This is a genomic window from Magnetovibrio sp. PR-2 (genome assembly GCF_036689815.1).
Taxonomy (GTDB): domain Bacteria; phylum Pseudomonadota; class Alphaproteobacteria; order Rhodospirillales; family Magnetovibrionaceae; genus Magnetovibrio.
The window spans coordinates 1-57,671 of sequence record NZ_JBAHUR010000008.1; the positions used below are offsets into that span (position 1 = coordinate 1).

Annotated in this window: 49 protein-coding genes and 1 riboswitch (1 of these 50 running past the window's edge); of the genes, 11 read left to right on the forward strand and 38 right to left on the reverse strand. The window is 53.7% G+C overall.

The window, feature by feature from the left end; all coding sequences use genetic code 11:
- Nucleotides 1-6: 6 nt before the first annotated feature.
- The 19 genes from V5T82_RS18230 to V5T82_RS10955 form a co-directional block, all read right to left on the reverse strand.
- Complete coding sequence (locus V5T82_RS18230; protein ID WP_442917622.1) at nt 7-186, reverse strand: glycine zipper domain-containing protein; 180 nt, start codon at nt 184-186, stop codon at nt 7-9.
- 498 nt (nt 187-684) lie between these two features.
- Complete coding sequence (locus V5T82_RS10875) at nt 685-2,220, reverse strand: hypothetical protein (protein WP_332895662.1); 1,536 nt, start codon at nt 2,218-2,220, stop codon at nt 685-687.
- A gap of 406 nt (nt 2,221-2,626) precedes the next feature.
- Entirely contained in the window at nt 2,627-3,025 is a 399-nt protein-coding gene (locus V5T82_RS10880) for a hypothetical protein (RefSeq protein WP_332895663.1), read from the reverse strand.
- A 3-nt stretch (nt 3,026-3,028) separates the two neighbouring features.
- Nucleotides 3,029-4,735, reverse strand: coding sequence for a hypothetical protein (locus tag V5T82_RS10885; protein WP_332895664.1), 1,707 nt, complete (start codon nt 4,733-4,735; stop codon nt 3,029-3,031).
- A gap of 298 nt (nt 4,736-5,033) precedes the next feature.
- Nucleotides 5,034-5,213: a glycine zipper domain-containing protein gene (locus V5T82_RS18235; RefSeq protein ID WP_442917622.1), complete on the reverse strand. Its 180-nt coding sequence runs from the start codon at nt 5,211-5,213 to the stop codon at nt 5,034-5,036.
- A gap of 197 nt (nt 5,214-5,410) precedes the next feature.
- Nucleotides 5,411-5,719 (reverse strand): hypothetical protein, encoded by a 309-nt coding sequence (locus tag V5T82_RS10890; protein ID WP_332895665.1) that lies wholly within the window; start codon nt 5,717-5,719, stop codon nt 5,411-5,413.
- A gap of 94 nt (nt 5,720-5,813) precedes the next feature.
- Nucleotides 5,814-7,445, reverse strand: coding sequence for a hypothetical protein (locus tag V5T82_RS10895; RefSeq protein ID WP_332895666.1), 1,632 nt, complete (start codon nt 7,443-7,445; stop codon nt 5,814-5,816).
- A 697-nt stretch (nt 7,446-8,142) separates the two neighbouring features.
- Nucleotides 8,143-10,008: a peptidoglycan-binding domain-containing protein gene (locus V5T82_RS10900; RefSeq protein ID WP_332895667.1), complete on the reverse strand. Its 1,866-nt coding sequence runs from the start codon at nt 10,006-10,008 to the stop codon at nt 8,143-8,145.
- Between the two features lie 4 nt (nt 10,009-10,012).
- Nucleotides 10,013-10,393, reverse strand: a complete 381-nt coding sequence (locus V5T82_RS10905) for a 3TM-type holin (RefSeq protein ID WP_332895668.1) — start codon at nt 10,391-10,393, stop codon at nt 10,013-10,015.
- Between the two features lie 11 nt (nt 10,394-10,404).
- Nucleotides 10,405-10,851, reverse strand: a complete 447-nt coding sequence (locus tag V5T82_RS10910) for a cell wall hydrolase (RefSeq protein ID WP_332895669.1) — start codon at nt 10,849-10,851, stop codon at nt 10,405-10,407.
- Nucleotides 10,848-11,162: a hypothetical protein gene (locus tag V5T82_RS10915; RefSeq protein WP_332895670.1), complete on the reverse strand. Its 315-nt coding sequence runs from the start codon at nt 11,160-11,162 to the stop codon at nt 10,848-10,850. The genes V5T82_RS10910 and V5T82_RS10915 overlap by 4 nt, the downstream gene beginning before the upstream one ends.
- A gap of 83 nt (nt 11,163-11,245) precedes the next feature.
- A complete protein-coding gene (gene terL / locus V5T82_RS10920; protein ID WP_332895671.1) occupies nt 11,246-12,742 on the reverse strand; it encodes a phage terminase large subunit in 1,497 nt (498 codons plus the stop codon).
- Nucleotides 12,743-12,792: 50 nt separating this feature from the next.
- Nucleotides 12,793-15,807, reverse strand: a complete 3,015-nt coding sequence (locus tag V5T82_RS10925; protein WP_332895672.1) for a DUF7483 domain-containing protein — start codon at nt 15,805-15,807, stop codon at nt 12,793-12,795.
- Nucleotides 15,807-17,141: a hypothetical protein gene (locus V5T82_RS10930; RefSeq protein ID WP_332895673.1), complete on the reverse strand. Its 1,335-nt coding sequence runs from the start codon at nt 17,139-17,141 to the stop codon at nt 15,807-15,809. Before V5T82_RS10930 ends, V5T82_RS10925 begins: the two co-directional genes overlap by 1 nt.
- A 29-nt stretch (nt 17,142-17,170) precedes the next feature.
- Nucleotides 17,171-17,602: a hypothetical protein gene (locus V5T82_RS10935; RefSeq protein WP_332895674.1), complete on the reverse strand. Its 432-nt coding sequence runs from the start codon at nt 17,600-17,602 to the stop codon at nt 17,171-17,173.
- 30 nt (nt 17,603-17,632) lie between these two features.
- Nucleotides 17,633-19,543 carry a phage tail protein gene (locus V5T82_RS10940; RefSeq protein ID WP_332895675.1) on the reverse strand — a complete coding sequence of 637 codons (1,911 nt, stop codon included), beginning with the start codon at nt 19,541-19,543 and terminating at the stop codon, nt 17,633-17,635.
- Nucleotides 19,543-20,109, reverse strand: a complete 567-nt coding sequence (locus V5T82_RS10945) for a phage connector family protein (protein WP_332895676.1) — start codon at nt 20,107-20,109, stop codon at nt 19,543-19,545. The genes V5T82_RS10940 and V5T82_RS10945 overlap by 1 nt, the downstream gene beginning before the upstream one ends.
- Before the next feature lie 67 nt (nt 20,110-20,176).
- Nucleotides 20,177-20,446: a hypothetical protein gene (locus V5T82_RS10950; protein ID WP_332895677.1), complete on the reverse strand. Its 270-nt coding sequence runs from the start codon at nt 20,444-20,446 to the stop codon at nt 20,177-20,179.
- Nucleotides 20,447-20,458: 12 nt separating this feature from the next.
- Nucleotides 20,459-21,280 (reverse strand): phage capsid protein, encoded by an 822-nt coding sequence (locus V5T82_RS10955; protein ID WP_332895678.1) that lies wholly within the window; start codon nt 21,278-21,280, stop codon nt 20,459-20,461.
- 165 nt (nt 21,281-21,445) lie between these two features.
- On the opposite strand from V5T82_RS10955, the gene V5T82_RS10960 reads away from it, so the two are divergent.
- Nucleotides 21,446-22,165: a tetratricopeptide repeat protein gene (locus V5T82_RS10960; protein WP_332895679.1), complete on the forward strand. Its 720-nt coding sequence runs from the start codon at nt 21,446-21,448 to the stop codon at nt 22,163-22,165.
- Here the strand turns inward: V5T82_RS10960 and V5T82_RS10965 are convergent.
- The 10 genes from V5T82_RS10965 to V5T82_RS11010 form a co-directional block, all read right to left on the reverse strand.
- Entirely contained in the window at nt 22,162-23,535 is a 1,374-nt protein-coding gene (locus V5T82_RS10965; protein ID WP_332895680.1) for a hypothetical protein, read from the reverse strand. The genes V5T82_RS10960 and V5T82_RS10965 overlap by 4 nt on opposite strands.
- Nucleotides 23,536-23,866: 331 nt before the next feature.
- The gene (locus V5T82_RS10970; RefSeq protein ID WP_332895681.1) at nt 23,867-24,679 is read right to left on the reverse strand and encodes a DUF4279 domain-containing protein; all 813 of its coding nucleotides are present in this window, start codon (nt 24,677-24,679) and stop codon (nt 23,867-23,869) included.
- On the reverse strand, nt 24,679-26,742 hold the full coding sequence (locus tag V5T82_RS10975; RefSeq protein ID WP_332895682.1) for a hypothetical protein: 2,064 nt from the start codon (nt 26,740-26,742) through the stop codon (nt 24,679-24,681). The genes V5T82_RS10970 and V5T82_RS10975 overlap by 1 nt, the downstream gene beginning before the upstream one ends.
- Nucleotides 26,735-27,130 carry a toxin-activating lysine-acyltransferase gene (locus V5T82_RS10980; RefSeq protein WP_332895683.1) on the reverse strand — a complete coding sequence of 132 codons (396 nt, stop codon included), beginning with the start codon at nt 27,128-27,130 and terminating at the stop codon, nt 26,735-26,737. Before V5T82_RS10980 ends, V5T82_RS10975 begins: the two co-directional genes overlap by 8 nt.
- A 158-nt stretch (nt 27,131-27,288) precedes the next feature.
- The gene (locus tag V5T82_RS10985; protein ID WP_332895684.1) at nt 27,289-27,963 is read right to left on the reverse strand and encodes a capsid assembly protein; all 675 of its coding nucleotides are present in this window, start codon (nt 27,961-27,963) and stop codon (nt 27,289-27,291) included.
- Between the two features lie 30 nt (nt 27,964-27,993).
- Nucleotides 27,994-28,272: a Bbp19 family protein gene (locus V5T82_RS10990; protein WP_332895685.1), complete on the reverse strand. Its 279-nt coding sequence runs from the start codon at nt 28,270-28,272 to the stop codon at nt 27,994-27,996.
- Nucleotides 28,269-29,951: a portal protein gene (locus V5T82_RS10995; protein ID WP_332895686.1), complete on the reverse strand. Its 1,683-nt coding sequence runs from the start codon at nt 29,949-29,951 to the stop codon at nt 28,269-28,271. The genes V5T82_RS10990 and V5T82_RS10995 overlap by 4 nt, the downstream gene beginning before the upstream one ends.
- Nucleotides 29,952-29,953: 2 nt before the next feature.
- On the reverse strand, nt 29,954-30,163 hold the full coding sequence (locus tag V5T82_RS11000; RefSeq protein ID WP_332895687.1) for a hypothetical protein: 210 nt from the start codon (nt 30,161-30,163) through the stop codon (nt 29,954-29,956).
- Between the two features lie 109 nt (nt 30,164-30,272).
- The gene (locus V5T82_RS11005; protein ID WP_332895688.1) at nt 30,273-30,716 is read right to left on the reverse strand and encodes a hypothetical protein; all 444 of its coding nucleotides are present in this window, start codon (nt 30,714-30,716) and stop codon (nt 30,273-30,275) included.
- Nucleotides 30,688-31,080 carry a hypothetical protein gene (locus V5T82_RS11010; RefSeq protein WP_332895689.1) on the reverse strand — a complete coding sequence of 131 codons (393 nt, stop codon included), beginning with the start codon at nt 31,078-31,080 and terminating at the stop codon, nt 30,688-30,690. The genes V5T82_RS11005 and V5T82_RS11010 overlap by 29 nt, the downstream gene beginning before the upstream one ends.
- Nucleotides 31,081-31,201: 121 nt before the next feature.
- On the opposite strand from V5T82_RS11010, the gene V5T82_RS11015 reads away from it, so the two are divergent.
- Complete coding sequence (locus V5T82_RS11015; protein ID WP_332895808.1) at nt 31,202-31,831, forward strand: S24 family peptidase; 630 nt, start codon at nt 31,202-31,204, stop codon at nt 31,829-31,831.
- A gap of 9 nt (nt 31,832-31,840) precedes the next feature.
- Here V5T82_RS11015 and V5T82_RS11020 read toward each other — a convergent pair whose 3' ends face one another.
- The 3 genes from V5T82_RS11020 to V5T82_RS11030 form a co-directional block, all read right to left on the reverse strand.
- Entirely contained in the window at nt 31,841-33,589 is a 1,749-nt protein-coding gene (locus tag V5T82_RS11020) for a tetratricopeptide repeat protein (protein ID WP_332895690.1), read from the reverse strand.
- 80 nt (nt 33,590-33,669) lie between these two features.
- Nucleotides 33,670-35,280, reverse strand: coding sequence for a lysine--tRNA ligase (locus tag V5T82_RS11025; RefSeq protein WP_332895691.1), 1,611 nt, complete (start codon nt 35,278-35,280; stop codon nt 33,670-33,672).
- Nucleotides 35,281-35,340: 60 nt separating this feature from the next.
- Nucleotides 35,341-38,808 carry an FAD-dependent oxidoreductase gene (locus V5T82_RS11030; protein ID WP_332895692.1) on the reverse strand — a complete coding sequence of 1,156 codons (3,468 nt, stop codon included), beginning with the start codon at nt 38,806-38,808 and terminating at the stop codon, nt 35,341-35,343.
- Between the two features lie 158 nt (nt 38,809-38,966).
- Here V5T82_RS11030 and V5T82_RS11035 point away from each other — a divergent pair, with 158 nt between their 5' ends.
- Nucleotides 38,967-39,407, forward strand: coding sequence for a rhodanese-like domain-containing protein (locus V5T82_RS11035; protein ID WP_332895693.1), 441 nt, complete (start codon nt 38,967-38,969; stop codon nt 39,405-39,407).
- 24 nt (nt 39,408-39,431) lie between these two features.
- On the opposite strand, the gene V5T82_RS11040 is transcribed toward V5T82_RS11035, so the two are convergent.
- Both V5T82_RS11040 and V5T82_RS11045 read right to left on the reverse strand, forming a co-directional pair.
- Nucleotides 39,432-39,950, reverse strand: coding sequence for a CZB domain-containing protein (locus V5T82_RS11040; RefSeq protein ID WP_332895694.1), 519 nt, complete (start codon nt 39,948-39,950; stop codon nt 39,432-39,434).
- Between the two features lie 43 nt (nt 39,951-39,993).
- Complete coding sequence (locus V5T82_RS11045) at nt 39,994-41,508, reverse strand: UbiD family decarboxylase (RefSeq protein ID WP_332895695.1); 1,515 nt, start codon at nt 41,506-41,508, stop codon at nt 39,994-39,996.
- Nucleotides 41,509-41,698: 190 nt separating this feature from the next.
- On the opposite strand from V5T82_RS11045, the gene V5T82_RS11050 reads away from it, so the two are divergent.
- Genes V5T82_RS11050 through V5T82_RS11060 form a run of 3 tightly spaced genes read left to right on the forward strand, consistent with a single transcriptional unit; the run spans nt 41,699 to nt 44,517 of the window.
- Nucleotides 41,699-43,561, forward strand: a complete 1,863-nt coding sequence (locus V5T82_RS11050) for an HD domain-containing phosphohydrolase (protein WP_332895696.1) — start codon at nt 41,699-41,701, stop codon at nt 43,559-43,561.
- A gap of 12 nt (nt 43,562-43,573) precedes the next feature.
- Nucleotides 43,574-44,308 carry a hypothetical protein gene (locus V5T82_RS11055; RefSeq protein ID WP_332895697.1) on the forward strand — a complete coding sequence of 245 codons (735 nt, stop codon included), beginning with the start codon at nt 43,574-43,576 and terminating at the stop codon, nt 44,306-44,308.
- A gap of 29 nt (nt 44,309-44,337) precedes the next feature.
- On the forward strand, nt 44,338-44,517 hold the full coding sequence (locus V5T82_RS11060) for a hypothetical protein (protein WP_332895698.1): 180 nt from the start codon (nt 44,338-44,340) through the stop codon (nt 44,515-44,517).
- Between the two features lie 10 nt (nt 44,518-44,527).
- Here V5T82_RS11060 and ubiA read toward each other — a convergent pair whose 3' ends face one another.
- Nucleotides 44,528-45,451 (reverse strand): 4-hydroxybenzoate octaprenyltransferase, encoded by a 924-nt coding sequence (gene ubiA, locus V5T82_RS11065; RefSeq protein ID WP_332895699.1) that lies wholly within the window; start codon nt 45,449-45,451, stop codon nt 44,528-44,530.
- Between the two features lie 56 nt (nt 45,452-45,507).
- Here ubiA and V5T82_RS11070 point away from each other — a divergent pair, with 56 nt between their 5' ends.
- From V5T82_RS11070 to V5T82_RS11080, 3 genes are all read left to right on the forward strand, one after another.
- Complete coding sequence (locus tag V5T82_RS11070) at nt 45,508-46,248, forward strand: 16S rRNA (uracil(1498)-N(3))-methyltransferase (protein WP_332895700.1); 741 nt, start codon at nt 45,508-45,510, stop codon at nt 46,246-46,248.
- A 3-nt stretch (nt 46,249-46,251) separates the two neighbouring features.
- Nucleotides 46,252-47,607, forward strand: a complete 1,356-nt coding sequence (locus V5T82_RS11075) for a glutamate--cysteine ligase (protein ID WP_332895701.1) — start codon at nt 46,252-46,254, stop codon at nt 47,605-47,607.
- A 110-nt stretch (nt 47,608-47,717) separates the two neighbouring features.
- On the forward strand, nt 47,718-48,935 hold the full coding sequence (locus tag V5T82_RS11080; RefSeq protein WP_332895702.1) for an EAL domain-containing protein: 1,218 nt from the start codon (nt 47,718-47,720) through the stop codon (nt 48,933-48,935).
- A gap of 3 nt (nt 48,936-48,938) precedes the next feature.
- Here the strand turns inward: V5T82_RS11080 and V5T82_RS11085 are convergent, their stop codons facing one another.
- From V5T82_RS11085 to tldD, 3 genes are all read right to left on the reverse strand, one after another.
- A complete protein-coding gene (locus V5T82_RS11085; protein WP_332895703.1) occupies nt 48,939-51,320 on the reverse strand; it encodes a LysM peptidoglycan-binding domain-containing protein in 2,382 nt (793 codons plus the stop codon).
- A 24-nt stretch (nt 51,321-51,344) separates the two neighbouring features.
- The gene (locus V5T82_RS11090; protein WP_332895704.1) at nt 51,345-52,379 is read right to left on the reverse strand and encodes a tetratricopeptide repeat protein; all 1,035 of its coding nucleotides are present in this window, start codon (nt 52,377-52,379) and stop codon (nt 51,345-51,347) included.
- Between the two features lie 175 nt (nt 52,380-52,554).
- A complete protein-coding gene (gene tldD / locus V5T82_RS11095) occupies nt 52,555-53,988 on the reverse strand; it encodes a metalloprotease TldD (RefSeq protein WP_332895705.1) in 1,434 nt (477 codons plus the stop codon).
- A gap of 165 nt (nt 53,989-54,153) precedes the next feature.
- Nucleotides 54,154-54,231: riboswitch (SAM riboswitch) on the forward strand.
- Nucleotides 54,232-54,289: 58 nt separating this feature from the next.
- Between tldD and metZ the strand changes: the two genes are divergently transcribed.
- Both metZ and V5T82_RS11105 read left to right on the forward strand, forming a co-directional pair.
- Nucleotides 54,290-55,492: an O-succinylhomoserine sulfhydrylase gene (gene metZ, locus V5T82_RS11100; RefSeq protein ID WP_332895706.1), complete on the forward strand. Its 1,203-nt coding sequence runs from the start codon at nt 54,290-54,292 to the stop codon at nt 55,490-55,492.
- A gap of 168 nt (nt 55,493-55,660) precedes the next feature.
- Nucleotides 55,661-57,671, forward strand: partial view of a chemotaxis protein CheB gene (locus V5T82_RS11105; protein ID WP_332895707.1) — the 5' portion only. Its footprint extends 1,217 nt past the window's final position; the window shows 2,011 of its 3,228 coding nt (coding positions 1-2,011); the start codon lies at nt 55,661-55,663; its stop codon lies beyond the right edge, outside the window.

Here is a 57,671-nt window from a genome sequence, read left to right on the forward strand (position 1 = left end):
GAGCCTTTAACTTAGAATAACAGGGCCACCAACTTTTTCGCTGATCTTGCGCGAGGCATAATCGCCAACATATTTCCCCGCAAGACTGCCCACCGCCGACCCGGCAACGGGACCGAAGAAACTGCCCGCCATGGCGCCGAGAGCGGACCCGATGAAAAACTCCGTAAGTCCCGTTTCAGGGTTGATGGAGCCGCCGTCGGTGACGCGGCCAGGTCATGTACAAAATCAATTTACTCTGACCCCATTGACTGCTTATCCCATTTTTTCTCATTTCACTTAAGTCACTGAATTAATGGTCGGGTCAATAAACAGCCCAACGAGGAAGAGAACTAAAGCAAGCAGGAAAAACCCAAAAGAATACAGACCAGACATCCAATGACGTAGAATAAGTTGGAACAGTGAATTGCCTAACGACAGCAGGCCAGCGACGGACAAAACCAATACACATACGAACTCAACACCCCAAAGGCATAGAGGACAGTCACTCAATACGGCTCTCTGAACTGTCGCTGACACAATGAGAATCCCACCACAACCAATAAGAACCCTCAATAGGAAAATTTGATACGTAGTTAGTTTACTCATCATCGATATCATTTACCTTCATGAGAAAGGCTTTGCAGAACTGTTTCCAACCATAGGCTGTACTAATGTAAGTTTCAAGCTTCCTCGCGTGGTCACATCTTATTCTAGGAGATTTATATTCCAATCTCGCAATTTGTACTGCAAATATTGTTGAGCACCGGAAACTCCTCCACGCTCAGACCCACCTATCCCCCAGGGAAGCATATCTGTCGCCGCATGTCCTGCACCAGATGTTGCCCACTTAGCCCAACCCCAAAGATCAGAATCGTCTGTGGGTTTCAGTTCTTGGTGAACGTAGTTATACGTCCCTTTGTGCCGAGGATCGGTCACAACTTCCCCTGTGTCGCCATCGAAAACAACTTCGCGACCATCTGGATGAGCATACTTCCTCTCACGTTTTCCAACACCGTTTTGATGCAGGTTATCCATACCTTCAGGATAAAGGATAAATCCACTGTTCTTCGCATTTAATTCCGAATTTGGTAAAGGATGGTTCAGCTTGTCCCGGTCCTCAAAATGCCAACGAGAAGCTTTATGAAATAATCCCTCATCATCCTGGAATGGGCGTTTCCCATGACGCGCGGTCTTGCGTTCTTGTGCATTTAAGGTGCGCCCTTTTTTGGGTGCAGACGATGCGCTAGCATTGTGGGTGTGCAACTTGTTTTGGTACTTGTCCTGAGCCGCGCGGAACGTGTCTTGGGTGTCTTTCGGCTTATTCAAATGCGCCTTTGGTCCCGACCAGACTTCTTGAACGCGGGGCTCGGGTTTTGCTCCACTGAGCTCCATGGTTGGGGCGTGCTTGGTGTTTTGGGAACGGGTGACATGTGGGCGGGGGGTGTTTGAAATCTCCTTTGTTTGGGCTTTGGGGGCTTTGGGGCCGGCCCAGACTTCTTGCACGCGCGACGGTTTGTTTGCTGCCGCTTGGGCAGACTTCACACGTTGACGCGTGGCGTCGGAGAAGGTGGAGATCTGTCGCTTTGGTTTCGGTTGTTTGAGCGGTTTAAAATCGTTGACGCGCAGGTATCTGCCCGACAACGGGTCTTGCATGGGACCCTCCGGGCCTTGCAACACCGGGTTGGTTTTGGATTTGGGAACCTTGGGTGCCAGCGATGCGTTGCTGAGGGAGGACGTTTGACGCGGTGTGCCCAACGCGTTGTTGGGTTGCGTGCGCTTTGGCGTGCTCCGGCCAGCGCCACCAGCGGCTTGGCCGTTAAAGCCCGGCGTGCCAAACGACGTCGTGTCCTTCGTCGCAAATTGATCCGAAAGTGCGCCGCTGATGCCTCCGGTTTGGCCGCTTGTTTTCGGGCCCATGGCGTCGATGGTGTCGGACAGGCCGCTTTGCAAAGACGAGCCCAAAGCATTGCCTAAGGTGGAGCCCAACGGCCCGCCAATGGTGTCACTGACTTTTCCAGCTGCGTAGTTGCCCACCGCCCCGGTAAAGGCGTTTTTCAAGCCGCCGCTGATGTCGGTGTAGGACCCGTTGCCCAAAAACCCACCAACGGTGCCACCGAGGATTTGACCCACGGGACCGCCGACCTTCTTGCTGATTTTCTGTGCGGCGTAGTTGCCGATCATCTGTCCGCCAACATTGCCGACAAAAGAGCCAACCCCTGGGCCCATAAAGCTAGTGGCCATGGCACCTAACGCCGAGCCAATGAAGAATTCCGGCAGACCGGTTTCGGGATTGATGGAGCCGCCGTCTGTGACGCGGACAGGTCATATGCAAAATCAATTGACTCTGACCCCAATGAACTAAAGAAGCCACCAACCGTGCCGCCGAGGATTTGCCCCACGGGACCGCCAACTTTTTCGCTGATCTTGCGCGAGGCGTAATCGCCGACGTATTTCCCCGCAAGACTACCCACCGCCGACCCGGCAACAGGGCCGAAGAAACTGCCCGCCATGGCGCCGAGAGCGGAGCCGATGAAAAATTCCGGCAGACCCGTTTCAGGATTGATGGAGCCGCCGTCGGTGACACGGCTGGGTCACATAAAAAATCAGTTTACTCTGACCCCGGTGCCCGCCAAATATGCAGTTGCGGTCACTGTAATGTTCTAATCTGAGGTTCAGGCAAATCTTCAGCACTCGGTCTATTGCAATCCGTTTGACCGCATAGTTCAATATTATAAAAGCTGTCGATCATCTTCAGGTCTTGCACGGCAGTGAAGCAGATCATGCCCAACACGAACATCAGAGCAGGCTTATGCCAGCTTCTCAATAGGGCGCGGGAAATGCCAAATAGAATAGCGCTCGCAACCAAAGCCAAACAAGTAAACAAAACAGAATACTGGATATCAACGTCGGTTCCCATGCCATCCCGAACGCCATCATACGCCAACATAAAAATAACCTCATGCGCTTTACCAAGCCATGGCAAGGCGGCTGCATACGCAGCCCCCTTGCCAATGACTGTTCGGATATCGTTCCGACGATCAATCATAAGTTACCTCAACCCCCATTCTGCAAACTTTGATGATAGCGCACGACGACGTTGTTTGCCAACATCATCATCTCCAGAATAGTAAAAGTGACCAATCTTTCTATCTGTTTCCGACGTGTAATGTTGATTAGCCAAAACTGGCACTGACATCATCACATCTACATCAGACATCCCAGCCTTAATCGGATCGTTTTGATCTTTTAGGTCGACGACTCTGACGGACTTAATGTTCGGGTGGTTTTGCAGCTTTTCCAGGAAGCCCTTTTCAACCGGGGTTCCCATTAACACGAGGTTATCGACTGTCCCACCTTCATCTGCATAGTCGATTGCGGCTTGTGCTGCCTTAAGTCCACCGTAAGAGTAACCAACCAAGTTAAATTGATCGCCCTGTTCACCAAACCCGCTAAAATCACTGGCGGCTCTGTCGCGACTGTTTCTGAACGGTACAGCTGCGGCATCAGCAAACATATTTCCGTTGGACCATTTGTCTGGGTCAGCTGCGCGAACGTTTTTCAGTCCAGCTTCTTCCATAGCGTGAACCATATCTTCAATGTACCCCCCTTCCATGCCTGCACCGCCAAAGAAAGTTGTGCCTTTGAGGGTTCGGCCATCCAAACCGGTGTGCACAGGTTTGCCGTGTCGAACGGACTTGCGTTGTTTCTGCGTCAACGTCCGGCCAGACTTCGGCTCTGCCTCTGGTGCAGGCGATGCGCTAGCATTGTGGGTGTGCAACTTGTTTTGGTATTTGTCTTGAGCCGCGCGGAACATGTCTTGGGTGTCTTTCGGCTTATTCAGGTGCGCCTTTGGTCCCGACCAGACTTCTTGAACGCGGGGCTCGGCTTTTGGGGTTTTGAGCTCCATGGTCTGGGCGTACTTGGTGTTTTGGGTGCGGTAGACATGTGGGCGGGGGGTGTTTGAAATCTCCTTTGTTTGAGCTTTGGGGGCTTTGGGGCCCGACCAGACTTCTTGCACGCGCGACGGTTTGGTTGCAGCCGCTTGGGCAGACTTCACACGTTGGCGCGTGGCGTCGGAGAAGGTGGAGATCTGTCGCTTTGGTTTCAGTTGTTTAAGCGGCTTAAAATCGTTGACGCGCAGGTATCTGCCCGTCAACGGGTCTTGCATGGGACCCTCCGGGCCTTGCAACACCGGGTTGGTTTTGGATTTGGGAACCTTGGGTGCCAGCGATGCGTTGCTGAGGGAAGACGTTTGTCGCGGTGTGCCCAACGCGTTGTTGGGTTGTGTGCGCTTTGGCGTGCTCCGGCCAGCGCCACCATCGGCTTGGCCGTTAAAGCCCGGTGTGCGAAACGACGTCGTGTCCTTCGTCGCAAATTGATCCGAAAGTGCGCCGCTGATGCCTCCGGTTTGGCCGCTTGTTTGCGGCCCCATGGCGTCAATGGTGTCGGACAGGCCGCTTTGCAAAGACGAGCCCAAAGCATTGCCTAAGGTGGAGCCCAACGGCCCGCCAATGGTGTCACTGACTTTTCCAGCTGCGTAATTCCCCACCGCCCCGGTGAAGGCATTTTTCAAGCCGCCGCTGATGTCGGTGTAGGACCCGTTGCCCAAGAAACCACCAACCGTGCCGCCGAGGATTTGCCCCACGGGACCACCAACTTTTTCGCTGATCTTGCGCGAGGCATAATCGCCCACATATTTCCCCGCAAGACTGCCCACCGCCGACCCGGCAACGGGACCGAAGAAACTTCCGGCCATGGCGCCGAGAGCGGAGCCAATGAAGAATTCCGGCAATCCCGTTTCAGGATTGATGGAGCCGCCGTCAGTGACGCGGACAGGTCATATGCAAAATCAATTTACTCTGACCCCAATGACCACGCGGCACACACATCCCGACAGCGGCGAAAGAAGTGCTAGACTGCATCAAGGCCGCTCGCCCAACGGCTTAAAGCTGAAGCACAACGCAAAAAGAAAACGGCGCTCCGATTTGGAGCGCCGTTTTTGTCAAGGGGTCCCTATCGGATCGCACCCGCCATCCCTCGCTGCTAAGGAGCCTTTAACTTAGAATAACAGGGCCACCAACTTTTTCACTGATCTTGCGCGAGGCATAATCGCCGACATATTTCCCCGCAAGACTACCCACCGCCGACCCGGCAACGGGGCCGAAGAAACTGCCCGCCATGGCGCCGAGAGCGGACCCGATGAAAAACTCCGTAAGTCCCGTTTCAGGGTTGATGGAGCCGCCGTCGGTGACGCGGCCAGGTCATGTACAAAATCAATTTACTCTGACCCCATTGACTGCTCAAATAAGAACTTCTGAAATATAGTGAACCGTCTTAACACTAATCTCTGTCCTCTATTGAAGAAGTCGTTCCGTATAAAATCAAATTACTCTGACTCTAATGATACAATACCGCAAAACCGACGGTACCCCTAGGTAGCAAAAGGAATTGTCGGATCGATAATGAGTCCAGTAACGAACATCATAACAGCAAGGACAAAAATTCCGGCTGAATAAAGGCTCAACACCCAGTGACGATAAACTAGCTGAACCAAAAGATTCCCAAACGTCAGCAAAGCCACTGGGGGCAAAGATATCATCAACAAAAACTCAATGAGCCAAATATTACTTTGCATACCACTCATAATTGTTCGCTCAATTATTGCAGAAGCAATAAATAGTCCACCAAATCCAACAGTGACGGCAAACAAAAAAAATTGAAACTTGCTGAGCTTACTCATCAGTGAATAATCTCCATGGCTTTCACAGCTGGCGACAGATACACCATAGGCTGTGGAAAATGACAATGCAATCACTACAACTTATGGGGATAACTCACCTAAGGTATATTATATCGAACCATGGGTAATTATCATTCAGCCAATGGCGTGCTCCAGAAACACCGTCGCGTGTAGTCCCATGTCGCACCCATGGCAGAACATCATAATATGCGTGACCGACCGTAGACTTAACATATTTACCCCAACCGACGAGGTCTAAGTCATCAACAGGGCGCTGCTCTTGATGAACATAGTTGTAAGTACCCTTGAACCTTGGATCGGTCACGACCTCTCCCGTATCACCATCAAACACAACTTCACGGCCGTCTGGATGGGTATACTTCTTCTCCCTTTTCCCAACTCCATTCTGGTGAAACTTATCTTGACCTTCTGGAGAGAGAGCAAAACCACTATTCACCGCCGACTCTTCTGTTTTTGGTAAACGCTTGTTCAGCTCTTCTCGCCCTTCAAAATGTTCGTAGGTGTCTTTAATATGTTGCGCATGGTCGTCAAAGATTGGGCGATCGCCTTTACGAGCGATACTCCGTTCTTTCGATGACATATAGCCTGTGTTCTTTACTTCCGGCTTTGACAATAGATTGTATTTGTCCCCATGACGCGCACGCTTGCGTTCCGGATCGCTTAAGGTCCGTCCCTTTTTTGGCGCAGGCGATGCGCTGGCATTGTGAGTGTGCAACTTGTTTTGATATTTGTCCTGCGCGGCGCGGAACGTGTCTTGGGTATCTTTCGGCTTATTCAGGTGTGCCCTTGGACCCGACCAGACTTCTTGAACACGGGGCTCGGCTTTTGCTCCACTGAGCTCCATGGTTTGGGCGTGCTTGGTGTTTTGGGTGCGGGTGATGTGTGGGCGGGTGATGTGTGAGGGGGGGGTTGAAATCTCCTTTGTTTGGGCTTTGGGGGCTTTGGGGCCGGACCAGACTTCTTGCACGCGCGACGGTTTGGTTGCAGCCGCTTGGGCAGAGTTCACACGTTGGCGCGTGGCGTCGGAGAAGGTGGAGATCTGTCGCTTTGGCTTCGGTTGTTTGAGCGGCTTAAAATCGTTGACGCGCAGGTATCTGCCCGTCAACGGGTCTTGCATGGGACCCTCCGGGCCTTGCAACACCGGGTTGGTTTTGGATTTGGGAACCTTGGGTGCCAGCGAGGCGTTGCTGAGGGAGGACGTTTGACGCGGTGTGCCCAACGCGTTGTTGGGTTGCGTGCGCTTTGGCGTGCTCCGGCCAGCGCCACCAGCGGCTTGGCCGTTGATGCCCGGTGTGCGAAACGACGTCGTGTCCTTGGTCGCAAATTGATCCGAAAGTGCGCCGCTGATGCCTCCGGTTTGCCCGCTTGTTTTCGGGCCCATGGCGTCGATGGTGTCGGACAGGCCGCTTTGCAACGACGAGCCCAAAGCATTTCCTAAGGTCGAGCCCAACGGCCCGCCAATGGTGTCACTGACTTTTCCAGCTGCGTAGTTGCCCACCGCCCCGGTAAAGGCGTTTTTCAAGCCGCCGCTGATGTCGGTGTAGGACCCGTTGCCCAAGAAGCCACCAACCGTGCCGCCGAGGATTTTCCCCACGGGGCCACCGACCTTCTTGCTGATTTTCTGTGCGGCGTAGTTGCCGATCATCTGTCCGCCAACATTGCCGACAAAAGAGCCCACCCCCGGGACCAAAAAGCTGGTGGCCATGGCCCCCAGCGCCGAGCCGATGAAGAATTCCGGCAGGCCGGTGTCTGGGTTGATGGAGCCGCCGTCGGTGACGCGGACAGGCCATATTAAAAATCAATTTACTCTGACCCCATTTAGCACCCTAAAATCAATTTACTCTGACCCCATTTAGCACCCACATACGAACTCAACACCCCAAAGGCATAGAGGACAGTCACTCAATACGGCTCTCTGAACTGTCGCTGACACAATGAAAATCCCGCCACAACCAATAAGAACCCTTAATAGGAATATTTGATATCTAGTTAGCTTACCCATCATTGACTATTGACCATTTCTTACACAGTTGGAAATCCAATAACTGCTGACATGGTGAGTGTTACAAGAATGAGTAAAATTAGTAGAGAATTCTGCAGTGCCCTTTTCCAGTCTTTAACTAAGATCGACTTCAATATCCCGTATAGATTTAACAAGCCGACTAAAATAGGTGCGAAAACAATCACAACCAAGACGACACTTTGAAGAATGCTCGAAGATGGGCCATATCCAAGAACCCCATATCGATACAACACAACAAACGTTAGAAAACTAACGCATGCAATTGCTGTTACAAGCACATTTCTTTGCAATGTCATTGGTAACCTGTGTTATCCGAGGAGCCTTGAAATAGCCGCAATGGCCATAATCTAGATATATGGCAGTCATTGCGGCCAATCAATCATTTCTTTCTATGATTGCCTTGAAAAATTTTGTATGGGAACCAATCTGTGAACATGTGTCCAGCTCCATAAATAACCAAATCATCAAGATCGTCCACTTGCCAGTCATTGGGGTCAAACGGCGGTGCGGTTACGTAATTATATGAACCAGCGAGATCAGGATTTGTTATTAGCTTTCCAGTATCTCCATCATAAACAACTTCCCGACCGTCAGGGTGAGCATACTTCACCTCTGGCTTTCCAATACCATTTTGATGCTCCTCATTCTGCCAATCAGGATATTTAGCAAAGCCTGATTTCACAGCTTCCACTGCATTTTCGGGCAAGGGTGTGTTTCGCTTTTCACGACCCTCATAGTGCCACCTAGTGGCATCTCTGAACAGTTCATTCTCATTTAGCCTTTCCAACATACTCTTATCTGACTTAACACCATGACGCGCACGCTTGCGTTCCGGATCGCTTAAGGTGCGTCCCTTTTGGGGTGCAGGCGATGCGCTGGCATTGTTGGTGTGCAACTTGTTTTGGTATTTGTCCTGCTCGGCGCGGATCGTGTCTTGGGTGTCTTTCGGCTTATTCAGATGCGCCTTTGGTCCCGACCAGACTTCTTGTACACGGGGCTCGGCTTTTGGGGCTTTGAGCTCCATGGTTTGGGCGTGCTTGGTGTTTTGGGTGCGGTAGACATGTGGGCGGGGGGTGTTTGAAATCTCCTTTGTTTGAGCTTTGGGGCCCGACCAGACTTCTTGCACGCGCGACGGTTTGGTTGCAGCCGCTTGGGCAGACTTCACACGTTGGCGCGTGGCGTCGGAGAAGGTGGAGATCTGTCGCTTTGGTTTCGGTTGTTTGATCGGCTTAAAATCGTTGACGCGCAGGTATCTGCCCGTCAACGGGTCTTGCATGGGACCCTCCGGGCCTTGCAACACCGGGTTGGTTTTGGATTTGGGAACCTTGGGTGCCAGCGATGCGTTGCTGAGGGAGGACGTTTGACGCGGTGTGCCCAACGCGTTGTTGGGTTGCGTGCGCTTTGGCGTGCTCCGGCCAACGCCACCATCGGCTTGGCCGTTGATGCCGGGTGTGCCAAACGACGTCGTGTCCTTGGTCGCAAATTGATCCGAAAGTGCGCCGCTGATGCCTCCGGTTTTCCCGCTTGTTTTCGGGCCCATGGCGTCGATGGTGTCGGACAAGCCGCTTTGCAAAGAAGAGCCCAAAGCATTGCCTAAGGTCGAGCCCAACGGCCCGCCTATGGTGTCACAGACTTTTCCAGCTGCGTAATTCCCCACCGCCCCGGTGAAGGCATTTTTCAAGCCGCCGCTGATGTCGGTGTAGGACCCGTTGCCCAAGAAACCACCAACCGTGCCGCCGAGGATTTGCCCCACGGGGCCACCAACTTTTTCGCTGATCTTGCGCGCGGCATAATCGCCGACATATTTCCCCGCTAGACTACCCACAGCCGACCCGGCAACAGGGCCGAAAAAACTGCCGGCCATGGCGCCGAGAGCAGAGCCGATGAAGAATTCCGGCAGACCCGTTTCAGGATTGATGGAGCCGCCGTCGGTGACGCGGTGAAGAAGCTCGGCCTCTGCAGGGGTGATGTGGGCCAATATGGTGTCGCCGTTGCGGCCCTTGTATTGCAGGTGCTGGGCCATGGCTTTAACGGTTTCACCCTCAGCATTGATAACGCCGTCGACCTTTAGGCCTTGTTTGGATTGAAAGTCTTTGATGGCGTCAAACAAGTCGCGGTCGGGGTATTCGCTGATGCCCCAGTCGGGCGCTTCATAGTGGCCCAGCTGGCGCAAGAGGAGTTTCGCCGCGACGACGTCTTGCGGATTTGCGTGTGCGTTTGGAGATAGTTTTGGGCTATGGGTCATGGAATTACTCCTTCCAAGCTTTGAGGGATTTTTCTGCGGTGCGGCCGACGACGTAGCCGCCGACGCCGAGTTTTAAGAGATCCCACATGTCCGGTGGGATCTCAGCGGCCGGTGTGCCGAAGATCGGCACCAGCATGTAGTTGTTGGCGATGATGGTGCCGAACAGCACCATCAACAGCGGCCGCCAGTTGCGTTGCAGCCAGCTTTCGCCTTGGGCTTCGGCAACGATGATGGACGCTGCGGCCTCCAACTCTTTCATGGAGCCGCTGAGCACTTGTTCGTTTAACCGCGCTTTGATTTGCGCGGCCATGTCTTTGTCCTCGACCGCTTTATCGACGACGCCCAGAAGGCTGGTGACCAACGGGCCAATGAGGGCGGGCAGCATGGGGCTCTCCTTTATTCAATGTCGTTGTAAAACAGGTGATGGCCCACCTCGGCGCATGCGGGGCGGCCTTTGGACCACGGCGGACTGATTGAGGCCGTGTGGTAATGGGTGGCCCCCTGGGTCATGTCTTCGATGGCACCGGAAAGGGCGCGCCTTGCGATGCGCAAGCAGGTGTCGAACACCCGGTGGCCGGGCTCGATGGCTAGGATCTTTTTCCGGTTCGGATCGTTTTCATTCCAACAGCTGAATTGCCACGGCTTTTTGCACACCTCTTCGACCGAGTTGCCCCACCAGTAGCTGCCGCGAGCGGTGGCGCGTTTGACCCGGTTCATGACGACACAGGCCACGGCTTCTTTGCCGCGCACGGTTTCGCCGCGTGCTTCGCCGTAGATGGTGCGTGCCAAGGTGTCGACGGCTTGGTTGCGCTGGTCTTCTTGCGAGTTTTGAGCATGCGTCATTTTGCCCCCCCTGCCCGGTCCGTGCGGGCAATGTCGAGTTTTTCTTCGATGCGGATGAGATGATCGGTGAGGCGTTCTTCAACGTCGCGCAGATAAGAGATCGAGGCGTAATTTTTCGCCACATCCAATTTGTATGCATCGAGCTTTTCGCGCATGTGGGCGAGTCCGACTTCGGCGGAATGGCGCACGTCATCTATTTGATCGTGGGCTGTGCGCCAACTGCGCCAGCCGAGCCAAAACAATCCAGCCAAGACGGGAAGTTCAACGGCTGTAATCCACCAGACGAGATCCAGCCCCTGTTCATTTTGCATAAGCTTGTCCTTTGGTTCAGGAGTTTCAATAAAAAAGCCCTCCCGGGATTGGGAGGGCTTGGGTTTGCAAGTGATGCGTTGGTTTAAATGTCGAATTGCGTTTTCGCCGAAAACGCACCGCCACCACCCGACCAGTTGGGCCGTTTGCTTTTGACCAAAGCTTGTGGGTTTCGGGGCAGGCGCACCGGCTCGGTGAGCAAGCAGCCGGCAACGGCGTCTAAGCCGTCGTCATGCCCCTTGCCCTTTGGCCGCCATTCGCGCATTTCTGTGATGAACGGTGTGGCTTGCACATCTTCGTGCACATGAATGCGACCGGCGGCCAAGGGGGCGTCGAACGCTTCCAAAATGCGTTTGTCTTTGGAGACCGTAGAGTACTGTTCCACAACCGCGCAATTCACATCACGGTTTTCCAATTCGCGCCGAAGCAAACTGGGCAAAAACTTACCGATGCCATTTGTTTCCAAACACAACGACGGCAAGTGCAATCCATCCACGAAGTCCGCCGCTTGGTGGCAAAGCTGTTCAGCTTCAGAGACGTCCTCGACCAACTTGGGATCGTGGCTCATATACTGAACACGGTGCAGCCAATAGCGGCCATCGTCGGATGTAAACACACACGCGATGACGGAACTGTCGCCGCGCTCAGGTGAGCCGAAACTGGGATCCCACCAAGCCGTTGCAGATACGAGTTTGTGTTTGTCTAAACTCAATACAGCTTCACCATTTTGTTCGCTGTATTTCAGATCATAGCGATAAGGCTTGAGCAGGTCCGCATCCAATCGCCCTTCGGAAACGTCAACGGCTTGCAAAAGCATTTGCGAACGAAACTTGTTCGGGCCCGAACGCCTGCGGATCGATTGTATCTTGCGTTTGGAAAACCGTTCTGGCCAGGTGGAGTTTCCAGCCTTGTCGTAGATCGGTATTTCCAACCGTTTAAAACCGTCCAGATACGGCGCGTCTTCACCAGTGTCTTTACGTGGGGTCTTGGCGTAGATGGTGTAAAAGGTGTGCGGTGTGCCTACATAAAGCTGTAGGCCACCCGGCACCAACACGTAATCGATTTCGTCCAAGCGTTCACGCAAGTCTTCGCGCTTTTGCGCCGTATCTGAGGTATTGGGCACCTCCACGTCGTCACAGATCACAATGTCGGCGCGTGACCCGGTCAGGTTGGTGGTTATACCCTTGGCGAGCATGGACGGATCGCGCAGTTCACTATCTCTGTTGATGGTGAACTGATCCGATGCCCATTGATCCCGGCTTTTAGGTTTGAGCCCTGCACACGCAGGATGGCGTTCTATAATGCGTTTGACGTTGCGCGTCATTTTTCGCGCCAACGACAAGTCCGCAGCCAACACCATAATGCGCAAGCTTGGGTTCGTGGCCAAAAGCCAGGCACAAAAAAGGCCGACCAAAGTCGACTTTCCTGAGTTTCGAAACGCCATCAAGAGCAACTCTCGATCCGTCCCTTCCCAGCTGCTTTCCAGCCAGCTGGTGATGTCTTTGTGGTGGTTGGGTGTGTTGAGATTCTGGTCCTTGTTCCAGGTTTCGACAAAAGAAGCGAAATCCGGTTTTTCTTCCATCAATCGTTCTCCTCCATGTGTTCTGAGGGAATGTGTGTTGTGAGCGAAACTTATCGACCCGTGTTTTCTGTTGAGCCATTGGGTTGAACGAAGGCGAGGTAGATATACGTATTTGAGGATGAACTGTTGTTACCCCCGTCGATATTGCGGAGTTTACGCCCGTTGGATACGTAATCACTGCCCGTCCAAGACGTCGCCTCAGCGTTACTAAGGTGGGCGTACAGAAGACGATGAGAGGGGTTGTATGGTGAACGAACAGTGTCTTCCATATACCAACCATTGCCAGACAAGTTCTTCGTAAGTGTCCACACAGGCTGCCCCTCCATATTCACAAAGGGACCATCTGTTGAGCCATTACCAGTATAGGAGCCAATTTTGCACAGGTCGGTTTCCCAAAACACGATGATAAGGTGGTTGTTTGTATTGGCGTTTACATTTGCGCCAGAACCTAAAGTGATAACTGAACTTGTTGGCACAGTATTGTTCATCAACGCCCCACCATCAGAAGCGGCGGCGGCAGTTGTGTTTAGTTGCAAATACTGGCTCGCGCCAATGACATTATGCCACGCTTCCCAACCACCAGCCGATGAACGGTTCTTCCAAGTGATAAACTTTGGAGCCGTGCCGTTAATCGTCGGCAAGCCAATCGTCTGACCAGCCGTTCCATTGCCTGTGTACGTCCCCACAGCCATGCCTAACGTGGCGTTGTATTTCCACGTTACGGTGATATCGCCATCAGAGTTGGTTTCGTCACTTGGGAGGTTGGCGCACCATGCTGCATACGTGAAGGCATTCTCGTTCGAAGACCCATAACCACCGGATAAATCTAAATCTCCACCGTTAAAAGTTACACCTCCTGCAATCTCTGCATCTGTACGGTCAGTCGAAAGCCGAAGCAAATCACCACGAACACTGTCGACAATTTCATGACGCTCAGCACCATTGCGTTTCTTAATCCACGCGAAGTCTACTGCCGGTAAGCCACTGCTAATGGTTTGCGAACCACCGTTCCCTGTATAAAGAACCGTCTTAAAGTGCCCATCAATATTCAGCGTAGAGTTGTCGAGAAGGTCGTCTGTGGTGAGAGCGTTCGCACCGTCTTGTGCTGTGTACGCCCAATCGTCTTCTGAAAAGCTCCACGTGGCTGTGAAGCTCCCCGTGGACAGAGAGTTAACGGCATAAAACAGAACTGGCTCACCCACCCAATCACTGTTCGTGACGTTGAATGTGGCTGTCCCTTCGTTGTTCTTATAGATCTTGAGGTTACCGGTATCCGCGTTCCAAATCAGGTCAAGCATATCCCCAGTCGTGAACGTAAGTCCCCCTGAAATAGGAGATACCCAGTTAGCATACACCCCATCATACCCGCCGCCCATTTGCATCGAGTTGATGCCATAGTTCCAGCCACCCGTCTTGCCTAGGTCTTTTGCGCGCACAACACCAACGTAAGCGTTGCACCCTAAACCGTAACTATCGACGTAAACTTGTGCCTTCCATAAACCGGATGTCATTGACATTGTGCTAGCATTCATTACGTCATTGCCATTGGTGTGCTTTCGGTTACCCTTTGAAAGATAATTTGATGCACTCGGCACAAGGGAATTTAGCGTAGCAGCCGTATTCGTCGGAGTTGACGTGACTTGTGTCACCGTGCCGTTAAGTGCCCAGTGATTTCCGCTTACCGGGTTCTCATGCGGAACCGTCGGGACGCTAAAGTTGTCGGTATATACTGCACCGCCTTTGACGATCCGCAGGTCATCCATCCAACCATTACAAAAGTAGGCCGGTGTTCCTGCGTTGTCCGCACACCCTACCAGCAGAGGTTGGTTGGAATTGTAGATACTGATTCCGTTCAAAGCCGTGCTTGATGACCCGATCTCTGTGCCATCAATAAAACAACGCGAAACTCCGTTAGCATCGCGCGACACAGCAATGTGATACCACGTATCAATAGAAGGGCTCCATGGCCACGTCATCGCTGTACCGCTCGAACCGTCTGCCGTCCAGCCGAATCGAATACTATTTGCGCCCACGGTTTCATGCTGTAGATACCAGCCGCGTTGGTTACCACTGCTTGTCCATTTGTTCAGGAAGACAGAGTAATTCGGAATGGCATTAAAGCGGTACCAGAACTCGATGTTAAAGGCTTCAGATTGCAAATCGAGACTGACGTTATCTGGCACGGAAACATAATCGCCATTTCCGTCAAAGAGGCCAGATGCACCGCCAAATTTAGACTGAGCCGTATCTATTTGAGCGTTGCCGTAGGCGGTACAAGTGTGCCCGTTTAAGCTATCATCAGAATATGTGGTTGAACCATTGAAACCATCCATATGCATCAAGAGTGAAACACTGCGCCCCCAGTTCGCCCCTTGCGAAACGTCAAGGCCTAAATCTGCTGAATTAGAGAAATCGAGATAAAAACCATTTGTTCCATACGAAGCTGCGCCCTCATATTTCTTGGCGACCCAATTCCCATTTGATTTTGTTTTCCCGAATTCACTGGCAGGAACTTTCACACCATCGAAAAAGTGGACTTCTGCAAGGTAGCCATCGAGAAAACCCGTTGCGAGATACCCGAAACGTCCGATGTTATGTTCCCATGTATGATTGATTTCAGTGTCTACGTTTAAGCCAAGCGCTGTGCCAGTCGTAGCGTAATCGGTCCCCTCGACACCATTAATATAAACACCGGAGCGATCAGAAACTGAAGCCGCAGTCGTATCAACCCAATAGACAACGTGTGTCCAAGCGCCATTATCCCGAAATTCATTGGCAGCTTTTTGCCCATAGCCGACGTTTCCGTCGACGAATTCAAACTTGTTATCGTCGCCACGGTATTGAAAGTTCGAATATCCCGTTGATAGCCGTGATGACAAAATGACGTTCTGTGCATCGTTCTCACACTTGTAGACCCAAAATGACAAGGTGAACGTTTTGCGGTTAGTTGTCGTGACTGGTGTTCGGGATAAATACCCCGTGCTGCCATCAAAGAGCGCAGCGTATTGAATACCGTATTCCTTCAGCCGTGCCGTGATCAAAGATTGTGTCAGTATAACGCCCATTAGCTGAGTTTCCCTGCCAAGGTAAACCGTGCGCCGCTTCCGGCGGTGATTGACCCCACTTGTGTGCATTTGAAAGTTAAGCGATCACCTGCGGAAATCGCCGTTGTGGAAAGTATGCCCGCCGTTCCAGCGTTCGCCGCTGCAGCGACTTGTGGCTTCGTGGCATAGACCGATACCCCGTTCTTTTCGATATCAAAAATCGCCGCCGTGCCTGTCGGCGCAGTATCGATGTAGATCTGCTCACCAGTCAGGGTAAATCCGCGCGGGGAAACCAGCTCACCATAAGTCTGGACGGAAACCGGTTCGGCGGTCATAGTGCCATCAAATCCAGCTATAAACGCCACGTCGTAAGGGCGTGCGTTATCGTGCAGGTCAGATACACCAATCGGAGACGTCACCCCGACACCAGCGGCGTACCAAGTATCCGGGCTCGGCGTGGTGTCCGCCGTAAGAACGCTTTGACCGTGAGGACTGGAAAACTGCCATACAGTTCCGCCATTGATGGTATCCGTCCCAGAGCGCGTCGCGATCACGGCATTGTTGTCCGCCGACGTTTTACCCAGCGCAATGCGAAACCCATCCGTCACATCCGTACCTGGCGGCAAGGTCACGGTGACATCGCCGGCCGAGGTGTCGATGAGAAACTGCTTGCCATCGTCGGTGCTGGACACACTAAAGTCGGCGTTCTTGCTTTCATTGGATGCGTACATATTCGACGCAGCTGCCGTTTGCGCCGCGACGGCTGCGTTCTGAGCAGAAGTTGCACTACTCGCGGCGTTCGTTTCTGATCCCGCAGAAGCCGTCGCCGACGCTGAAGCATTCTCACTATAGGATTGTGCATTTTGGATTTCGGTAACACTCGGTCCATTTGAAACACCATCGCCTGCTGAATTCCAAACCAATGCTGTGTTTGCTGTGGGTGTTGGCAAGACCACATCAACTTGAGACGTTTCTGTAATCGCCATTTGAAGCGAACGGCTGTTGTCATCGCCGACCTGTTGCACGTAGGCGGTCAGGTGGTCTAACTCGTCGTTGAGAACTTTGGCCCGCAACTCCCCAGATTCCAAAAAGTCCGCTGTGCGTTTGAACGCCATACGACGCGCCAAGGTGACAATCACAGAAGCGGCAGGTGCTGTGTCAAACGTTACGGAACCACCGGTGCTTTCGCCTGAACCTGAAATTGTAAAGCCCGACACGGTCAGACTGTCATCAAGATAGATTTCCAAGTCGGCGTCTTCGAAGATTGGGAACGGATATGTAAATTCCGTTTGCGTACCGTTAGCGACATACTGGGTACGTGGGGATACATCCCCAATTTTAATATGAGTTGGCATGTTGATGTCCTTTTAAGATTGAGTGGGACTTAACCCCAGCTTTGCAATGCAGCTAGGGTTGAATTTACAGTGTTGAGGTGATCCGCCTTTGTCGTTGTGGTCGGCGCAAGAGACTCTCGCGCATACCCCAGTTGTGAAAGGGCTGACGAATATTCTGCTCTGCGGTCATTCAGCTGATCACGTGATGTGGATTCCAAGCCTTCAAGGACGGCACCTGAAGACCCATCATCCGGGGCAACGCCGCCCGCTGCCATGCGAGCTCGATGACTAGCGGTTTGGCGTTTTAGACGGTCTTCCTCTTGACGCACCTCAGCATCGTGCTGGCGTTTGAGCGCGTTCGCCTGTGCTTGGGCTCGCTGTTCGTATTGTTGCTGAGCCTTTTTTTGGACTTTCTTTTGCTGCTGTGACTGTTGCATCATTGAGATAGCACTCATCGCCACCATGGTTTCTGTTCCACCCATAGGGATTCTCCTTTCAAATTAAATGAAACGTTATCCGTTTAAGCTGACTTCGCTCACAACCGATAACAACGTAAAGGGTAAGGGGGTGTCTTGTTCGATCCGCCACAACGGTGCTATGGCATCTTTGCGCCACCCCAACGCACGCACCTTTTTGTCACCGCTGAACGGTTCGGGCGGTGCGTCGAAAACCACAGGTCCAAAGCGTTTAAACGGCACGATGTAATAGCCGCTCCCGACGTCAAGTCGCAGTGCCGGCGTATCGCGCAGACGGAAGCTAAATGAGATCGGACGAAACGTTCCGCCTTGTGTGCTGGAACTGTCGGTAGCTATGGTCAACGGCAACGGCTCGATGATATGGGTATAACCGAGCCCCATTTCGACGTTTTGCACCGGAGCCTCCAAAGTGACGCTGCCCCCAGAAACGGTAAAGTCACCCAAGACGGCACCATCACCGACGACCTTAACGGACAGACCTTCGAGATGATCCAATCCCGACCATGTCGCCTTGCCGGTTTCATCTGAACCCTTTAAGGCTGCATCGAGATTGTAGTCATCGTCGAAGACTTCAAGAAGGTAAGTCTCATTGCGTTCGACCAAGACATAAACGTCCGTGCCGACAACGGCCAAAGATACAATCTTTCCATCCGTTTGTTGGCGTGACCAGGCGGTTACTTTTTCGCGGCGATAAACCGTAAGCGATGAGATCGTTCCATCCGCCATCACCGCATGAAGTTGCCTGCGCTGTTTATCATAATCTTGGTTGATCGGTCGGCTGACCATATGGCGTGATAAAATCGCCAAATCGCCCGACTGGTACGCTTGTTCCAAGTCGGTGAACAAGAATTCGCGCAACTCATCTTCAGCCCTGGATACATACAAAGTCGATCCATCGACATCCACTGGGGGAATGGATCGGTCAATCGGCGAACCCACCCGCGTTTGACGATTGAGTTGAATGGAGCTTGGGGTCAAAGGACTACCCGAAACCATCCATTCCGCACCGGACGTAAACACTTGCAAGTGTCGGCCCGAAAACACCGCGCGAATGGCATTCACCTGATCGGACAAGATGGCAAATTCAATGGACTCGTCATCCAGACCCGTACCCAGGTCAAAGTTATAAATGTCTGCCGACTTCGACATCCACAGACGGTTGGGACTATCGCGTGACCCGCCGATCACCAAACGGTCTTGGTGAAAACAGACGGTCACCGGCCAACCGCGCACTTCGGAAAAGGCTTGCTCTTCCCATTCCGTGGTCGCCGTGGTGTTGATCAATGCTTCGCGGACAATCGCCTGGACATGAGTTGCATCCGTGAACGTCGTGACCTCCAGCTCTTTCCCTTCAACACGCAGTCTCTTGCCAACGTGTTCTGCGACGAATACATCGGCTGACGCGGTCAAGTTGATGGTTGCCCCTTTGGCAGTACCACTCGGCTGTAGTGTGATCTCATCGTCAGCAAACTTGTGGTAGGGCTGATAGATGATGTCGTCTTTAGTGTAAAATGTCAGATCGGCAATGCTCCAATTACCATCCCCGTCCCGGGTGAGTTCCTTTGGTGGAATATCCGGGTGCGTGACGTAGAGCGTGTCCGCGCTTTGTACCCAGTAGAACTCTTTCGCTTGTTGTAAGGTCCAAGGTGCCGGGTCAATGGTCGTGAGTTTCGTGTCGTTCTCGAACACGTCCACCTTGGCCTCGCGAAACACCAACAAATAAGTCTGTTCGGTGTTGAACTCAAATGCCACAAGGCGGCCTTCTGTCTCCACCGTTTCGGCGTAACGCAAACCCGCACGGCGGCGCAAGCCACCCGTTGGCATCACAAAGATATTGCTCAGATTGCTCGCACCATTGTCATAGGCCTTGAGATCACCTCGCCCCGCAAGCTCCAACGAAACTTCACCCGCTGTAAAGCTGGTTTTATAGGTTTTGATATGTGCCATCAGCCACGCGCCTTTATCAAGGCGAAGTCTTCAATCGCTTGTGTGGTCTCTTGCATCGTATCGGTGATGCGGGCGCGCTTGGTTTCGGCCTCTGCAATTTTCAACAGGGTTTCTGCCCGCGACGTGCTATCGGTCAGGGGGATGCAGAACTCTGCCGCAAGACGTGAAATCAAAGCTTGATCGAAAAATGGTGGGAAGTCCGTTTCATCTGGACGAAAGACATAGCTCAGCACCACTTCCGGCACATTCGTATGCAACCGCTTTTCTTGAATGCGGTAATCCAACCCATGCCCGCGCCCGGCCCCTGCGGACAAAACCCGCAAAAAATCGGACGGCATTTGAAACGCGTATTGATAATCTGCAACCGGAGTGACGTCCAAGCGCGGCAAGGTCGTCTGAGCGGTCGCGAACGACCAGCTGTGCAAGGACAACAACGCATCGCGGATCGGTGAATAGAGAGAACTCGCAACTTCGGCTTCCGCCGTTCCTTCATCAAACGATGAAATGGAACGCGTGCCGATCTTCAACAGCGCGCGCGAGCACAGCGCAATGGAACTCAGTGCCATAACCTTTTCCTTTGTTTATGAGTAAAAGAAAAAAGGAGGCGCGTTCTGCGCCCCCTTTTCCTTGGGTTTAGTCGGTATCCGTAGACCCGACAGCCGTCATGTCAGCAACATCGACCACACCGGACGCATTGGCGTTGACCAGGTAGAACCCGGACGCCGGCGTGCCGTCTGTGTCGGTGTTGGCAACGATGATGTCACCAACACGCAACATGTCAGCGGCTTCGTTGAAGTAACCCGACGTATCGACATCGCTGCCGGCGTCGGTGGTGGTGTAATGCCAAAGGGTGAACCCATTGGCGTAAGCGAGAACGCTTAGATCTTTAGAAGCATAAGCCATGTGTGAACCTCCTTAGGCTTCCAGGCAGCGCATGGACACGACACCGGAGGTATCGATCAGGCCCGCGCCCTGGCTCATGGAGTTATTGACAAAGTGCGCGGCGCGATCGCCGTGCCAGGTGACGTCGGTTTTCACATCTGCACCGATGGCATGGCCGACGGCGGATTTGTGATACCAGTAGCAATAACGGATGTTGGAACCGTCCTTCGTGAGACCCGAATGCGGCATCCACAAAGCACCCAGCCAGCGTTTGGCCTGCGTGCCTTTCCACGGAAGGTCGTCGTCGCCGATGTATTGGCTGTCGGCGAACTCTTGGATGTTCAACAGATCCGACCATTGCTTCCAGCCGACGATGGCAAAACGTTCGCCATCATCCGGCACGTCGGCTTCACCCAACATTTCAAATGCACTCAGAACTTTGTCTCTGGTCAAGCCATCCGCACCGGTGCCGGCGTAGTTGGTGGACTTGTCCATTTCGCTGATGATCAGCTCGTCGGTCTTGCGGCCCAATGCATAAGCACCGGCTTTGGCCACGACTTGCTGTTCGTTGATGTTGGTTTTCAGCTCGTCCAATTGATCGACCCAGTCGCCGGCGTAGTAGTCGTACAGGCTCACTTCGATGGGCGTGTGATCGACGTTCATTACCGGAACTTTGCCGTGACGGGCTTTGGTGGACGCGGTCCCTTTACCCACCTTTTGGAAGGTGGTGCTGGAACCAACGATGTTGTCCTTGCCACGCACGGTGTTGCGCAACTTGGAACCCATTTGCTGGTATTGCAAATGCACTTCCGCCTGGAAATGGCGGACGAATGACTGATCGACGGTCGTCGACATATCTGTCTCCTTATATCAATGTTGATTGTGGTTAAGCGCCGTCGCGACCGGGGTTATGGGAAGCCGCCCGGGTATAAAATTCCGGCTTCCCGCCCACGGTCCGACTGGCAAAGTTCCTCGGGCCGCGCACAAAAAAACCGAGCCTCTTTCAAGGCCCGGCAGTTAATGCCCACACGGTTATCCGCTGGAAAATGGGTGTTTGAAAATCACCTAATGAATAAACTGAAGTGTTGTAAGCGGACGAAAGGCAATTTATCCTTTCGCCCCATGGGTGATGTTGTTCGTTTCCTCCTTTTGTCGTGTTGGGTTGTCGTCGGTTTGTCCGGCCCATCCACAGCCGAGCCCACCCTGCCCGCCAACGCTGATGCGTTGGTAGAGGAAGGCATTGCCGCCTATGGCGCCGAAGACTATCAACGCGCCAAGGACATCTTGTTGCCATTGGCTGAGGCCGGGCATCCGGAAGCCATGCACCGGATAGGTCGACTATATGATGGCAAAGGTGTGTTCCCACACGATCCGAAAACCGAATGCGACTGGTATGAAAAAGCCGCAAACAAAGGGCTCGCCAAGTCTATGCATAACATGGGAGTGTGTTATGATGGCTTTGGTCGAGACGATGATATAGCCCAAGAACGAGCATGGTTACTAAAAGCGGCAGAAAAAGGCTTTGTCTCCTCGATGATTAACCTAGCCGCCTTAGACCCAAAAAAAGGTACGGAATACCTTTTCTGGATGGAAAACGCCCAAAAGAACAACAGTAGCTATGCAAGAGTCAGTCTATGGCTACATGGATACAAAGAAAACTCACAAATGAGCTTCTTTGACTTCGCCTGTGTGTCATGGAAGGTCATACTCATGAAAGGCAACAAACTTAGCTGCGATTAATCTCCTTTACCTGCTTTCGGATTCTCGTCATCTTTCTCTGCCAACCAATCCATCGTTTTCTCAAAACCTTTTGAAATGGCTTCTTCAGCAGACGTTGACAGAAGGTTCACATTCACACCGATTTTGTTAAATAACGAGCTGTATCGACCAGCAATGCTGCCGATTTTACCGACACGATCGGAGAGCAGGTCTCGTGTGACTCCATATGTCATGCCGATGCGCGCTTCTCGACCCGTTACATTGTTGCGGTGAAGGTTTTCTTTCGTTTCCCCAATCGTTGCCATCAAGCCTGGTGCTAATGCACTCATTTCAATCGCAAACGTTCCGACGTCACCGACCGTCTGTCCAATTTTTGAAGCACCAGGGCTTTTCTTGGATGTTTCAAGCAGATTGCGTTGCCAAGATCGTTGCCGGTCAACAGCATCCCAATCCACAGTTCGTTCCAAACCAAACCAGCCAAGCGGCACATTCAAACCCGGGTTTATAAGCGTATTGATGCCCATACCCATTCTTGTCCAACTGTCCGATAACTTGCTTGTTGCCGCGCGAGACAAATCAACTGCGCTCGTCGTCGCGGGCGCAGCGACATCGTTGATCAAATCAATGCTGGGGCGATTAATACCAAAGGTCGCGGAGTTTCGCTTATTCTGCCCCGTGACAGGTGAAGCCAAAAGGCCATCTTTTGACGTTAATGCTTTTGTGCTCGGCAGACTGTTGTAGAGGCTCGCGAGTTGTTGACCGCGTGCACTTACACCTGCTCTCGGATCAATTGATTGTTTAATATCCGACTTCAAACCGGCCAACAGGCCATCACCCGTGTTGGTGTATCCGTAGGCCGGATGATGCTCTTTCGCAATCTCTGTTCTGCGGCCCTGGTCCGTCAGGCCATAAGCCGGGTGGAACTCTTTGGACTTACGGGCTTTGTCTTGTGCCGCTGCGATTTGGCTGAACATTCCTTTCATGACCGCCTCTTCTTCTTTTTGTTTTTTCTCTTCGGCTTTGACTCGGTCTGTCTCAACCTTGGCTTTCGCGGCCTGCATCTTATCAATGTCGGCTTGCGACAGGGTGTGACGTGAGGCGATGGGGGCCTTGGTCGGGTCAACCGTGTAAGCGAGTGTGCCCGCCGCCGGAGACTTCGCTGCATTTGGCCCCGGCTTCCCGCTTTGCGCCAAAGAGCCCATTTGTGTCTGTGCAATGGAGGACCCTTTATTGACCGAGTTGCCCATGACGTCCACGTCTTCAACGGGCGCTTCTGGCTCTGGGGTGATTTGGCTCAGCTTGCCCACGACGGACGCGCTTGCGGCGGTCATCGGGCTGCTGAGTGCCGAGGACTGACGTTCCACCGTCAAACCGTTGTCCAGCGTTTGCATATGACCTTGGTTAAAGGCGCGGTCAAGATTGGCTGAGCGTGCACGCGCGACGCGTTCATCGCTGACGGTTGGGTTTTGAGCATTCCAACTGTCGCGACGCGTACCATCCCAACCGCCGGACTTTGGGCCGTTTGTATCAAAGGGAGGAGAGTATCATGTCGGTCGGAGTAGATTGATTTACTCAATCCTCTTCAGGGTCTCGCTCCTTATTGATCGCTATTTCCAAATCAATTCAAATCAATTTACTCTGACCCCTTGATATGCTGACCCCTTGATATGCTGACCCCTTGATATGGACGCCGTTGATACTGACCCCATTAATATGGCACCATCACATTGACTCAGGAATGAAATCTGATGTCTCCATGATGACGGATGCACCATAGGTTCCAATTAATTTTAATACATCATGAGTTAAAATTGGTACGGTTTGCCCGCTTGCACCATACCATACAATACGAAGCTGTACGTCAGCAGAGGTTTCACGCACAAAACCCAACCATTCAGGAGTTGCGGGGCCCAGTTTGACGAGCACGTCTTTCACAACTTGAACAACATCCACACTGTCACATGAATCATCTATACTCATGACCCAAGCATTGTTTTGACGATACCCCCGAACCTCCCCTCTTGTGATGATTGGATCACCTTTAAAAACAACAGTTGTGGGTTCTCCCCAATAATCAGTAACACGATTTGGATCGGGACCGTAGACGCCAAAAGAGACAAGCCCCATGTCAGCACGTGAATGTCCATGGTCCCAATCACTTTCTACTGTGACATGCATTCCTGGAAAATATAAAAAACCAAGATCCTCCGGTCGCACTTGTGGTGATGGCGCGCCAAGACATCCAACCCACTTTACGGTAAGTGATATACGCGCCTGCGAAAAAGCCAAGGCCTTTAACGTTTCAGTATCATCCTCAAGGAGGTCCTGCAAAACGCTAACATGATCTCGCCAGTCGTTTCCGTAAAAAAAATCAGAAACATCAAGCTCTGCGATGCGAGCCAAATTTTTTGCATTCGAACGCCTTCGGTAGAAGGACAATTGTTCCAGCAAAACGTCGGGTGTCTTCGCTTCAGCATCGATAGTAAAAAGAACATTCACATACTGAGCATCTTCATATTTGCAAAACATGATCATTACTGCATTTCATCAATAATATTACCCAAGCTCTCGCCACTTATCGGATCGTACACTTCACCTGTGTCGATATCAATATCCGCAGATTCACCTTTCATACCTACCTTACTTTTTAGTTGTTCAAGTACTTTTCCCGCTTTGCGCCTATCTAAATCGTGGCGATTGGCAAGATGATCGACTTGTCTTAGGTCATTCTTCCGGGCTTCCACCACAGTCGGAATATCAATCTGACCTGGAATATTTTCTAATAGACCATGATCTAGTGGAGGTTCAGGATTGCTTGGAGGGACCAAAGTCAAATCTTTCAGACGGTTCTGGATATATTCCTCGTACTTCTTGTCAAATTCAGGTGTTGGCTCGAACCCCGGTAAAGGCGGATTCATGCTGGGGTCGGCTTGTATCTGCTTCGAAGCTTCATTGGCGGCCCAACTGAGCCCCCATGCACCCGCTAACCAACCCAAAAACTCAACGGCTGCCGGAATTGCCGGGGCTGCTGCCGCTAAGAACGCGACATCGACACTCTTGCCATCCTTCCCCTTAAGCGTATCTGGGGCAACCTTATCCTCTAATTCCTGGATCGCCTCCAATTGCTCAGGCGTTAAGAAACCTGCATAAATGTTATTCAGTCCCTTTACGTGAGGCACATTGTATCGGGCACTTGGATTTTGCCAACTGAGCTGCGATGTTGCTTCTGGATCATGCCAGCTGAGCGACGGCGTTGCTTCAACCAAGTTCGACACGGACAACAAACCAGACGGATATGCGCCGAGATCGCGTTGCCATGACTTAATCGCATCGACCATGGCCGTGCCGGGATATCCGGTGACATACTCTTCGGACAAATACCCCGTATCCACCAGCGCCTTTTGCGTTTGCAAAACATCGACAAAGTTGTTCACCCCATTCATCCCGACGGATGAGGTCAGTGTCGCTTGTCGCCCTTGTTTGGAACTCAGCAGATTGTTTCTCGAAGACAGCCCCATGGTCTCTGGCAGACTGTTGTAGAGATTGGCTAGCTGTTCGCCGCGATTGCTGAACCCTTTTTGGACACTGAACTGCCCTTTGATGTCCGACTTCAAATCCGCCAACAGGCCATCACCCGTTTGGGTGTATCCGTAGGCCGGGTGATGCTCTTTCGCAATCTCGGTTTCGCGGCTCTGGTCCGTCAGGCCGTAGGCCGGGTGGAACTCTTTGGACTTACGGGCTTTGTCTTGTGCCGCTGCGATTTGGCTGAACATTCCTTTCATGACCGCCTCTTCTTCTTTTTGTTTTTTCTCTTCGGCTTTGACTCGGTCTGTCTCAACCTTGGCTTTCGCGGCCTGCATCTTATCAATGTCGGCTTGCGACATGGTGTAAGGTGAGGCGATGGGGGCCTTGGTCGGGTCATCCGTGTAAGCGAGTGTGCCCGCCGCCGGAGACTTCGCCGCATTTGGCCCCGGCTTCCCGCTTTGCGCCAAAGAGCCCATTTGTGTCTGTGCAATGGAGGACCCTTTATTGACCGAGTTGCCCATGACGTCCACGTCTTTAACGGGGGCTTCTGGCTCTGCGGTGATTTGGCTGAGCTTGCCCACGACGGACGCGCTTGCGGCGGTCATCGGGCTGCTGAGTGCCGAGGACTGACGTTCCACCGTCAAACCGTTGTCCAGCGTTTGCATATGACCTTGGTTAAAGGCGCGGTCAAGATTGGCCGCGCGAGCACGCGCGACGCGTTCATCGCTGACGGTTGGGTTTTGAGCATTCCAACTGTCGCGGCGCGCACCATAATCTACAACCGCCCCTTTTTTCTCACCTTTCGTGGGGCCGTATAAGCCGCCTGGCAAAAAGTCGTTGTAACCCAGGGTGCGGCCACGCGCTTCATCCCAATCGCCGGATTTTGGGCCCTTTGTACTGGTGTAGTTCATGTACCCCATTTTGGTGCCCAGGGCGAAACGATCCCAGCCTTTGGCTTTGGAGAGTTGGTCTCGATATTCTTGTGCTTTCCGTTCGGCTTCTTGCTCTTTGACTTCTGGCGGTACTTCGTCCCCAAAGCCTGAGCCTGCATCTGACGCGCTATCACTACCCATTTTTCACACTCACTTTCTTACCTTTTTTGGCGAACCGCACCCAGCTGGCGCCGGGGACTTCGGATGGGGGGATGTCTTTGAAGGTGTTGCGCAAGAGCCCATAGAGCTTCAGCGCGTGCCCATAGGGCGCGATGAAATCCATGAACACCAGGTTCTCGCCCGAGCACCAGTCCTCAGCGCGCAGCTTGTATTCATCGTTTAAAAACGCTTCGGCTTTGTCGGACGGCAACCATGCCCACGTGGCCCAGGCCACCAGGCAATCGTCTTCCAACACATAGGCAAACTGGCCCAAGTGCAGGGGTGGTTGGATACAGCGCAAAATGGTGTCCACCGTATATTTGCGGTGATGCGCGGATGTGTTCATCAGTTCCAAAACATCTTCGATCATGATTTTGTCCTTTGAAAAAAATGACCGCGGACGACCGGAAGGAAAGGTCGCCCGCGGCCTAGGCGGCGGGAGCAGCGGATCGAACGCGCTCACCACCTCTGCGCAGCTCTACGGCCTAAGGAGTGTTGTGACGCCGTGCTGTGCAGGTAACGACCCGGTCAGTTCGCACCCGGGTAGAGTTTTTTGAAACCATCACGCACGCGCCCGACAAACGCAGGGTCACGCTCTTTCCAGTAGCGCGGATCTTTCATCATGCGTTTCAGGTCGTCCTCGCTGGTGCCCGGCGTGAACTCCGCATTGCGCGTCAAGGCCGGTTCGCGGCTTTGCATCATTTCCGCCATGGCGATGACACCATCGGCGGAGCTCACCAGGTTTTCATAGACATTGGGTGGCAAATTTGCTTCACCCCAGGCCTTGAGTTGCTGACGTGCGGCTTCGAAACGGTCTTGGCCGCCGAAGTGTTGATGCAAACGTTCTGCGTCGCGGGCTTCTTCAAACTGAGACGACATTTGCGCGATGACCGGCAACAACTTTTCTTTGGCCAAGTCGTAAACCAATTGGGCTTGTTCTTGGGAAAAGCCGTTGTCGAACAAACGTTGATTGACCTCGTCGTCAACGTCCAAGAGATCGTCATCGATCATGATCTCATAGGCAGAGGGGGCGTCCGGAATGTTCGAAGCGCCCTGACTGTGCAGGTGTTGTTCCAGTTCTTGATAGGACCGCGCCAAGTCTTCGGTGCGGATTTCGCCTTTTTCATCGTCCCAAAACTTCGCCGGCACCCATGTGGGCATGGCGGGTTTGTTTTGAACATTGGGGTTCGGTTCGGTGTTCATTGAGTTAAATCTCCTCGATTGAGTTAAAAATCAGTCGCCTTGGCGACCGCGTTGGGTCAGTTGTTCGATGGTGCTGACCAACTGTCTTTGGCCTTCGATATGACGCAGGTGTTCGGCGCTCACATTCGGGCCCATGGCGCGTTCCAATGTCATGGACCGCAAGTGTTCGAGCACGCGCTGACCGTCGGGTGACGAAAAGCAACGCGCATAGGCCAAACGGATTTCTTGTTCCGCTTGAGCGCTGACAACTTCGTCTTCGTGTTCTGCAAAGCGTTCGAACCACGCCCAACCTGATGTTTGCGTGCTCACAGCTCACCTCCTTTCATGGGGTCTAAAGGCTCTTTCAGGTCGGGTAATTTGTGTGATGGTGTAAGGCCACGGTGCCTCCAAGTGCGCGCGGTTGGCCGGTCCGCAGGATCAATCCGCGCCGTTTCTGACGGTGGCTCAACCGGCGCTCCCATTTTTTGCAATGCCGTCATCAACGACTGACTTTGAACCGGGCCGTTACCCGCTTCGACTTCTGCAAGTTTTTGCGCCATCTCTTTTTCGCTGAGCAAAATGTCTTCGGGAATGTTGTAAGACTTTGCCAGCCAGTGCAGTGCACGCGGAACGTCAACCAATTCCACGCCCCCACCCAACTGGACCGCGGCGCTGAGCCAAGCCATGGCACCCGACGAGCCGTTTTGTGATTGGCGCTGCGCCAGTGGCGATTTGTAGTCGATGTCGATGGTCCGCCCATCTACCGAAATAGCGGGGATTTCACCACGACGGCGCAAGACTGAAATCGCGCGTTCGATCAACGGTGACAATAGTTCCGATTGCAAACGGCCATATGTCGCGCCGAGGAGGCGCGCCATTTCGACAGAGCGTTCGACCACTTCTGTAGCACTCATCCGCGGGCCAGAAATTTGGCCCAGTTTATCGGCCAGCAGCGCCGAACGAATGGCGATGCGCGTGCCCTCCAAGACCGAGCCGGAGATATCGAAACGCCCTGGGTTTCTCAAAGGCGTCAATCCAGCAGAACCAACAGCCTTTGGAATGATGGCACCAGGAACCAATTTGATGTTTGCCGGGTTCAACACACCGTCGTCATCGGCTTGCCAAATACCCGTCACCGAGATCGATGCGTTTTTCAATACCAACTCGACAATTTTGTTCGCCGTCTTAATATCCGGCAAAGCTTTCATCACCGGAGAACGTCCATAAATTTCACCTGGTGCTTTCAACCAACGGAAATTGATAAACGGGGACGTGTCGAAGGTCCCTTCGGCCAGCAATTCGGCCTCATTGGCTAAGCCGGGCGCAGGTTCTGCAACCGCCATAAAACGATAACCTTTGTCACTGGGCAAAACCGCTTCGATCACCGAAATACGATTTTCATCCAGGTCCAAAGCCTGTGGTTTTTCAGCGCCCAACTCCGGGGCTTCGGGATAGCGTTTTTTCAATTCGCGCGATGTGAGTTTCAAACGCCGCAAAGTGCCGCTCAAAGCACCGTTTGCGTCCCCTTCAAAAACCACATCAAATAGGGGCACAGCACTAAAGCGCAAGGCAGAACCTTCCCCCAACGGTGTTTCTTCCACCATCAAGCATGCGGTTCCGGCCGTGACCAGATCCAAGAAACATTGATGGATCTCAACGGCAAAATTCGACCGGTCAATGTTCGACTGGATAATCTCTGACACCTTATCGAGCTTGCTGACCAAATCCTCGCGGTCCTCACCCTCCATACCTGTGCCCGGCATCAATCCAATCCAACGCGACCAGGGCGGGGTTAAGTTCGACAAAAGACTGGCCGCCAACTGATCGACGGCATCGGGCGCCGTTCCGTCAAACAAGCGCTCACCCGCCGTATGGCCGTTCTTGTTGGCCGGATTGCGTTGAGGCAACGTGAAGTCATAACAATCCTGCCAGTGACTTTCCCAGATTTGGCGGCGTTCCTTGGCCTGTCGATAGTGCTTGATGATCATTTCCGGCGTAAGCTCATCCATAATCATTCTCCCAACAATTCTTTGGTCGGTTTGATCGATGTTGTGCCCATCAAGCCGCGCTCAGATGTTTTGATGGTGGCGGCCCGCCCACGGCGGCGACGCTCAATACCTTCAAGACGGGCTTTACGCTCGGCTTCGACTGTCGGATCAACAGCCGGTTGTTCATATACCGGCGCCGGGGGCGACGGTGGCGATGAAGTCAATCCACCCATAATTCGGGTCTCCTTGTATTCAGGGGTGTGAACATGAAAAAACCCGACACATTTCAGTGCCGGGTTTGCTTTAGACGCACCTGTGGTGGTCGTTAAGAGGATTTTTAACCTAATGAATCGCTCCTGTCAACGACTTTTTTCCTATATTTTGATTTAAATGTTTAAACAGTTGCCACGGGGTCATAACCCAAGGGGCCCGGATGCCAAGCACACGCTTCACCGCCTCCACACAACTGAAGACCGCCCACGGCAATGCCATGGGGCGCAGCGCCTGGATCTCTGTGTCAATGAGCCTATAACCGTTTTGCTGTAGCCAGTGACGCAATTGGGTCTCGCTGTGTCCAGGCCAAACCTCGATTTCTGTACCGATGGAAAGCGGGTTGTACATGACCCACGTTCCCTGGGATTGAATGAACGCAAAACAATGACGATATCCCGGGCGCAAGTAGCGCAGGACCTTCAGCTCGGGGCTTCCGCCAAAGGCGACGATCGCGCGTTTCATCCCTCCGCCCAGGGCGTCATGCTTATGCGGATTGTCCGGTGTTTTGTTCATGTTCTACAATCCCTTTGGCCTTGAGCTCCGTGGTCAAACGATCCAAGGCGTCATCCCATAACTGCACATCGTATTGCTCTTGGCGCACCCGCGAATCGGGCGGGCATTCGCGCCAGCCAAACCGCGCCAATGTTTTTAAATGGTGGCGGCCGATCACACGTTTTTGATGCAAACGCATCACGGCTCGGTAAATGTCGTCCGGCTCGCAAGGCCGTGTCGTATCCGATGCATCGCGGCTAAGCCGTGCACCTTCCATGCGTGCTCGCTCTGAACGTATGAACCAAAACCAAGCTTCCTCTGCACTGCCAAAGGCTATGATGTCTTTTTCAGGCAGGGGGTTGGCGATAATGCGTGTACGCGGCATAAGATAAACTCCATTTGATGTTCCCGTTATGTTCTACATAATCGTCATTTTTTCCTATGTCAACAGGGTGTTGGAATTTTGTCCTAATGACATATTTACACATTGATGTGATAATCTTCCCATTATGAAACATGCAGATGTTTGGAAAGCAGTCGACAAGCTCGCGCAGGCCTATGGCTATTCTGCGTCAGGATTGGCGCGTCAGGCGGGCTTAGACCCCACCACCTTCAACAAATCCAAGCGCACCACGCGCGAGGGGAAGGAACGCTGGCCGTCCACCGAAAGCATTGCCAAAATCCTCAAAGCCACGGGCGCGGATCTGTCTCAATTCACCGCTTATATTCAAAACGGTGAAACCCCAACACCTCGCAACGTGCCCTTGATCGGCTTTGCCCAAGCGGGCGCGGAAGGATTTTTCGACGATGCGGGATACCCCACCGGTGGCGGTTGGGATGCGGTGCCCATTCCCGGCACCACGGACGGACATGCCTATGCGTTGGAGATTTCCGGCGACAGCATGGACCCGGTCTTTCGCGACGGTGATATTGTGATTGTTTCCCCCGAAGCGGACATTCGGCGCGGGGATCGTGTGGTGGTCAAAACTTCTGGTGGCGAGGTCATGGCCAAAGTCCTGCTGCGCAAAACCGCCCAGCGCATCGAGCTTGGCTCTTTCAACCCCGATCACGAAAATCGCGAATTCGCCCTCGCCGACATCGACTGGATGGCCCGCATCATTTGGGCACAGCAGTAAGCCTAGTTTCTACTTAAAAGCCTTCAGCTCTTGCACCACCTGCTCCATCACGCCCGCCCAATCACCTCGCGTGGTTTGGCGGAACAGGCGCATGGTGGGATACCACGGTGTATCTTCACGCTCTTGTAGCCAGAGGTAGCTGGCATTCGCCGCGTGCAGTCCCCATACGGGTTTGCCCAGGGCTCCGGCCAAATGCCCGACGGCTGTGTCGACAGTGATGACCAAATCCAGGGCGTCAATTTGCGCGGCTGTATCGGCAAAATCGTTCAGGCCCGGCGTCACATCAAACACATTGTCCAGTTCGCTCAAGACTGAATAGCCGTCTGCACCATGGCCCATCTGCAGGTTGAACAGGCTCACGCCGTCAATCTCGGCCAGCTGGCGAAACAGATCAGGATCGCAAGAGCGTTCATTGTCTTTGATGCGCGTCGGATTGCCCGCCCACACAACGCCGACCTTCAGTCCGTCCGCTTCGCCAATACAGGGATCAGCTTCGATACCGTCCGGTACATTCAGATACGGCACGTCGGCGGGAATAGTGTCCAAGGTCAGGCCAAAAGAGTGGGGTAAACTCATCATGGCGATGTGGCAATCAAATGTGGGTAAACTGTCCCCATATGATGTGACGGAGGCGACACCGTCTAAGGTCGCGAACAAACGTTCCAACCCCGGGCGACATTCCACATGCACGGCCTGACTGCGTTTGGCGGCCCAGGGAACGAAGCGTGCCATGAGCATGGCATCCCCAAAACCTTGTTCGGCATGGATCAGCAGTGTTTGATCCCCTGCCTCATCACCGTTCCAAGCTGGTTTGCCAAAATCTCGCTTGGGCGTGGTGAACCCGGGCGCGTCCCAACGATGTTCGTATGCGGCCCAGCCGTCTTCGTACCGGCCTTGTTGCAACAGCACCAATGCGAGGTTCCAGTGAAGTTCATCGTTATCCGGATTGGCGGTTAAGGCTTGACGGATATAATCCTCAGCCTCGTCCAGGCGACCCAACTCTTTCAACGTGGCCGACAGATTGTTTAAGGCGTCTTCGTGATCCGGTGCGAAGGCTAAGCACTTTTGGTAGTGCACTTCCGCCTCTTCATACCGGCTGAGTTCACCCAATGTCAGGCCCAGGTTGTAAAGTTTGTCGACGTGATTGGGATCGAGCTTCACCGCAATCTCCAAGGCCGCCAGCGCATCGTCATAATGCTCCAGACGTTTGAACAGCGTGCCCAAATTGTACTGTGCGTCGGAATCGTTCTGGTTCAACTCCACCGCTTTTTGAAAGGCGCTTAGAGCGGCTTCATCATCGCCGAGCCCTTGTCGCGCGTTGCCCAAGTTGGTATAGGCCCCAACAAACCCGGGCTCCAACTTCACCGCGTCTTCACAGGCCTCTGCAGCTTCGTCAAATCGCCCCAAAGCATTGAGAGCACTACCTAAGTTTGAATAAACAATGGCGCTGTTGGCGTTAAGGTCCACGGCCTTTTGAAACGCGTTTGCGGCCTCTTCCAATCGTCCGGCGGCTTGCAGGCCATTGCCCAGGTTCACATACGGCACAAAAAAGTCCGGCGCCGTGTTCACCGCTTCCTGACACAACTGAATGCCCGTATCCAGCTGACCGGATTCAATAAAGATCGAACCCAGCAAGTTCAGCGCATCGGTATTTTTGGGATCGGCCCGCAACACAGCCGCGTACAAATCCGCCGCGTCCGCGACGTGGCCCGATTGGTGGAGTTGTAGGGCCTGCTGAAGTTGTTTTTGAACGCTCATGAGCACATCCCCAAAAAAAAGAACAGGCTCAGATTAACCGAGCCTGCCCTTGTTTATAAGGGGATTGTGCTAAAGACGGGTTAAGCGCTCATGTCTTCGCCCGCCAACGCTTTGGCGATCAAGTCGACGGTTTCGTTGATACCGTAGAGCGCAATGAAACTGCCCATGCGCGGCCCCTGTTCTTGGCCCAGCAGAACTTCGTAACACGCCTTGAACCAGTCGCGCAGGTTTTCAAAGCCGTGCTCTTTTCCGACCGTAAAGACTTCCGTTTGAATATCGCTGGCGGATGTATCCGCGCCCAAAGTTTCCAGCTTGGCTTTCAAAGCTTCCAAGGCCGTCCGTTCTGCGTCGTTTGGTGCACGATACTGCTTCGTCGGTTTGACAAAATCCGTGTAGTAGTTGATGGCGTAGCCCACCAGTTGATCCAAGATCGGCGAGTTTTCCGGTGTGGCGTCGGGCGCATAGCGTGTAATGAAGTGCCACAACACAGCCTTGTCGTCTGACCCACACACGCTGGCGAGGTTGAGCAAGATGTTGTAGCTCAAACCCTCAGCTTCGGGCTGAGGCGGTTGGCCGCCGTGAATGTGCCAGACCGGGTTGTTGAGCTGGTCTTTTTCTTCCTGTTCGCCAAACTTACCCAAGAACGTCAGGTATTCATCGACGTTTTTCGGAATGATGTCGAAAAACAAACGCTTCGCCGTTTTGGGCTTTTGGTACATGAACAAACTCAGGCTTTCCGGCGTGGCGTAACGCAGCCAGTCTTCCATGGAAAGCCCGTTACCCTTGGACTTGGAAATCTTTTCGCCCTTGTCGTCCAAGAACAATTCGTACGTCAGGTTCAACGGCGGTGTGCCCCCGATAGCACGACAAATGCGGCTGCCGAGTTTGACACTTTCGATCAAATCTTTGCCGGACATTTCATAGTCCACGTCCAACGCGGTCCAGCGTCCGGCCCAGTCGGCTTTCCACTGCAGTTTACAGTGGCCGCCCGTCACCGGGGTTTCGACCAACGTGTCGTCTTCGCGTCTGTAGACGATGGTGCCGTCGTCGGGTTTGGTTTCGATCACGGGCACTTGCAACACGATGCCGGTGTCGGGACACACGGGCAGGAACGGCGAATAGGTCGCGCGGCGCTCTTCGCCCAAGGTTGGCAAGATGATGTCCAAAACCTTTTCGTGATTTTGCAGAACTTGCAACAGCATCTGATCCAAACGGCCCGATTTGTATTCTTCGGTGGCCGATTTGAATTCGTAGTCAAAGCCAAAACCGTCCAAGAACGCTTGCAGACGCGCATTGTTATGATGCGCGAAGCTTTCGTGCGTTCCGAACGGATCGGGAATCGACGTCAAGGGTTTACCGATGTGCTCGCCCAGCATCTCTTGGTTCGGCAGGTTCGTCGGCACCTTGCGAAACCCGTCCATATCATCGGAATACGCAAACAGCTTGGTCGGCATATCGGTGAGCGTTTCAAAGGCTTTGCGCACCATAGTCGTGCGTGCCACCTCACCGAACGTGCCGATGTGCGGCAGGCCGGACGGGCCGTAGCCGGTTTCAAACAGCACAAAGCCCTTCTCTGGCACCTTGCCCTTCAAGTGCTTGACCAAAGCGCGCGCTTCGGCGAAGGGCCAAGCATTGGAATGCTCGGCCAATTCATGGACTTTGGAAATGGGCGTATCCGGCTGGAAAGGCATGGTTTGAAACCTAAGAAAGAGTGGAATGAGGGCGCAAATTACGACCTCGCACAGGGTACGTCAACCAGTGCTGTGGCAATGCTCAATCCAGGCCGCGGTGAGCTTTTCCGCTATGGCATTTTGCTTGAGCCTGGAATTCAAGCAGCCGAAGTCCACCAAGTCTTGGGGCTGGTCTTGGTTGAAGCAGGTGAACACCACGCTTTCCACCCCCGTTTCCGGGTCCACGTGACGTTGGAGGCACTGAGCACAAATCTCTTTCATCATGCACTGCATGGGTGCGTTGATGGACGCGATGGCGGTGTGTTTGGGCTTCATTAGGTCTTTCAACACCCCGTGGCGCGCCTCTTTCACGGCGTTCATCATGATGTCCGATCCAATGGCGACCACCCGGTCAACTTCGGACAAGGCGATGGGCGGTGTGCCCAGCGCCCCCGTCCCATAGGCCTTCATGGCTTCGACGATGTTGCCCACATAGCTGAAGTCGCCATGGCGGCCCGGTTCGATAGCGGGCTCCACGTCCGTGCACCACACGATGGTGTCGGCGGCAGCTTCGATGTTTTCCACATGGTAACGGTCGCCTGGGTTTTTATAGCCTGCGAAGTAGAGAACCTTTGAGCCCGCAGCCCGCAACGCTTGACCGATGGAAAACAGCACGGCATTGCCCAAGCCACCACCCGCGAGCAGGACGGTTTCTCCCCCCGGGGTTTCTGTCGGCGCGCCCGTTGGCCCCATCAGGACAATGGGTTCACCCACCTCTAAGTCCCGGCACAATTTTGAAGAGCCACCCATTTCCAACACGATGGTCGACACAATGCCTTGGTCTTTATCCACCCAAGCCCCCGTCAGCGCCAAACCTTCCATCGCCATGCGCGTGTCATTGACGACAGACGCCAGCGTTTCGAAGTTTTGCAACCTGAAAAACTGCCCCGGCTTGAACGCCCGCGCTCCAAAGGGCGCTTTGACGATCACTTCGACGATGTTCGGCGTTAAGCGTTTCACCTCCACCACCCGGGCGATCAGGCCTTGATCCAAATCGCGCACAAGGTCATCGAACGGCACCGAATTGGGTTGGGCTTTCGCCAAAGCGGCGTCCACAACCGGATAGCCTTGTTTGGTGCTGGCCAACGCGCGGACCACGTTCCCGGCGTAGCTGGGATGAAGATCGCCAAAGAAACTCATGGTCCGGCCCGCTGTGGCGTCCATCAACACCTGAACGTCTTGGGGCTTGTCAGACCACTCGGGGCTCACATCTATGCCTTTAGCATCCACGGCCTGGAAATACTTGCCGTCCAGGTCTGCAAAGGTTTCGTCTTCGCGCGTCAACACGGTGTTGGGTTGCGTGCCCGCCGCGATCAACACCGCGCGAGCTGGCAGTTCTGTCATCTCACCTGTGGGATGCGGCCTGCCGTCTTCACCCATCTCTTGCAAAGCGAGTTTCACGCCGCTTGCCCAGCCATGCTGGTCAACGTCAATGGCCGTTGGCGACAACAATTCCGCAAAGCGCACGCCTTGTTCCAAGGCCTTGGTGATTTCTTCGTGGTTGAGCCGATAGCTCGGCGCGTCAACCATACGCCGCCGATACGCGATGGTTGCCCCGCCCCAACGTTCCAGCAATCGCGACGGCTCCGCCGGGCGGCCATGGGCCTTGGCGCAGGCGCGCTCATAGCGTAGGGCCCGGCCATGTTCCATGTATTCATCGGCGATGGCTTCGTCTTCGTCCGACCAGCGCGCGCGCAATTTGTCGCGGCCCAATTCAGCGGCTAAAACATCGTAGCGTTCCACAAAACGTTCAACCTGTTCGACGTAGTACGCCAAGGCTTCTGTTGCCGTGTCAATGGCGGTCAAGCCGCCACCGATCACCACCACGGGCATGCGCAATTGTAAGTTCGCCAAACTGTCGTGCTTTGCCGCGCCTGTGAGCTGCAGCGCCATCAAAAAATCCGAAGCCTGACGCACGCCACGCGCCAAGTTGTTTTTGATATCCAATACCGTCGGCTTACCCGCGCCCATGCACAACGCGATGTGATCGAAGCCCATGGCATAAGCCTGATCTTTGGTGATTTGCGCACCAAAGCGCACACCGCCATACATGCGAAACTGTTTGCGCCGCTCCAACAACAGCCTGACGACTTTCAGGAAGTTTTTGTCCCACCGCACGGTAATGCCGTATTCCGCAACACCGCCAAATCCCGCCATGGCACGGGTGTCTAAGTCTTCGCGGATGTCGTCAATGGTGTGCACGGGTTGGAAGGGATAGCGTTCCCCGAGAAGATCAACGCCGCTGAGCCCCGGGTCCAAGGGTTCGATCTTCGCCCCGTCAATGGCAACAACGCTGTGGCCTTCGTTCATTAGCTGGTGGCTCAAATTTGCGCCTGCCGGACCCGTGCCCACGACCAAGACTTTGTAGCCCGTCTCAGCGCGCGGCAGTGGGCGGCGGATGTCGAGCGGGTTCCAACGTGTGAGCAAGCTGTAGATTTCAAAGCCCCAGGGCAGGCTCAAAACGTCTTTGAGCACACGGGTTTCGACTTCAGGGATATTGACTGGTTCTTGTTTTTGATAGATGCACGCCTTCATGCAGTCGTTGCAAATGCGGTGCCCGGTCAGCGCACACAACGGATTGTCCACCGCCACCATGGCCAAGGCGGCAATGGCGTGGCCTTGGATCAAGACCGTGTGCATTTCCGATATTTTTTCTTCCAGCGGGCAACCGGCCAGCTCAACGCCCAAGGGGTTCTTGGCAAATTCGCCCGTCTTTTTGTCGTGCAAGCCTTTGGAGCACGAATCCTTGTCCCGCTCATGACACAGCACACAATAATGTGCTTCGTCCAACGCACCGACCAAATCACAACCTGGGTCGATGAGCTTAAAGCCATCGCGCGACACGTGGCGTTTTAAGGGAAGCTCCAAGGCTTCGACCGCGCCAACCTTTGCCTTTTGGGTGTGCACCAAGTCGTCATAGTCGAGTTTTTCAGGCTGACGGAACAAGATGTCCGTCTTGTGCTTCAACTGCCCCGCTTCGCTCAACGTGGCCCACAGGGCGTAGTCTTGCGCCAGCTGAAGCGCATTGTTGTGGGTGTCAGCATCGTCCAGCCACGCCATGACCGCCGTAGAAAAAGAAATTTGCGTCAGCGTTTCGCCAAGCTGCTCTTCAAGGCGCTGGCATAAAGCTTCACCATCTAAAGTTTCCGCGTCTTCGGATTTTTTGCCTTTCAGGGCGCGGCGCTGCACAAACAGGCGTTTGCAGGCATAGAGCGGCTCCAACGCCACATGTTGGCCGCTCAACGCGCCCAGTTCGTCTTGCACGGCGAACAGTTCGGCGACGAAGGCATCAACGACGGGGGACAGCTCAACCAACAAATCGGCTTCGGCTTCCAATTCGTCTGGAGCTTCGCGGCCTGCCGTCAGCCGTGTTTTTAGATCACCGTCGTGCTCGCCCAGAAAATCCATGAATGCACGATCCACCGCAGCCAAACCACTTGGATCATAAAGGTCTTCGAAATTCAGATGATAAGCCAGTTTCAGCGCCATGTGGTGTCCTTATGTTGGATCTCTATTGGCAAACGAACTTGGAACGCGTAAGTTGAACCTGCTTTTGTTCAGGGGGGAATAAAGTCAGGCCTAGTCCTAACTATATCGTGTGCAGAGCAAAGCGATAAGACCTAACTGCACAGACCCTGGAACTCAACATGTCAGCATCCAACGACAACCGATATGCGGGCGATATCTTGCCCAACGACGCCTGGACTCGCCTTGCGGACGAAGACAACTGCGTGCTCATCGACGTGCGCACCCCTGAAGAATGGACCTATGTGGGCGTTCCCGATATTTCCGGGCTCGGCAAAGAAGTCTACTTCGTACCCTGGCTGTTTTTCCCCAAAAACAACGTAAACCCGAATTTTGTGCACCAAGTTTTGGAAACCGTGAAGCCGCTGAACGAAGAGACAACGGTCTTGTTCATCTGCCGCTCGGGCATACGCTCGGCCTTTGCGGCCCAGGCGCTATGCGACATGGGCTATCCCAATTGCTACAACGTCGCCCACGGGTTTGAGGGTGACCACAACGAATACAAACACCGCGGCCGCGACAACGGCTGGAAGGTGGACGGCTTGCCCTGGGTGCAGGGTTAAGGCCAAGGGGCTAAAACCAACCGTCTATCCGTTTGAGGCATTGCGAATTGCGTTCAGCAATCGTGTGATGTCGTCGCAGTGGCCTTCATACAGACAGCTCTCACACGGAAGCTTGCTTAAGGCCGTGTAGGCAAGCTCGGTCGCGTGGGCTGAGATATGCCCTTCGGCCAACTTAAAGGCTTTTTTGCATTCATCGGAAATCTCGACCTCTGCCTCTTGCGAAGCCGTCAAGCGCACAATGCGTTCCGACAACAGCTTCAGCGCAACGACCAAGTCTTCAAACTCATCGTCACTGCCCGAGTGGCCCGTATCTTCGAGAGAGCACGCAACGGCGGCATGGAACTTGGCATGGACTTGCCGGGCGGCGTCGAACTCCGCCAAATCGCCGAATTGCTCTTGGCCGGGTCCATAAAACCACTTGCCGATTTCACAGAGATTATCACGGCGGATTTTCTCAATATCGAAACCGGGTTTGTCTTTGTCTTCCGCCAACTGCGAGCGCCATTTCAGGTGCGCGTTGACGAAGTCTTGAAAGTTGATCATGACCTCCCCTTCGGCCCCTCCCCGGGCCAAGCCTCATTTCAAGTCACTTCCAGATGGGCTTCCCTGTGCCGGGTAAACCCAACTCGTCCCACATGTTCGTGACCTTTTCGACCACGTTTTGATCCATGCGGATTTTTTCACCCCACTCACGTTTGGTCTCATTGCCAATTTTTGTGGTGGCGTCGATACCCATTTTAGACCCCAAACCGCTGTCGGGCGAAGCGAAATCCAAATAATCGATGGGGGTGTTTTCCACCATCACCACATCGCGCGCCGGATCGACATTGGTCGACAGTGCCCACATCACGTCATTCCAATCGCGGGCATCGATGTCTTCGTCCACGATAATGACGAACTTGGTGTAGGTGAATTGACGCAGGTACGACCACACACCCATCATGATCCGCTTGGCGTGGCCGGGATAAGCTTTTTTCATGCTGACCACAGCAACGCGGTAAGAGCACGCTTCGGGTGGCAGCCAGAAATCACGCACTTCCGGGAATTGTTGGGTGAACAGCGGAACAAAAACGTCGTTTAATGCTTCGCCCAGAACGCTCGGCTCGTCGGGCGGGCGTCCGGTGTAGGTACTGAGATATATCGGTTTTGCGCGCATGGTGATGGCCGAAACCGTGAAGACCGGGAAGGGTTCAACATTGTTGTAGTACCCGGTGTGATCACCATACGGGCCTTCGTCACCGACTTCGGTCATGCTGACGTGGCCTTCAAGAATAATTTCTGCCGTCGCCGGAACTTGCAAAGGCACGGTTTTACAGTCCACCAGCTGGACCTTCTCACCGCGCAGCAAACCGGCAAACTGATATTCCGACAATGTGTCGGGCACAGGCGTCACAGCCGCCAAAATGGTGCCGGGATCGGCCCCGATGACCACCGCAAGAGGCATGGGATCGTCACATTGTTCTTTCCAACGCAGAAAATGCTGGGCCCCACCGCGATGATGCAACCAGCGCATCAATGTGGTGTTTTTGCCCGTCACCTGCATGCGGTAAATCCCCAGATTAGCCACATCGCGTTTATCGCCTTTGGGGTCCGGGCCTTCGGTAATGACCAAGGGCCACGTGATCAACGGTGCCGGTTCGCCCGGCCAACAGCCCTGGATCGGCAGTTTTGCCAAATCCACATCGTCACCCGTCAACACCACCTCTTGGCAAGGCGCCGAGCGCACGGTTTTGGGCTTCATGGACATAACAGTTTTTAAGATCGGCGCCATTTCCAGCGCTTCTCTCCAACCGCCCGGGGGCTCAGGCTGGCGCAAAAAGGCCAGGGTTTCCCCGACACTTTTCAAGTCTTCAGGCTTGCGCCCCATGCCACGGGCAACCCGTTCGACAGTGCCGAACAAATTCACCAAAACTGGCGAATCGTAAGGCGTTCCGTCTTCTTTAACGGGATTTTCAAACAAAACCGCCGGGCCGCCTTCGGCCATCAAACGGGTTTGAATTTCCGTCATTTCCAGATGCGGCGAAACGGGTTGGGACACGCGCACCAAGTCGCCAGCGCGTTCCAACTCCTCCATAAAATCTCTGAGCGATGAATAGGCCATATGCCTAAGATCACGACTTTGAAGCGTTGATCAACCCCAAATTTCACAATCCAAATATGCGAGACCCTAATCCATTTATATGATTATGTGAAAAGCACCGTTTGCTAATGCACAAAATAATGCTTTAATCTATTGAAATAATTCAAAAGCACCTCAAGGGCTTCCCGTAGGGCAGCGGGCAGAGAGGTATATGGCGCCGAACGAAACCACTGTGAACACCTACTCATCCGACGACGAAGCTGTCGAAGGTGTTGACTACGCACGCCTGATCGAGATCGGCATCTCGTTGTCGGCGGAGCGGAACCACCAGCGTTTGTTGGAAACCATCTTGCTGGAAGCCAAAAACATGTGCAACGCGGACGGCGGAACGCTGTACCTGTGTGGCAACATGGTCGAACGTGAAGGTGAGCCGGAGCCGGTCTTCGAGCCCGAAGCCGATGGCCGCTTCATGAAGTTCGAGATTATGCGCACCGATAGCTTAGGCATTGCCAAGGGCGGCACCACGGGCGAAGACATCCCGTTCCCGCCGATTTCGGTCTATAACCCCGAAACGGGCGAACCCAATCATCAAAACGTGGCGTCCCACGTGGCTGTTTCGGGTGAAACCGTCAACATTGCCGATGTCTACGAAGCAACCGCGTTTGATTTTACGGGCCCACGCAAATTCGACGAAAGCACCGGATATCGATCCAAATCGTTCTTAAACGTTCCGCTAAAAAACCACTCGGGTGAGATCATTGGTGTGCTGCAGCTGTTGAACGCGCAAAACCGCAACGGCGAATCCATTCCATTTTCCGACCGAATCGTGCCCATGATCGAAGCCTTGTCGTCCCAAGCTGCCGTCGCCGTGGACAACCAAATGCTGGTCCAGGCCCAAGCGCGTCTGATGGACAGCTTCATCAAGCTGATTGCCGGCGCCATTGACGCCAAGTCGCCCTACACGGGCGGACACTGCGCGCGCGTGCCGGAACTGGCCCAAATGCTTGCTGGCGCCGCCGTGGATGCCGACTGGGGCGAATTCAAAGAATTCCACCTCAACGAAGAAGGCTATCGCGAACTACATCTGGCCAGCTGGCTGCACGATTGCGGCAAAGTGGTAACACCCGAATACGTGGTCGATAAAGCCACCAAACTGGAAACCATCCATGACCGCATCCACGAGGTACGGATGCGTTTTGAAGTCAAAAAGCGCGAGCTGGAAACCGAAACCTGGAAAGCCATCGCCGACGGTGGCGAGCGCGAAGCTTTGCTGGCCCAGCTAGATGAACAGCTTGCCAAGATCGACGACGATTTTGCTTTTGTCGCCGAATGCAACGTTGGTGGCGAGTTCATGGCGGATGAAAAAGTCGAACGCCTGAAAGAGATCGCAGAGGGCACATGGACGCGCACCATGGACGATCGCATCGGCATTTCACACGAAGAGCTGCGCCGCAAGGAGGTCGAAATGCCGACGGATCTTCCGACCGTGGAAAAATTACTCCAGGACAAAAAAGAACACATCTTCGAACGCGACGGCACATTCGAAGCGCCCAATGCCGAACACTTCGGTTTCGACATGCAAATTCCTGACAAACTGTTCAACCGGGGCGAAGTCTACAATCTGTCCATCGCACGCGGCACATTGACGGCAGAAGATCGCTACATCATTCAAAACCACATTGTGCAGACCATCGTGATGTTGGGACAATTGCCGTTCCCCAAACACTTGCGCCAAATCCCCGAATACGCCGGCGCGCACCACGAAACCCTGATCGGCACGGGCTATCCGCGCAAGCTCAACAAGGAAGACATGTCTATTCCTGCACGCATCATGGCTTTGGCCGATGTGTTCGAGGCGTTGACCGCTGCCGACCGTCCCTACAAGAAACCCAAAACCCTCAGCGAAAGCGTCAAAATCTTGTCGTTTATGGTCAAAGACCAACACATCGATCCGAACCTGTTCCGTTTGTTGTTGGAAAGCGGCATCTACAAAGAATATGCCGAACGCTTCTTGAAGCCCGAGCAAATGGACGAGGTCGACTTGTCGCAATATCTCGACAACGCTGCCGAATAGACATCGCTTTTTATGACCTCCCCCATCGAACACGCCCGCGCCTATCCCTTTTCCATTCCAGAGCATTCCTATGTGCTGGATAATGACGGTTGGCGTGCCCTTCAGGGCGATTTCGACACACATGGCCGCCATGCCGTTATCGCGTCGGGATCCAATGCATCGCCCGAACGCTTGCAAGCCAAGTTTGAAACCTTGAAAGATCCGATTTTCGTCACACAAGCAGTGTTGAAAGATTTCGACGCGGTCTATAGCGCGCATATCACCACATATGGTTCAATCCCAGCCACCTTGGCCCACGCGCCGGGCGTGGAAGCAGATATATTCGTCACATGGCTCACCGATGATCAATTGGAGCGCATGCATGAGACTGAAGCCTTAGGCCAAAACTATGTTTTTGTGCGCCTCAATGGCATTGAGCTACGATTGGACGACGGCCAGGTTTTAGACACCGCGCAGGCCTATCTATCCACTTGGGGGTGTTTGAACCGGGGCGAAAAACCCATTGCCTTAGCGGACTTAAGCGTCAAAAACCGCATCTGGTCCGCAATGAGCCAGGCCGAAGTCTTGGACTATGCGCAGAGTCTGTTTAAGTCCTCACAAAATCGTGATGACTTCATCCAAAAACATATTGATTGCGAAGTGACCCGCAAAGGGCGTATTGTACGACTATCCATAAGCGCTTTGGACTATGGCTGGCCTGAAGAAAACTGCGAACACATCGCACCAGCTCCGGAACCGAACGCCTGACACACGCCTTTTTGTGAAAGACAAGTTTCTTGAACACAACGTCGTCGACCGAAACCGCCAGTGCTGAGACCGACGAAAACACGGAGCTTCCGTGCTATTGCTTTGTTGTGGGCAAACCTACTGACACAAAAGACTGCAAGATGACGAGCCGCTGCGGCAACGCCAGCGATGCTGTGTCTGATTTGATCGATACGCACCGTACCAAGTAACGATCCAGGTCTAGGCCGACAATTGGCCGACAATCACCGCCAAAAACACCAACAATCCAAAATCCCGGTTGGACTTGAACCGCGCCAAACAATTTTTCGGCGCGTCAATGTCTAGGGTCGTGACTTGCCATGCTAAGTGCACGGCGGCGGGTAACAAGGCTGGAAAGAACCAAACACTCAAACCGGCAAGCCAACCGGCAAGTGCTACCAAAGTCAGGGCGCCACCGTAGAAGAACACCAACCACCCCTTGGTCGCACCGCCCAGTTTCAGGGCTGTCGATTTGATGCCGACCAAGATATCGTCTTCTTTGTCTTGGTGGGCATAGATGGTGTCATAGCCGAGCGTCCAAAAAATCCCGGCGGCGTACAGAACCCCCGGTGCAGCGCTCAGCTCACCCTTCACTGCGGCCCAACCCAACAGAGCCCCCCAGTTAAACGACAGACCCAAAAAAATCTGCGGCCAATAGGTGAAGCGTTTCATATAGGGGTAAATCACCACCGTCACCAACGACAACACGCCAACGGCGATGGCAAACAGGTTGAACTGCAGCAAGATTGCCAAGCCCAACAGGCACAAAAAAACCAAAAAACCTATGGCTTGTTTGATGCTGACATCGCCCGCCGGAATCGGGCGGGTGGCGGTGCGTGCCACTTGGCCGTCATAATCGCGGTCTGCGATGTCGTTCATCACGCATCCGGCACCGCGCATGATCAAGGCCCCCAACGCGAACAGAGCCAACACGATTGGGTTGGGCCACGTGCCTTCTGAGGCCAGAGCGATAGACCACCAACACGGCAACAGCAACAGCCACGCCCCATAGGGACGGTCCAGTCGCATTAAATACATATAGGGCTTAAGCGCCCTGGGGGTTACGCGCGCAATCCAGCTTTCGGTGCGAATATCGCTGGCGAGCGGCTGAGCTTGATCGGTCATGGCAATAGTTGTACGTCAAGGCTGTACCCAAAAGCAAACTTGCTTATGATCGAGCTATGACTTCAACCAAGACCATCACGCGCCTTTACTGCGAAGGCCACTTGAAAGCTGCTGAAACTGTCGTTTTAAGCGCTGGGGCTACACACAAGCTGCGCGCCGTTTTACGCGCCCAAATTGGTGACGAGCTCTTGCTGTTCAACACCCAAAACGGTGAATGGCGGGCGGAACTGGTGTCTCTAGGCAAAAACAAAGCCGAAGCTGTTTGCCGCGAACAAACCCGCATGCCCCAGCAAGAACCCGGACCGTGGTTGGCATTTGCCCCGCTGAAAAAGGACCGACTGGACCAAATCGTAGAAAAAGCCGTGGAGTTGGGCGCCGAACGCCTGATCCCCGTGATCACCGCGCGCACCGAAAACCGACGGCTGAGGATGGAACGCTTGAACCAACAAATCGTGGATGCGGCTGAACAATGCGAACGTCTGTCTGTCCCCGCCCTTTCCGATCCCGTCCTCTTGTCAAAGCTGGGCGACGTCTGGCCCCAAGACCGCACCCTATTGGTTGCGGCCGAACGTCAAGACGCTCCCCCCTTAGCCCAAGCTGTCCAAAACGCAGACCAGCCCCTTGGCATTATCATTGGACCCGAAGGCGGTTTTGAGCCACAAGAGCTTGACGGGCTTTTAAATTTGCCCATCTCTGTCCCAATCAATTTGGGCCCGCGTATACTGAGAGCCGAAACAGCAGCTATCTCCGCCTTAGGCATTATTCAAGCCATTTCAGGCGACTGGCAGAAAGATTAAATCATGAGCGATAAGAACACCCCGATCACCGATAAACGTCAACTGGTGGAATACTTCGAAAGCGGCTGCAAACCCCGCGATCAATGGCTGATCGGCACCGAACACGAAAAGTTCGCCTATCGCTTGGACGATTTGCGCCCGTTGGACTACGAAGGCCCGCAAGGCATCAAGCTTCTGTTGGAAAAGCTCCAGCGCTTCGGCTGGGATCCCGTCACAGAAGACGGCAACATGATCGCGTTAAAACAAACGGACGGCTCGTCCGTGACGTTGGAACCTGCGGGGCAGGTGGAACTGTCCGGCGCGCCGCTCGACACCATCCACGACACCTGCAAAGAAGTCGGCACACACCTGCAACAGGTCAAAGCGATTGCTGCCGAAATGGGCATCGCGTTTTTAGGCATTGGCTATCAGCCCAAATGGCCGCGCGACACCATGCCGTGGATGCCTAAAAACCGCTACGCCATCATGCAGGACTACATGCCGAAAAAAGGCTCGCTAGGCCTGGATATGATGCAGTCCACGTGCACCGTGCAGGTGAACTTGGATTTCGACAGCGAAGCCACCATGGTCAAAATGTTCCGCCTATCTTTGGCGCTGCAACCGATTGCTACGGCCTTGTTCGCGAACTCACCGTTCAAAGAGGGTGTGCCCAGCGGGTATTTGAGCTATCGCAGCCACATCTGGACCGACACCGACCCCGACCGCACCGGCAGCTTGCCGTTTGTGTTCGAAGACGGCTTCGGGTTTGAACGCTATGCCGATTACATGCTCGACGTGCCCATGTACTTTGTCTATCGCGACGGCAAATACATTGATGCCTCCGGCCAATCGTTCCGCGACTTCCTCGCCGGAAAGCTCCCGGCACTTCCTGGCGAATATCCCACCGAAAAAGATTGGGAAGACCACCTGACCACGGCATTCCCCGAAGTGCGTTTGAAAAAGTACATGGAGATGCGCGGTGCGGACGGCGGCCCATGGAGCCGTATTTGCGCCCTGCCCGCCCTTTGGGTGGGCTTGCTCTACGACCAAGACGCTATGGATCACGCCTGGTCCATCGTCAAAGAATGGTCGGCCGAGGAAATCGCCCAGCTGCGCGAAGACGTCCCGCGCTTAGCTCTCAACACCCCGTTCCGCGACACCAATGTCGGCGACATTGCCATGGACGTGTTGGAGTGCGCCCACGAAGGCCTGGTGCGCCGCGAACGCTTGGACGGTGTGGGCTTGGACGAAAGCCGCTTCTTAAAACCCTTGTTCCAAATCGCCGAGGGCGGCCTGACCCCTGCCGAAGATTTGCTGTTCGCCTACGAACGGCGCTGGAAAGGCGTGGTTGATCCGGTATTTAAAGAATACGCCTATTGATTGAGCCTAATTTTACATATGCATAATCTTTATTGCCCGGGCGTTTCGGGATGTGTACGATTCTGAGAAGAGGGGTCGAAAACTGAAGGCTATGGGGGGCTTCCCTAATCATGAGCGACGGCAAGATTGCCCTTGCTGAAATTGAACAGGCTCTGCACAACGGCGAGTTTTGTTTTCATTTCCAGCCCAAAATTTCCTTTCAAAGCGGTGCTATCATCGGCGGGGAAGCGCTTTTGCGTTGGCAAAAAGAAGACGGCCAACTGATCCCGCCCGGCCTGTTTTTACCCCAAGCCGAAGAAAGCGGTTTTATCACCGACATCACCGCCGTCATGGTGACCGAACTGGTCCAAGACATTGCACGCTTGCGCGTGACCAAGCCTGACATTCAAATCGCGTACAACGTCTCTGCCCAAGATTTGCACTCCCCGTATCTGGTGAAAATGCTGCGAAGCTTCATCGGCAACCAAGTCATAAACCCCGGCAACATCCAAATCGAAATCACGGAAACCGCCGTGGTTGACCAGTCGTCGCGCATCCACAACACCCTGTTGGATTTGGTGGCACTGGGCATTGAGATTGTGATGGACGATTTCGGCACCGGGTATTCGTCCTTGGATTTGCTGAGCCAGTTGCCGTTCTCTGCACTTAAACTCGATCAAGGCGTTGTCGGACGCATGACCGAAGACGCCAAGAACACCCACATTGTGCGCTCCAGCCTGTTGATGGCGCGCGAAATGTCCATCAAGACCATTGCCGAAGGTGTCGAAACCGAAGGTGTGTATACCTTCTTGCTGGCTTCGGGCTGTGTCGAGGCCCAAGGTTTTTGGATGAGCCGACCACTGCCCATCGAAGCCTTTATGCAAATCTTAAAAGACCAGCCCAAGTGGCCGTCTTCCCAAATGGGTTTTTTGTACAACGCTTGGGTCAACCACTTGTCCTATCGGCGCAAAGTGTTGGACACGGTCTATACCATGACCATGACGAAACCCGACGAGTGGGCCAAACTGCCTTTGCTGGATTTACGCCACAACCCGGCGTACTGCCGTTTGGGTCAATGGTCCAGGGATGTGAAACGATCGGGCTCGACCAACACGGTGTACGAAAAACTCGAACAGCTTCACCGCGACATGCACGCGGCGGGCGACACCTTGATCAAAACCGTGCAGGCCCAGCCGGGCAACAATGCCGTGATCAAAGCCACGGACGATTTTTTACGCCTGTCGGAACTGGTGGACAAAGAAGTGACGTCCATCGTCTCCATCTCCTTTGCAGACGGCCTGCATGCGCGCAATCCCGAAGACCTGATCGATAAGTTGGAAGGGGCGTAGCCCTTAATCGCTTTCTGCACGGATTAAGCCGACTTCACGCCACCAACGCACACACTGTCCGATCCAGCGACACAGCGGCACTCCCAAATTCATCAACGCTCTGCCACGAACCGTCCCGATGGAGTTGAGCCCTTCGCGTCCCGCCATCTCTTCAGCCCAGGCTTTGGCAAAGCCGTGATAAATGATCAGTGTCAAAAAATCGGACCGGCGCATGACCTTCACCAAGGGTTTTGCCCAGAAATGATAACCCACGATCACATCCGGATCGTGGAACGCCAACCGCACGCCGAACCGACTGTCGGCATTATAGATAGCATCGGATAACAGCCCCCGGCGGTGAAGCTCGGTGCAGATGACCGTGCCGCCAGCATCACCGGCACCATTTCCCTTTTCATCCAGAGAATAAGTGCCATCCTTGTTCGTTGCTCTATTGGTCTGGTTTGGGTTTGCCTTCTGATTCCCCACACCCACAAGATTTCCGCGGCCATCAAATTTACCATTACCTGTCGTACTGGCGTTTTGTGCACGCGCCTGCCCACGTGCGTTTGCGCGGGCGCCGTCAATCGCCATGTGATCTTCCGTGTTACCCCAGGTTTTTTCTTCGTTTGCCGAAACCTTGCGCCCACCCCTATTGATAACGTTGCCGCCTTCGTCATGAATATAACCATTCATGTCCAATGTACGTTGTTGCGATTTGGAGAATTGCGTAATGATCATCTCACGTTCTTGCTGCTCCGCAACAGTGCCTGCTTTGCCCGGCTTTGTGTCTGGATAGCCGTAAACATATTGCTCTTCCCCTCTGCCAAAGACGATTTCATTGAGCGGTTCTGCCTTAAGGGTTGCCACTTCCCGCACACCATTCAACGCAGGTAGCCCTGCGCCAACCGCAGAAGCTCCAGTTCGTGCTTTCCCCCCAGAGGAACGCGCAGCGGCGTCGGCTTTCATCAAGTCGTCCTGTTTTCTGGAAAGCCCCGTTTCCTTTTGCTCGTGCGCCCAAGACTCCATTGGACTTGGCACCTTCGATGGTGTGTTGGAAACATTTGGCGCAGATTTTTTCGCGGCCGTTGCGTTGTCGTTGACCTTGACTGATGCAAACGGCTTTCCTGCCCCAAGGTTGCGGGAGAACTTGTTCACCTCTTTCATATAACGGTTGGCCGCTTGCATTGGGTCTTCCCCCATTTTCATTTTCAAGCTGGGGCCAAAGGTGGATTTCTTTGATTTTTGCGGTTTCGCAGGCTTGGTCTGCGGGGCCTTTACCTCAGCGCGAAAGCTGTCGAGGTAAGCATTAATGCTGGCCTGGCTGTAAAGATTGTCGACTTCCGTATATTCTTGAGACGGATAGCCCGCATCCACGGCCTTATCCAATAGACCATGCGAACGCGATGACGGCGTGGAAGACGCCGGGGCTTTGTCGGGCGTGTCGTACACCTTCAACGATTGTCCCGCCTGAACATAGTTGGGGTTTGAGACGGTATCTTTGTTGAGTGCAAAGACTTCCTGCCAAGACATGCCGTGGCGTTCGGCAAAACCGATGAGGTGTTTGTCTTCGCGGGTGATGACGTCGGTTTTGTAGCTGGGAGGTGCAGCAGGGGTGCCGACTGGTGCAAAGGTCGTCGGGGCCGGTGGATTGATCGAAATACCGGGGACAGGTCCACCGCTGGATTTTTGAGACCCTTTGGCGTTCAAATCAAACTCAGCGGCCCAAGTGCGGTCTTTTTCGACTTCTTCTGTCGTTCTGAGTAAGTCCACCAGAGGCGTTGAGCTTTTCAGCCCCCTCCATGTTCCATGTCTGTAGTCTTTCCGCTGTTGGGATGTTGGATAAGAAGGACCTTCTTCCAGAGCAGAATACAAGTCTTCAATATCAACCTCAGAAAACTCACTGTAATAATTCTCAACACTTGGCAATTGAGAATTTACAGCGTGTACCCCACCAACAACCCCCAGAACAGGTTGTCCGGTCGAAAGCATTTGATTTTGAGCTGCCAAACCAGCATCAACAACTTCTGGGGCCATATCCTGAAATTCCAAAGAACTGCGAAGTTGGCCTGAAGAAATCTGTGTTGCCGCCATACCTTGTTGAAGGCTTGATGCGAGCTCAAAAGGTCTGTCTGGGCTCGGCGTGTTGTCAATTACACTGTTCATCAACGCCTTCGTTTCACGGTTATCTTTAAAACGTGAAGATAAGGCGAAAAAATGATTTCGTTCGTCCAGATTCAGTTTTGTTTGTTGAATGTCAGCTATTCCCGGGTAGCCATTAAGTTCTGTTTTCCCTATGGCCTTCACGACCCCTTCTTCTGCCGTTTCCAAAAGATTGTCTTTCTGTCTTGATTTTAGGATATTATTCACAATACCAGTCAAGCCTTTTTTTGCTGAGTTTCCAGCCATATCATCACCTATTATTTCGAGTTGTTAGGAATAGTGTTTTTTAAGTCGCGTCAGTCTGCATTGAAGATATGCAGGGAATTCGATCACTTGATTGAACGACCACAGTGTATATGCAACAGCACATTCCCTGTGATCATCGAGTGTGTGTTTCAAGCAAACCGAATTGAAATCATTGTTGTTGATGCAGACTGCGGCTGCTTGCCCAGCATACGTCGCAGGATTTCGAAACCACGTACTAAACAAGTCGTATGCAACCCTAAACTGGGCTTTTTGCTCTTCTTGCGTCAGGTGATATTCAATGATGCGAATTGTTCGATCATCAACGGCCTCACCCAAAAACGCTGCCATATAACGATACTGCTGCGCCAATCGATAGTTTTTCTCTGTCCCCATACCCCAGGCAAACGCGATGGACAAAGCAAGGTATCCCCGAGGATTCCCTCCGCCTCGCACTCGCATCAAATCATGAATTCGATATTCTGAAGGCTGTAAAGCCCAGCTCTTTGATGAGTAATAATTGGCAGCATAAAAGTCCCGATTTTCGCCCGTTGCCTTTCGATACCACTCTAAGGCCACATTTGTCTCACGCTTCAAACGCGCCCACTCTCCAAGTTCGTTTTGGGCATACGGATGGCCGTTCTCCGCGGCAATGCGCATGCTGCGTTTCCAATCATCAATTTTTATGATGCTTGGGTCATCCGTGTAAAAATCGACGGAGTCTGGATCGTTTGTCAAAGCCAGCATCAAATGTGCAAATGCATCATTTTGGGACAGCGCTTTCTCCATCCAGGATTTCGCCTGCACCTCATCTACAGGCACACCCCATTCACCCTCAGCCAACACATACGCCAAAAACCCCTGCGCCTGGGCGTTGCCGCTTTCGGCCAGTTGCACCAGCAGTTCATAAGCCTTGTCGAACTCCCCCGCATTCGCCGCGCGTTCCACGTCTGCCTTGGTCACAGGCACATCGCCAGCCCAAGCCGCAGACCCGGCAAGGGGAGCCGTGAACAAAACCAAGCCCACGGCCATCGTTTTCAAAATTGTCTTCAACTGAACCATTTGGCAAAAGCCCTTGTGATACAAAACGCCATCGTCGCAAGAAAAATAACATGGCCACTCTGGGTTGTCAAGGATTATTTACCTATCATGCCGGTGAAGAACTGGATCACCCGAGCATAACGGGTGCCAATAGGCTGGAGATATTATGCCTTGTCCGTTCGTTTGGCGCTGAGCTTTAAGCCGCCGTGCCGCCGACCGTGAGGTTTTCGATGCGCATGGTGGGTTGGCCGACGCCGACGGGGACACTTTGGCCGTCCTTGCCGCACATGCCGATGCCGGTGTCCAACTTGCTGTCGTTGCCGATCATGGAAATGCGTTTTAAGTCTTCCGGCCCGCTGCCGATCAATGTGGCACCTTTGACCGGAGCCGTGACTTTGCCGTCTTCGACCATATAAGCTTCGGTGCAGCTGAACACGTATTTGCCGGACGTGATGTCCACTTGGCCGCCGCCGAAGTTGACAGCATAAAGACCGTTCTTCACGGACGCCAAAATTTCGTGCGGGTCCTTGTCGCCGTCGAGCATGTATGTGTTAGTCATGCGCGGCACAGGTGCGTGAGCATAGCTTTGACGCCGTCCATTGCCCGTCGAACTTTCGCCCATCAGGCGCGCGTTCATGCGGTCTTGCATGAAGCCTTTCAAGATGCCGTCTTCGATCAGCACCGTGTTGTTCGTCGGCGTGCCTTCATCGTCAATGGTGAGCGAGCCGCGACGCCCTTCGATGGTGCCATTGTCGACCACCGTGACGCCTTTGGACGCCACGCGTTCGCCCAGCAAGCCTGAAAAGGCCGACGTCTTTTTGCGGTTGAAGTCGCCTTCTAAGCCATGGCCCACCGCTTCGTGCAACAACACGCCCGGCCAGCCCGGCCCCAACACCACGGTCATTTCACCAGCCGGTGCGGGTACACTATCTAAGTTCACAATGGCTTGGCGCAGCGCTTCGTCGGCGATGTGTTGCCATTGTTCAGGGGTGACCCAGTTGTCGTATTCGGCCCGACCACCCGCGCCGTACGATCCACTTTCCATGCGCCCGCTTTGTTCCACCACGACGGAGATATTGATGCGCACCAGTGGCCGCACGTCGGACGCCACCGCGCCGCCGGGGCGCACGACTTCAATGGCCTGCCAGTTTCCCGCAAGCGAGACGGAGACTTGTTTCACCCGTTCGTCCTTGCCCCGCACATAGGCGTCGATTTCGCTGAGCAGCTTGACCTTCACGTCAAACGCCATGGCGTTCAGCGGGTTGACGTCGCCATAAAGTTTCACGTTGGTTCCTTGGGGCGGTTCGGCTAGGGTGCCGCCTTGGCCCTTACAGACCGACTGAACCGTTTGGCCTGCACGTTTGATGGCGTCTTCTGACAGCTCCGTCGCGTGCGCATAGCCAGCCGTTTCGCCGGAAACCGCACGCAGCCCAAAACCTTGCGCCGTGTCGAAGTTCGCAGACTTCAGCTGCCCGTCGTCAAACAATAGGCTTTCGGACTGGCGGTATTCCAAATACAGCTCACCGTCGTCGGCTTGCCCCAGTGCGTCCCCCACAATCGAGCACACCCGGTCGCGGTCCATTCCGGTGCGTTCGAAAAACAAGTTGGTCGTGGTGGCGGTAAAGGACATGTGGGGCTCTCCAGTTTTTTTCTGTCTTCTCGTATGCCAGAGGGTTTTGTGCGCTGCAAGTTATATGGGCGCTGGAACGATAATCGCCACCCCTATTCCCTACCAATCCGGTGTAAATCCAGGCAGACCCCCCTTGACGAACCGCTGAACTTTGGGCATTTATGGCCTCTGAAACGTGGTGATTTGGCCGATCGGCTTGCGGCCACGAAAAACAATCCGCTAAAAGATCGAAGTAATGGGATTGCAAACGTTAGCCCTGGCCTTCGGTCCGGGCTATTTTTGTTTGCAAAGGAACAGTTTGATGAGCACCGACAAGACCAAAACCGACACCTCTTCGTGGCGTCCCGCCACCCGCCAAGTGCGCGGTGGCATTGATCGCACGCCGTTTGGTGAAACGTCCGAAGCTTTGTTCATGACCTCGGGCTTCGTTTACGACAGTGCAGAGCAGGCTGAACGATCCTTCACGGGTGATGAAGACCATTACGTCTATTCCCGTTACGCCAACCCGACCCTAACCATTTTCGAAGACCGCTTGGCTGCCATCGAAGGCGCGAAGTACTGCAAAGGCACCGCCAGCGGCATGGCTGCGGTGTTCGGCGCGCTGGCTCCGCACCTGAAGGCCGGGGACCGCATCGTTGCCGCCCAAGCTTTGTTCGGCGCGTGCTATCACGTCATCGCCAACATCTTGCCCCAATGGGACATCCAGGCTGAATTCGTAGACGGCACGGACTTAGACGCCTGGGCCAAGGCGCTCAGCACACCGGCTCAAGCCGTGTTCTTGGAAACGCCGTCCAACCCGGCGCTGTCCATCATCGATATCGCCGCCGTGTCCGAGCTGGCCCACAAAGCCGGTGCTTTGGTGGTGGTGGACAACGCCTTTGCCTCGACCGTGTTGCAACACCCCTTGGAATTGGGTGCGGACGTGGTGACCTATTCCGCCACCAAACACATTGACGGCCAAGGACGCTCCTTAGGCGGTGCGATTTTGTCCAACAACGAAGATTACCTAGAAAACACCGTCGCCCCATTTTTGCGCCAAACCGGACCGGCCCTCAGCCCTTTTAACGCCTGGGTCCTGATCAAAGGCATGGAAACGTTGGAACTACGCGTTTCGCGCCAGTGTGAAAACGCTTTGGCGGTGGCCGAGTTCCTCGCCACCCAAGACGCCATCGAAGAAGTGATCTATCCGGGACTGGCTTCTCATCCACAGCACGAGTTGGCCCTGAAGCAAATGTCCGGCAAAGGCGGCACCATCGTGGCCTTCCATGTCAAAGGCGGCAAAGAAGAAGCGTTTAAGCTGATGAACGCCCTGGAAATCATCGATATTTCCAACAATCTGGGCGACGTCAAAAGCTTGATCACCCACCCGGCGACAACCACGCACCAGAAAATGAGCGCCCAAGAACAGCTCGCGGCCGGCATTCGCCCCGGTACCGTGAGATTGTCCGTTGGCATCGAAGATAAGCTAGACTTAATCCAGGATTTAGCCAGCTCTTTAGAATAAATCTAAAATTTATAAAATATACACAAAAATAACCCTTTTAGATGACCTTAAGGTATAGCAGAATACCCTTGGGAGCCAGGTGCCTACCTGAGGGGTTACATCCAAGTGGACGAACATCGAGATAAAGCAAATAAAGATGCTGAAAAACATCCATCGCATATTGTGTGCATGGGTGCATCCGCTGGCGGACTAGAAGCCATTCAAGCCTTTTTCAAGACACTCCCGGCTCAAACCGGGCTGTCTTTCGTGATCGTTCAGCACCTTTCCCCGGACTATAAAAGCTTGATGGATGAGCTGATCGCCAAGATCACGCCGATCCCCGTGCGCATTGCCGAAGACGGCGCACTTGTGGAACGCGACACCATCTATTTGATCCCGCCCAAAAAGAACATGCGGATCGAAGAAGGTTGCCTGTCTTTGATGGATCAAAACCGCAATCAACAAACCGTCAACCTGCCCATCGATATTTTCTTGGCATCCTTGGCCCAAGACTCAAAAAGCCAGTCCATCGCCATGATCCTATCGGGAACGGGTTCCGACGGCACCCGCGGGTCACGCGCCATCAAAGAAGCCGGCGGCATGGTTATGGTGCAAGAACCCGGCAACGCCAAATTCGACGGCATGCCGAAAAACGCCATTTCGGGCGGCTTCCCGGATTTTATCCTGCCCATCGAAAACATGGCGCATCAGTTGATGTCCTATGTCAAACACCCCAACACCACGCTGAAAACCAAAAGCGGGGCGTTGTTGGAAGAAAAAACCGGCATCACACGCTTGTTCTCTTTGCTGCGTGAAAAAAGTAAAATCGACTTTACCTATTACAAGCCCAACACGGTGTCCCGCCGCATCGCCCGGCGCATGACGGTCAACCAGTTGGAAGACTTGAACGACTACATCACCTTGGTTGAGCGCAATTCGTCCGAGCTCAATACCCTGTTCCGCGAACTGTTGATCGGCGTCACGAGCTTTTTCCGCGATCCGGAATTGTTTGCCATGCTGGAAAGCAAATGGCTGCCCGAAGCGCTGGAGAAGGCAAAGGGGCGCGAATTCCGCATCTGGATTTCCGGTGTCTCTACGGGTGAGGAAGCCTACAGCTTTGCCATCTTGTGTAACGAGATCGTCGAAAAATTCGACCAACCCGTCGACATCAAAATCTTCGCCACCGACATTGACCAAGATGCCATTTTCTTTGCCAGCAACGGCATCTATCCCGAAAGCATCACCGCCGACGTTCCGTCCCATTTGCTGAACAAATACTTCTTCCGCCATGCGGAAAGTTTCAAGGTCTCCCGCGCGCTGCGCGAAATGGTGGTGTTCGCCAAACACGATTTGATCAAAGACCCCGCCTTTACCAACATCGACTTGGTGAGCTGTCGCAACGTCTTGATCTATTTCCAACAGCCCTTGCAGCAAAAGGTTGTCGATACGTTCAACTTCTCCCTGCGTCCCGAAGCCATATTGGTCCTAGGCCCCAGCGAAACCACAGGCACGGCAGAAAAACTGTTTGCCTGTTTGGACAACCGCTGGAAAGTGTTCCGTTCGCGTGGACAGAAGTCGGCATCTCCCAATACGGGCGCTTTTTCCGGCGGGCGCATGAGCCTCACCAATGGTTTTTTGGGTCGCCAAACGGCTCATGCCACGGTTGAAGAAGACCGCGTGCTGGCGCGTTTGATGGATGTGGTCGGCACAGACTATCTGCCGTTTTCCATGATTGTGAACGAGTCTAACGAACTGATTTATGTGTTCGGAGAATCGTCCAGCTACCTCAATCCGCCCACAGGACGGGTCATCAACGACGTCTCGAAAAGCGTTATCCGCGATCTCGCCATTCCTTTGGCAACGGGCTTGACCAAGGTCTTCAACTCGCGTTCCGAACAGACGTTTTCCAACATCGTGATCAAGTCCGGACCGGGCGAGCGCGTTTCGGTCAACATGAGGATCAAGCCCCTGCCCGACCAAAAGGGCAAAGAACAGCTGGCGGCAGTCTTCATCGAAAGCACAGCTCTCAAGCCCGCCGAGCCGGGCAAGGAAATCGACACCACGACCTATGACGCCAGTCAGGAATCGCAACAACGCATCACGGATCTGGAACAAGAGCTTCAGTTCACCCGCGAAAACCTGCAGGCCACCATCGAAGAGCTGGAAACGTCCAACGAAGAATTGCAGGCCACCAACGAAG

What these genes read in the sequence shown, in the direction of transcription:
- V5T82_RS10875 (WP_332895662.1), bottom strand. Translation starts at nt 2,220, where the DNA reads ATGGCCACTAGCTTTATGGGCCCAGGGGTTGGCTCTTTTGTCGGCAAT.
- V5T82_RS10880 (WP_332895663.1), bottom strand. Translation starts at nt 3,025, where the DNA reads ATGATTGATCGTCGGAACGATATCCGAACAGTCATTGGCAAGGGGGCT.
- V5T82_RS10885 (WP_332895664.1), bottom strand. Translation starts at nt 4,735, where the DNA reads ATGGCCGGAAGTTTCTTCGGTCCCGTTGCCGGGTCGGCGGTGGGCAGT.
- V5T82_RS10890 (WP_332895665.1), bottom strand. Translation starts at nt 5,719, where the DNA reads ATGAGTAAGCTCAGCAAGTTTCAATTTTTTTTGTTTGCCGTCACTGTT.
- V5T82_RS10895 (WP_332895666.1), bottom strand. Translation starts at nt 7,445, where the DNA reads ATGGCCACCAGCTTTTTGGTCCCGGGGGTGGGCTCTTTTGTCGGCAAT.
- V5T82_RS10900 (WP_332895667.1), bottom strand. Translation starts at nt 10,008, where the DNA reads ATGACCCATAGCCCAAAACTATCTCCAAACGCACACGCAAATCCGCAA.
- V5T82_RS10905 (WP_332895668.1), bottom strand. Translation starts at nt 10,393, where the DNA reads ATGCTGCCCGCCCTCATTGGCCCGTTGGTCACCAGCCTTCTGGGCGTC.
- V5T82_RS10910 (WP_332895669.1), bottom strand. Translation starts at nt 10,851, where the DNA reads ATGACGCATGCTCAAAACTCGCAAGAAGACCAGCGCAACCAAGCCGTC.
- V5T82_RS10915 (WP_332895670.1), bottom strand. Translation starts at nt 11,162, where the DNA reads ATGCAAAATGAACAGGGGCTGGATCTCGTCTGGTGGATTACAGCCGTT.
- terL (WP_332895671.1), bottom strand. Translation starts at nt 12,742, where the DNA reads ATGGAAGAAAAACCGGATTTCGCTTCTTTTGTCGAAACCTGGAACAAG.
- V5T82_RS10925 (WP_332895672.1), bottom strand. Translation starts at nt 15,807, where the DNA reads ATGGGCGTTATACTGACACAATCTTTGATCACGGCACGGCTGAAGGAA.
- V5T82_RS10930 (WP_332895673.1), bottom strand. Translation starts at nt 17,141, where the DNA reads ATGCCAACTCATATTAAAATTGGGGATGTATCCCCACGTACCCAGTAT.
- V5T82_RS10935 (WP_332895674.1), bottom strand. Translation starts at nt 17,602, where the DNA reads ATGGGTGGAACAGAAACCATGGTGGCGATGAGTGCTATCTCAATGATG.
- V5T82_RS10940 (WP_332895675.1), bottom strand. Translation starts at nt 19,543, where the DNA reads ATGGCACATATCAAAACCTATAAAACCAGCTTTACAGCGGGTGAAGTT.
- V5T82_RS10945 (WP_332895676.1), bottom strand. Translation starts at nt 20,109, where the DNA reads ATGGCACTGAGTTCCATTGCGCTGTGCTCGCGCGCGCTGTTGAAGATC.
- V5T82_RS10950 (WP_332895677.1), bottom strand. Translation starts at nt 20,446, where the DNA reads ATGGCTTATGCTTCTAAAGATCTAAGCGTTCTCGCTTACGCCAATGGG.
- V5T82_RS10955 (WP_332895678.1), bottom strand. Translation starts at nt 21,280, where the DNA reads ATGTCGACGACCGTCGATCAGTCATTCGTCCGCCATTTCCAGGCGGAA.
- V5T82_RS10960 (WP_332895679.1), top strand. Translation starts at nt 21,446, where the DNA reads ATGCCCACACGGTTATCCGCTGGAAAATGGGTGTTTGAAAATCACCTA.
- V5T82_RS10965 (WP_332895680.1), bottom strand. Translation starts at nt 23,535, where the DNA reads ATGCAAACGCTGGACAACGGTTTGACGGTGGAACGTCAGTCCTCGGCA.
- V5T82_RS10970 (WP_332895681.1), bottom strand. Translation starts at nt 24,679, where the DNA reads ATGATCATGTTTTGCAAATATGAAGATGCTCAGTATGTGAATGTTCTT.
- V5T82_RS10975 (WP_332895682.1), bottom strand. Translation starts at nt 26,742, where the DNA reads ATGGGTAGTGATAGCGCGTCAGATGCAGGCTCAGGCTTTGGGGACGAA.
- V5T82_RS10980 (WP_332895683.1), bottom strand. Translation starts at nt 27,130, where the DNA reads ATGATCGAAGATGTTTTGGAACTGATGAACACATCCGCGCATCACCGC.
- V5T82_RS10985 (WP_332895684.1), bottom strand. Translation starts at nt 27,963, where the DNA reads ATGAACACCGAACCGAACCCCAATGTTCAAAACAAACCCGCCATGCCC.
- V5T82_RS10995 (WP_332895686.1), bottom strand. Translation starts at nt 29,951, where the DNA reads ATGGATGAGCTTACGCCGGAAATGATCATCAAGCACTATCGACAGGCC.
- V5T82_RS11000 (WP_332895687.1), bottom strand. Translation starts at nt 30,163, where the DNA reads ATGGGTGGATTGACTTCATCGCCACCGTCGCCCCCGGCGCCGGTATAT.
- V5T82_RS11005 (WP_332895688.1), bottom strand. Translation starts at nt 30,716, where the DNA reads ATGAACAAAACACCGGACAATCCGCATAAGCATGACGCCCTGGGCGGA.
- V5T82_RS11010 (WP_332895689.1), bottom strand. Translation starts at nt 31,080, where the DNA reads ATGCCGCGTACACGCATTATCGCCAACCCCCTGCCTGAAAAAGACATC.
- V5T82_RS11020 (WP_332895690.1), bottom strand. Translation starts at nt 33,589, where the DNA reads ATGAGCGTTCAAAAACAACTTCAGCAGGCCCTACAACTCCACCAATCG.
- V5T82_RS11025 (WP_332895691.1), bottom strand. Translation starts at nt 35,280, where the DNA reads ATGCCTTTCCAGCCGGATACGCCCATTTCCAAAGTCCATGAATTGGCC.
- V5T82_RS11030 (WP_332895692.1), bottom strand. Translation starts at nt 38,808, where the DNA reads ATGGCGCTGAAACTGGCTTATCATCTGAATTTCGAAGACCTTTATGAT.
- V5T82_RS11035 (WP_332895693.1), top strand. Translation starts at nt 38,967, where the DNA reads ATGTCAGCATCCAACGACAACCGATATGCGGGCGATATCTTGCCCAAC.
- V5T82_RS11040 (WP_332895694.1), bottom strand. Translation starts at nt 39,950, where the DNA reads ATGATCAACTTTCAAGACTTCGTCAACGCGCACCTGAAATGGCGCTCG.
- V5T82_RS11045 (WP_332895695.1), bottom strand. Translation starts at nt 41,508, where the DNA reads ATGGCCTATTCATCGCTCAGAGATTTTATGGAGGAGTTGGAACGCGCT.
- V5T82_RS11050 (WP_332895696.1), top strand. Translation starts at nt 41,699, where the DNA reads ATGGCGCCGAACGAAACCACTGTGAACACCTACTCATCCGACGACGAA.
- V5T82_RS11055 (WP_332895697.1), top strand. Translation starts at nt 43,574, where the DNA reads ATGACCTCCCCCATCGAACACGCCCGCGCCTATCCCTTTTCCATTCCA.
- ubiA (WP_332895699.1), bottom strand. Translation starts at nt 45,451, where the DNA reads ATGACCGATCAAGCTCAGCCGCTCGCCAGCGATATTCGCACCGAAAGC.
- V5T82_RS11070 (WP_332895700.1), top strand. Translation starts at nt 45,508, where the DNA reads ATGACTTCAACCAAGACCATCACGCGCCTTTACTGCGAAGGCCACTTG.
- V5T82_RS11075 (WP_332895701.1), top strand. Translation starts at nt 46,252, where the DNA reads ATGAGCGATAAGAACACCCCGATCACCGATAAACGTCAACTGGTGGAA.
- V5T82_RS11080 (WP_332895702.1), top strand. Translation starts at nt 47,718, where the DNA reads ATGAGCGACGGCAAGATTGCCCTTGCTGAAATTGAACAGGCTCTGCAC.
- V5T82_RS11085 (WP_332895703.1), bottom strand. Translation starts at nt 51,320, where the DNA reads ATGGCTGGAAACTCAGCAAAAAAAGGCTTGACTGGTATTGTGAATAAT.
- V5T82_RS11090 (WP_332895704.1), bottom strand. Translation starts at nt 52,379, where the DNA reads ATGGTTCAGTTGAAGACAATTTTGAAAACGATGGCCGTGGGCTTGGTT.
- tldD (WP_332895705.1), bottom strand. Translation starts at nt 53,988, where the DNA reads ATGTCCTTTACCGCCACCACGACCAACTTGTTTTTCGAACGCACCGGA.
- metZ (WP_332895706.1), top strand. Translation starts at nt 54,290, where the DNA reads ATGAGCACCGACAAGACCAAAACCGACACCTCTTCGTGGCGTCCCGCC.